Source organism: Stenotrophomonas maltophilia, assembly GCF_013464485.1.
GTDB lineage: Bacteria > Pseudomonadota > Gammaproteobacteria > Xanthomonadales > Xanthomonadaceae > Stenotrophomonas > Stenotrophomonas maltophilia_AW.
The window spans coordinates 1-56,539 of the sequence record NZ_RAUX01000030.1; the positions used below are offsets into that span (position 1 = coordinate 1).

50 protein-coding genes (1 of these 50 cut by a window edge) are annotated in these 56,539 nt (G+C 65.9%); 17 read left to right on the plus strand and 33 right to left on the minus strand.

Annotated elements, in window-relative coordinates; genetic code table 11:
• Positions 1–69: 69 nt before the first annotated feature.
• From murU to D7Y61_RS13315, 4 genes are all read right to left on the minus strand, one after another.
• Positions 70–780, minus strand: coding sequence for an N-acetylmuramate alpha-1-phosphate uridylyltransferase MurU (murU, locus tag D7Y61_RS13300; RefSeq protein WP_180866710.1), 711 nt, complete (start codon positions 778–780; stop codon positions 70–72).
• Positions 777–1,802, minus strand: a complete 1,026-nt coding sequence (locus tag D7Y61_RS13305; RefSeq protein ID WP_154262597.1) for an aminoglycoside phosphotransferase family protein — start codon at positions 1,800–1,802, stop codon at positions 777–779. The genes murU and D7Y61_RS13305 overlap by 4 nt, the downstream gene beginning before the upstream one ends.
• Positions 1,803–1,867: 65 nt before the next feature.
• Positions 1,868–2,137 (minus strand): GlsB/YeaQ/YmgE family stress response membrane protein, encoded by a 270-nt coding sequence (locus tag D7Y61_RS13310; RefSeq protein WP_154262599.1) that lies wholly within the window; start codon positions 2,135–2,137, stop codon positions 1,868–1,870.
• A gap of 69 nt (positions 2,138–2,206) precedes the next feature.
• Positions 2,207–3,700 carry a M20 family metallopeptidase gene (locus tag D7Y61_RS13315; protein WP_154264914.1) on the minus strand — a complete coding sequence of 498 codons (1,494 nt, stop codon included), beginning with the start codon at positions 3,698–3,700 and terminating at the stop codon, positions 2,207–2,209.
• A gap of 199 nt (positions 3,701–3,899) precedes the next feature.
• On the opposite strand from D7Y61_RS13315, the gene D7Y61_RS13320 reads away from it, so the two are divergent.
• The 4 genes from D7Y61_RS13320 to D7Y61_RS13335 all read left to right on the plus strand — a co-directional run bounded on the left by D7Y61_RS13320 (position 3,900) and on the right by D7Y61_RS13335 (position 7,052).
• Positions 3,900–4,226, plus strand: a complete 327-nt coding sequence (locus D7Y61_RS13320; protein WP_229301173.1) for a helix-hairpin-helix domain-containing protein — start codon at positions 3,900–3,902, stop codon at positions 4,224–4,226.
• A 352-nt stretch (positions 4,227–4,578) separates the two neighbouring features.
• Positions 4,579–5,664, plus strand: a complete 1,086-nt coding sequence (locus tag D7Y61_RS13325; protein ID WP_180866712.1) for a L,D-transpeptidase — start codon at positions 4,579–4,581, stop codon at positions 5,662–5,664.
• A 16-nt stretch (positions 5,665–5,680) separates the two neighbouring features.
• A complete protein-coding gene (locus D7Y61_RS13330; RefSeq protein ID WP_180866713.1) occupies positions 5,681–6,406 on the plus strand; it encodes a murein L,D-transpeptidase catalytic domain family protein in 726 nt (241 codons plus the stop codon).
• Between the two features lie 34 nt (positions 6,407–6,440).
• Positions 6,441–7,052: a HutD/Ves family protein gene (locus D7Y61_RS13335; protein ID WP_154262603.1), complete on the plus strand. Its 612-nt coding sequence runs from the start codon at positions 6,441–6,443 to the stop codon at positions 7,050–7,052.
• A 156-nt stretch (positions 7,053–7,208) separates the two neighbouring features.
• Here D7Y61_RS13335 and D7Y61_RS13340 read toward each other — a convergent pair whose 3' ends face one another.
• The 12 genes from D7Y61_RS13340 to D7Y61_RS13395 form a co-directional block, all read right to left on the minus strand.
• Positions 7,209–8,813, minus strand: a complete 1,605-nt coding sequence (locus D7Y61_RS13340) for a sulfite reductase subunit alpha (RefSeq protein WP_180866715.1) — start codon at positions 8,811–8,813, stop codon at positions 7,209–7,211.
• Positions 8,810–9,781: an FAD:protein FMN transferase gene (locus tag D7Y61_RS13345; protein ID WP_180866717.1), complete on the minus strand. Its 972-nt coding sequence runs from the start codon at positions 9,779–9,781 to the stop codon at positions 8,810–8,812. The genes D7Y61_RS13340 and D7Y61_RS13345 overlap by 4 nt, the downstream gene beginning before the upstream one ends.
• Before the next feature lie 54 nt (positions 9,782–9,835).
• Entirely contained in the window at positions 9,836–10,639 is an 804-nt protein-coding gene (locus tag D7Y61_RS13350; RefSeq protein ID WP_154262606.1) for a DUF4198 domain-containing protein, read from the minus strand.
• Between the two features lie 75 nt (positions 10,640–10,714).
• The gene (locus D7Y61_RS13355; protein ID WP_004147429.1) at positions 10,715–11,233 is read right to left on the minus strand and encodes a DUF2271 domain-containing protein; all 519 of its coding nucleotides are present in this window, start codon (positions 11,231–11,233) and stop codon (positions 10,715–10,717) included.
• Between the two features lie 29 nt (positions 11,234–11,262).
• Positions 11,263–11,901, minus strand: a complete 639-nt coding sequence (locus D7Y61_RS13360) for a PepSY-associated TM helix domain-containing protein (protein ID WP_154262607.1) — start codon at positions 11,899–11,901, stop codon at positions 11,263–11,265.
• A 230-nt stretch (positions 11,902–12,131) separates the two neighbouring features.
• Positions 12,132–14,552: a TonB-dependent receptor domain-containing protein gene (locus tag D7Y61_RS13365; protein WP_180866719.1), complete on the minus strand. Its 2,421-nt coding sequence runs from the start codon at positions 14,550–14,552 to the stop codon at positions 12,132–12,134.
• Positions 14,553–14,697: 145 nt separating this feature from the next.
• Positions 14,698–15,099 (minus strand): hypothetical protein, encoded by a 402-nt coding sequence (locus tag D7Y61_RS13370; protein WP_180866721.1) that lies wholly within the window; start codon positions 15,097–15,099, stop codon positions 14,698–14,700.
• Positions 15,100–15,264: 165 nt separating this feature from the next.
• Positions 15,265–15,942 carry a Fe2+-dependent dioxygenase gene (locus tag D7Y61_RS13375; protein ID WP_180866722.1) on the minus strand — a complete coding sequence of 226 codons (678 nt, stop codon included), beginning with the start codon at positions 15,940–15,942 and terminating at the stop codon, positions 15,265–15,267.
• 48 nt (positions 15,943–15,990) lie between these two features.
• On the minus strand, positions 15,991–18,315 hold the full coding sequence (locus D7Y61_RS13380) for a catecholate siderophore receptor Fiu (protein ID WP_180866730.1): 2,325 nt from the start codon (positions 18,313–18,315) through the stop codon (positions 15,991–15,993).
• A gap of 142 nt (positions 18,316–18,457) precedes the next feature.
• Complete coding sequence (locus tag D7Y61_RS13385; RefSeq protein ID WP_180866845.1) at positions 18,458–18,790, minus strand: hypothetical protein; 333 nt, start codon at positions 18,788–18,790, stop codon at positions 18,458–18,460.
• Positions 18,791–18,998: 208 nt separating this feature from the next.
• Complete coding sequence (locus D7Y61_RS13390; RefSeq protein ID WP_053516647.1) at positions 18,999–19,331, minus strand: non-heme iron oxygenase ferredoxin subunit; 333 nt, start codon at positions 19,329–19,331, stop codon at positions 18,999–19,001.
• On the minus strand, positions 19,328–19,867 hold the full coding sequence (locus D7Y61_RS13395; RefSeq protein ID WP_180866732.1) for a GNAT family N-acetyltransferase: 540 nt from the start codon (positions 19,865–19,867) through the stop codon (positions 19,328–19,330). Before D7Y61_RS13395 ends, D7Y61_RS13390 begins: the two co-directional genes overlap by 4 nt.
• A gap of 190 nt (positions 19,868–20,057) precedes the next feature.
• Here D7Y61_RS13395 and D7Y61_RS13400 point away from each other — a divergent pair, with 190 nt between their 5' ends.
• The 5 genes from D7Y61_RS13400 (at position 20,058) to D7Y61_RS13420 (ending at position 27,709) form a co-directional block, all read left to right on the plus strand.
• Positions 20,058–25,373, plus strand: a complete 5,316-nt coding sequence (locus tag D7Y61_RS13400) for an RHS repeat domain-containing protein (RefSeq protein ID WP_180866734.1) — start codon at positions 20,058–20,060, stop codon at positions 25,371–25,373.
• Positions 25,374–25,376: 3 nt separating this feature from the next.
• Positions 25,377–26,393 carry an RHS repeat-associated core domain-containing protein gene (locus D7Y61_RS13405; protein WP_180866735.1) on the plus strand — a complete coding sequence of 339 codons (1,017 nt, stop codon included), beginning with the start codon at positions 25,377–25,379 and terminating at the stop codon, positions 26,391–26,393.
• A 109-nt stretch (positions 26,394–26,502) separates the two neighbouring features.
• Positions 26,503–26,757: an energy transducer TonB family protein gene (locus D7Y61_RS22790; RefSeq protein WP_430543712.1), complete on the plus strand. Its 255-nt coding sequence runs from the start codon at positions 26,503–26,505 to the stop codon at positions 26,755–26,757.
• A gap of 348 nt (positions 26,758–27,105) precedes the next feature.
• Positions 27,106–27,348, plus strand: coding sequence for a hypothetical protein (locus tag D7Y61_RS13415; RefSeq protein ID WP_180866739.1), 243 nt, complete (start codon positions 27,106–27,108; stop codon positions 27,346–27,348).
• Positions 27,349–27,406: 58 nt separating this feature from the next.
• Complete coding sequence (locus D7Y61_RS13420; protein WP_180866740.1) at positions 27,407–27,709, plus strand: hypothetical protein; 303 nt, start codon at positions 27,407–27,409, stop codon at positions 27,707–27,709.
• A 175-nt stretch (positions 27,710–27,884) separates the two neighbouring features.
• Here the strand turns inward: D7Y61_RS13420 and D7Y61_RS13425 are convergent, their stop codons facing one another.
• Positions 27,885–28,802: an aminotransferase class V-fold PLP-dependent enzyme gene (locus D7Y61_RS13425; RefSeq protein ID WP_180866831.1), complete on the minus strand. Its 918-nt coding sequence runs from the start codon at positions 28,800–28,802 to the stop codon at positions 27,885–27,887.
• A 374-nt stretch (positions 28,803–29,176) separates the two neighbouring features.
• Here D7Y61_RS13425 and D7Y61_RS13430 point away from each other — a divergent pair, with 374 nt between their 5' ends.
• Positions 29,177–29,653, plus strand: coding sequence for a hypothetical protein (locus tag D7Y61_RS13430; protein WP_180866742.1), 477 nt, complete (start codon positions 29,177–29,179; stop codon positions 29,651–29,653).
• A gap of 157 nt (positions 29,654–29,810) precedes the next feature.
• Here the strand turns inward: D7Y61_RS13430 and D7Y61_RS22645 are convergent, their stop codons facing one another.
• From D7Y61_RS22645 to D7Y61_RS13465, 6 genes are all read right to left on the minus strand, one after another.
• A complete protein-coding gene (locus D7Y61_RS22645; RefSeq protein ID WP_258010361.1) occupies positions 29,811–30,758 on the minus strand; it encodes a transposase family protein in 948 nt (315 codons plus the stop codon).
• A gap of 139 nt (positions 30,759–30,897) precedes the next feature.
• Positions 30,898–32,154 (minus strand): cysteine desulfurase, encoded by a 1,257-nt coding sequence (locus tag D7Y61_RS13445; RefSeq protein WP_180866744.1) that lies wholly within the window; start codon positions 32,152–32,154, stop codon positions 30,898–30,900.
• Positions 32,151–33,413, minus strand: a complete 1,263-nt coding sequence (gene sufD / locus D7Y61_RS13450) for a Fe-S cluster assembly protein SufD (protein WP_180866746.1) — start codon at positions 33,411–33,413, stop codon at positions 32,151–32,153. The genes D7Y61_RS13445 and sufD overlap by 4 nt, the downstream gene beginning before the upstream one ends.
• On the minus strand, positions 33,413–34,177 hold the full coding sequence (gene sufC, locus D7Y61_RS13455) for a Fe-S cluster assembly ATPase SufC (protein WP_180866748.1): 765 nt from the start codon (positions 34,175–34,177) through the stop codon (positions 33,413–33,415). Before sufC ends, sufD begins: the two co-directional genes overlap by 1 nt.
• 74 nt (positions 34,178–34,251) lie before the next feature.
• Positions 34,252–35,727 (minus strand): Fe-S cluster assembly protein SufB, encoded by a 1,476-nt coding sequence (gene sufB / locus D7Y61_RS13460; protein ID WP_043396952.1) that lies wholly within the window; start codon positions 35,725–35,727, stop codon positions 34,252–34,254.
• Positions 35,728–35,744: 17 nt separating this feature from the next.
• Positions 35,745–36,200 (minus strand): SUF system Fe-S cluster assembly regulator, encoded by a 456-nt coding sequence (locus D7Y61_RS13465; protein ID WP_005408436.1) that lies wholly within the window; start codon positions 36,198–36,200, stop codon positions 35,745–35,747.
• A 209-nt stretch (positions 36,201–36,409) separates the two neighbouring features.
• On the opposite strand from D7Y61_RS13465, the gene D7Y61_RS13470 reads away from it, so the two are divergent.
• Entirely contained in the window at positions 36,410–36,877 is a 468-nt protein-coding gene (locus D7Y61_RS13470; protein ID WP_012479369.1) for an SET domain-containing protein, read from the plus strand.
• A 72-nt stretch (positions 36,878–36,949) separates the two neighbouring features.
• Here the strand turns inward: D7Y61_RS13470 and D7Y61_RS13475 are convergent, their stop codons facing one another.
• From D7Y61_RS13475 to D7Y61_RS13490, 4 genes are all read right to left on the minus strand, one after another.
• Positions 36,950–37,546, minus strand: a complete 597-nt coding sequence (locus D7Y61_RS13475; protein ID WP_180866750.1) for a DUF1439 domain-containing protein — start codon at positions 37,544–37,546, stop codon at positions 36,950–36,952.
• A gap of 82 nt (positions 37,547–37,628) precedes the next feature.
• On the minus strand, positions 37,629–38,177 hold the full coding sequence (locus D7Y61_RS13480; protein WP_180866752.1) for a hypothetical protein: 549 nt from the start codon (positions 38,175–38,177) through the stop codon (positions 37,629–37,631).
• Between the two features lie 55 nt (positions 38,178–38,232).
• Positions 38,233–38,541 carry a DUF3861 family protein gene (locus tag D7Y61_RS13485; RefSeq protein WP_010483541.1) on the minus strand — a complete coding sequence of 103 codons (309 nt, stop codon included), beginning with the start codon at positions 38,539–38,541 and terminating at the stop codon, positions 38,233–38,235.
• Positions 38,542–38,794: 253 nt separating this feature from the next.
• Positions 38,795–39,193, minus strand: coding sequence for an HU family DNA-binding protein (locus D7Y61_RS13490; RefSeq protein ID WP_010483539.1), 399 nt, complete (start codon positions 39,191–39,193; stop codon positions 38,795–38,797).
• A 371-nt stretch (positions 39,194–39,564) separates the two neighbouring features.
• On the opposite strand from D7Y61_RS13490, the gene D7Y61_RS13495 reads away from it, so the two are divergent.
• Complete coding sequence (locus D7Y61_RS13495; RefSeq protein WP_005408443.1) at positions 39,565–39,996, plus strand: OsmC family protein; 432 nt, start codon at positions 39,565–39,567, stop codon at positions 39,994–39,996.
• 99 nt (positions 39,997–40,095) lie between these two features.
• Here the strand turns inward: D7Y61_RS13495 and D7Y61_RS13500 are convergent, their stop codons facing one another.
• Together D7Y61_RS13500 and D7Y61_RS13505 are read right to left on the minus strand one after the other, a co-directional pair.
• On the minus strand, positions 40,096–40,974 hold the full coding sequence (locus tag D7Y61_RS13500; protein WP_180866753.1) for a PhzF family phenazine biosynthesis protein: 879 nt from the start codon (positions 40,972–40,974) through the stop codon (positions 40,096–40,098).
• A gap of 108 nt (positions 40,975–41,082) precedes the next feature.
• The gene (locus D7Y61_RS13505) at positions 41,083–41,958 is read right to left on the minus strand and encodes a PhzF family phenazine biosynthesis protein (protein WP_180866755.1); all 876 of its coding nucleotides are present in this window, start codon (positions 41,956–41,958) and stop codon (positions 41,083–41,085) included.
• 75 nt (positions 41,959–42,033) lie between these two features.
• On the opposite strand from D7Y61_RS13505, the gene D7Y61_RS13510 reads away from it, so the two are divergent.
• The 3 genes from D7Y61_RS13510 (at position 42,034) to murD (ending at position 47,447) form a co-directional block, all read left to right on the plus strand.
• Complete coding sequence (locus D7Y61_RS13510) at positions 42,034–44,628, plus strand: bifunctional aspartate kinase/diaminopimelate decarboxylase (RefSeq protein WP_180866757.1); 2,595 nt, start codon at positions 42,034–42,036, stop codon at positions 44,626–44,628.
• Between the two features lie 76 nt (positions 44,629–44,704).
• Complete coding sequence (murL, locus tag D7Y61_RS13515; protein WP_111203041.1) at positions 44,705–46,057, plus strand: UDP-N-acetyl-alpha-D-muramoyl-L-alanyl-L-glutamate epimerase; 1,353 nt, start codon at positions 44,705–44,707, stop codon at positions 46,055–46,057.
• Positions 46,038–47,447: a UDP-N-acetylmuramoyl-L-alanine--D-glutamate ligase gene (gene murD / locus D7Y61_RS13520; protein ID WP_180866759.1), complete on the plus strand. Its 1,410-nt coding sequence runs from the start codon at positions 46,038–46,040 to the stop codon at positions 47,445–47,447. Before murL ends, murD begins: the two co-directional genes overlap by 20 nt.
• A gap of 60 nt (positions 47,448–47,507) precedes the next feature.
• Here the strand turns inward: murD and D7Y61_RS13525 are convergent, their stop codons facing one another.
• Complete coding sequence (locus tag D7Y61_RS13525) at positions 47,508–48,101, minus strand: SMI1/KNR4 family protein (RefSeq protein ID WP_180866761.1); 594 nt, start codon at positions 48,099–48,101, stop codon at positions 47,508–47,510.
• Positions 48,102–48,231: 130 nt separating this feature from the next.
• Between D7Y61_RS13525 and D7Y61_RS13530 the strand changes: the two genes are divergently transcribed.
• Positions 48,232–49,017, plus strand: a complete 786-nt coding sequence (locus tag D7Y61_RS13530; protein WP_180866763.1) for a dienelactone hydrolase family protein — start codon at positions 48,232–48,234, stop codon at positions 49,015–49,017.
• A 39-nt stretch (positions 49,018–49,056) separates the two neighbouring features.
• Here D7Y61_RS13530 and D7Y61_RS13535 read toward each other — a convergent pair whose 3' ends face one another.
• Positions 49,057–50,055, minus strand: coding sequence for a polyprenyl synthetase family protein (locus D7Y61_RS13535; RefSeq protein WP_180866765.1), 999 nt, complete (start codon positions 50,053–50,055; stop codon positions 49,057–49,059).
• Positions 50,056–50,270: 215 nt separating this feature from the next.
• Between D7Y61_RS13535 and D7Y61_RS13540 the strand changes: the two genes are divergently transcribed.
• Positions 50,271–51,884 carry an alpha-glucosidase gene (locus D7Y61_RS13540; protein WP_180866767.1) on the plus strand — a complete coding sequence of 538 codons (1,614 nt, stop codon included), beginning with the start codon at positions 50,271–50,273 and terminating at the stop codon, positions 51,882–51,884.
• 234 nt (positions 51,885–52,118) lie between these two features.
• Here D7Y61_RS13540 and D7Y61_RS13545 read toward each other — a convergent pair whose 3' ends face one another.
• Positions 52,119–54,875: a TonB-dependent receptor gene (locus D7Y61_RS13545; protein WP_180866768.1), complete on the minus strand. Its 2,757-nt coding sequence runs from the start codon at positions 54,873–54,875 to the stop codon at positions 52,119–52,121.
• Positions 54,876–55,119: 244 nt separating this feature from the next.
• Positions 55,120–56,539 carry the 3' portion of a glycoside hydrolase family 97 protein gene (locus D7Y61_RS13550; RefSeq protein ID WP_180866769.1) on the minus strand. 635 nt of this gene lie beyond the right edge of the window, so 1,420 of the gene's 2,055 nt are visible here — the last part of the coding sequence; its start codon lies off the right edge, out of view — the gene reads right to left on this strand; the stop codon is at positions 55,120–55,122.

A 56,539-nucleotide genomic window follows, 5' to 3' on the forward strand; every position in this document is an offset into this window, starting at 1 on the left:
CCCCCCCCCCGGCCAGCTCACAATGCCAGTCGATTAACAGTCGACTCTACGCGACCAACCACGAGGGGCTCAGCCGTTCGCCGCCAACTCCGCATCCAGCGCGCGCAGGCGATCCACGGTACCCACATCGGTCCAGCGCCCGCGATGGTGCTGTCCCGTCATCAATCCCTGCGCCATGAAATGCTTCTGCAGCGGCACCACCGAGAACTTCGGCGGCAGCCGCTCGCTGCCTGGCGCATCACCGATCACCGCGCGCCAATCGGCCACGATCGAGGGACGATAGATGCCGATGCCCGCGTAGGTCAGGCACGGCCCTTCGCGGTCGTGATGCAGCACGCCTTGCGGGTCCAGACGGTAGTCACCGTGCGGGTGCTGCACGGGATTGTCGACCAGCACCAGGTGCGCCTGGCCCTGCGGCTCGCGCGGCAGCGTGGCGAAATCGAAATCAGTCCAGATGTCGCCGTTCACCACCAGGAACGGGGCGTCGCCCAGCACCGGCAGTGCATTGAGGATGCCGCCGCCGGTTTCCAGCGGAGTCTCGCCTTCGTGCACGAAGTGCAGCTGCAGGCCCCACTGGCTGCCATCGCCCAGCGTCGCCGGGAACTGCTCGGCCAGCCATGCGGTGTTGATCACCACCTCGCGCACGCCGAGTGCGGCCAGGCGTTCCAGATGCCAGACGATCAGCGGCTTGCCGGCCACGTCCAGCAGCGGCTTGGGCGTGTGCAGGGTCAGCGGACGCATGCGCTCGCCGAGGCCGGCGGCAAAGACCAGGGCCTTCATCGCGACACGCGCATCGGTGCAGCCAGCTCGGCCAGCGCCGGCTTGATGCGGTCTTCCAGCAGCTGCTGAAGCGGCGCCAGTTCGCGGTAGCGCGGCAGCACTTCATCCAGATAGGTGATGAAGCGCGGTGCGTCGTCCAGGTAATGGCCCTTGTTGTCGCGGTAACGCAGGCGGCAGAACAGTCCGAGAATCTTCACGTGGCGCTGGATGCCCATCCAGTCGGCATCGCGCAGGAAGGTGGCGCGGTCGGGCACCGGCAGGCCGGCGTCGCGCGCACGCTCGTGGTACTGCGCCAGCCACGCGTCCACGCGCTGCAGCGGCCAGCTCAGGAAGGCGTCCTTGAACAGGCTCACCGCGTCGTAGGCGATCGGGCCACGCACCAGGTCCTGGAAATCCAGCACGGCGGGGCCGTCATCGACCGGCATCAGGTTGCGTGGCATGTAGTCGCGGTGGGTCATCAGCTGGGCCTGGCCCAGCGCGTTGTCCATCAAGCGGCGGTGTACCAGCTGCAGCCCTTCGATCTCGCCGCAGTCCAGCTCCAGGTTCAGGTGGCGCTGCAGGAACCATTCGTCGAACAGGCCGGCATCGCGCTGCAGCAGCGCTTCGCCGAACTGGCCGAAGTCGGCCGGCACCGGAATCGCCTGCAGGCGCAGCAGCTGCTCGATCGAGCGGCCGAACCATTCATCGGCGTTGCGCTCGTCGAGGATCTTCGCCAGCGTCGGGCCGCCGAGATCTTCCAGCAGCAGGAAGCCGGCCTCCAGGTCCTGGGCGAGCAGCATGGGCACGCGCAGGCCGTTGTCGTGCAGCAGGCCGCGCATGCGCAGCCACGGCCGCGGATCTTCCAGCCCCGGCGGTGCGTCCATCACGATGTGGCTGCCGCGGGTGCTGGTGGTGCGCCAGTAACTGCGCATGCCGGCATCGACCGAGGCGCGCTCGACCACGGCGTTGGCATCATCGAGCTGGGAACGGGCCCACTGCAGGCGCTGCGCGCTGCGCTGGGGATCGGAGGCGGGTTCGGTCATGCAGGCATATCCGGGCGCGCCGGGCGCGCCTACGTCGGGAACAGGAAGGGGAGCGACAGGCGGCGTCAGCGGCGGCCGCTGAACAGGCGCAGGACGGCCAGCACGGCCACCGCGCCAATCACCGCGCCGAGGAAACCGGCGGGCTCGCCGGGGGCGTACCAGCCCATGTACTGGCCGAACCAGCCGGCCAGCAATGCACCAAGGATGCCCAGCACGATGGTCAGCAGGCAGCCCATGCGGTTGTTGCCGGGCATGAAGAAGCGCCCGAGCAGGCCGACGAAGAAGCCGACCAGCAGGATGTACAGCCAGCTGCTGCTGCCGAACAGACCATTCATGCGCGCGGATTCCGCTTGAGTGTGGACGCAGCCTAGCAAGGCCAGGCTGCGTCCGTCACGGGTGCCGGATCAGCAGCAGCCGTGGTCGCCGTGGCGGGTGCCGCTGTCGGCGGCCACCGGCGAACCGCTGGTCTCGCCGCGCAGGCTGGCCGCGTAGTGCTCGCTGATCACCTTGGACACGCAGGCGGTGACCTTCTTGCCCATCGGGATGTGCAGGAACTCGTTCGGGCCGTGCGCATTGGAGTGCGGGCCGAGCACGCCGGTGATCATGAACTGGGCGCCCGGGAACTTCTCGCCCAGCATGCCCATGAACGGGATCGAGCCGCCTTCGCCCATGTACATCGCCGGCTTGCCGAAGAAGGCCTGGCTGGCGTCGTCGATGGCTTGGGTCAGCCACGGTGCCATGGCCGGGGCGTTCCAGCCGGTGGAGGCCTTTTCCAGGTCCAGGGTGACCTGTGCGCCGTTCGGCGGATCGCGCAACAGCGCGTCCTTCAGCAGCTCGCCGCAGGTCTTGCCGTCTGCAGTGGGCGGCAGGCGCAGCGACAGCTTCACCGAGGTCTGCGGGCGCAGTACGTTGCCGGCCGATTCCAGCGGCGGCATGCCGCCAATGCCGGTCACCGACAGCGCCGGGCGCCAGGTGCGGTTGAGCACCAGCTCGGTCAGGTCCTCGTTCATCGGGCGCAGACCGTCGACCATAGGGAACTTCTCGAAGATCTCGGTATCGACCACTTCGGCGGCGCGCTTGGCCTGTTCCTGGCGCTCGGCCGGGATCTCCACGTTCATGCCGTCGATCAGGATGCGGCCGGTGTCCTGGTCCTCGATGCGCGACAGCAGCTGGCGCAGCAGGCGGAAGCTGGACGGCACCACGCCGGAGGCATCGCCGGAATGCACGCCTTCGTTGAGCACCTTCACGGTGAAGTTGCCGCCGGTCAGGCCGCGCAGCGAGGTGGTGCACCACAGCTGGTCGTAGTTGGCGCAGCCCGAATCCAGGCAGACCACCAGCGACGGCTTGCCGATGCGCTCGGCCAGATGGTCGACGTAGGCCGGCAGGTCGTAGCTGCCCGACTCTTCGCAGGCTTCGATCAGCACCACGCAACGCGCGTGCGGCAGGCCCTGCGCCTGCAGGGCCAGCACGGCGGCCAGCGAGCCGAAGATGGCGTAGCCGTCATCGGCGCCACCGCGGCCGTACAGCTTGTCGCCGCGCAGCACCGGGGTCCACGGGCCCAGGTCGTCGTCCCAGCCGGTCATTTCCGGCTGCTTGTCCAGGTGGCCGTAAAGCAGGATGGTGTCGTCGCCGGTCTCGGTGCCGGTGGCCGGAATTTCCAGGAAGATCAGCGGGGTACGGCCTTCCAGGCGCACTACCTCGACCTTCAGGCCGGGCAGCTGCTGGGCCTTGGCCCAGTTCTCCATCAGGGTGACCGCCTGTTCCATGTAGCCGTTCTGCACCCAATTGGCGTCGAACATCGGCGACTTGTTGGGAATGCGGATGTAGTCGACCAACTGCGGGACGATCTCGCTGTCCCACTTGTCATTGACGAATTGGCCGAGCTTGGCGCTGTCCATCTGAAACTCCGGTTGCATGGGCTGTGATCCGGCCATTCTACGCCTGTGCCGGGTAGGGTTTTTCCTACATCACGTCGGGTATTTGGCTGGCTTACGGAAATGCGGGAAACCGATAGGCTGTGCACATGTGGTGACGGACACTGTTCCTACCGACGGGATTGCCGGTCGGGACGGCCAGAATCACAAGGAGATACACGTCGTGCCTTGGTTTGTCGTGTTGAGGGCACTGGTGCTGGGAATGGGGATCGCTGGGGCGCATGCCGCCGAAACGATCGACATCAACCGCGCCGATGCCCAGGCGCTGCAGCAGGGATTGACGATGGTCGGAGCCGCCAAGGCCGAGGCGATCGTCGAGCACCGGCGCAGACACGGCCCATTTCATCGCGTCGAGGACCTGACGCAGGTGAAGGGAATAGGGAATGCAATCGTCGAACGGAATCGACAGCGGATTACCGTAGGCAACAGGCTGTTGCCGGCGGATCCGGTACCCGGAGCGGTACCGGTGCGAACCGTACCCAGGCGCTGACAGCAGGAATCGTCGGAACCGGCAGGAGGCTGGTTCACCGGACACGGGCAGGGAGCCTGTGACCACCGACCGCCGCAGGACGCGGCACCAATCACCAGGAGGGTGGCATCACAGACCTGTGGAAGGGGCTGAGATACAAGCAGGACAGACGCGGCCGCGTGCAGGATGCAACGCTACCCCCACAGCGCAGGATGCGAGGGGGCGGCAGCAGGCCGACAAGGACGTAACGATTGCCCGGTACGACACATGGCTGTGTCGCCGGGCAGTTTCATTTCCGGCGCCTGGTTTTGCCGCGGCCACCACGGGCCGATGGTGTACGGTGGCCGCACCGCATGGAAAGGACCCTCGCTGGATGCTTCTGCACCGCCCCACCACCCTGATGCTCGCCCTTGCACTGAGCCTGCCGCTGCTGGCCCATGCCGCTGCGCCGACGCCGGCCGCCAAGCCTGCAGCTGCTGCAGCCAATACCGCCGAAGTGCGCGGGCCGACCGACCTCAAGCCGGGCGAATACCTGTGGCATCCGGAAATCTCGCCGACCGGCCCGATCGTACTGGTGGTCAGCCTCGATGAGCAGCGCGCCTACGTCTACCGCAACGGCATCGCCATCGGCTTGACCACGATCAGCTCGGGCAAGGCCGGGCACGAGACGCCGACGGGTGTGTTCACCATCCTGCAGAAGGACAAGGACCACAAGTCCAACCTCTACAACAGCGCGCCGATGCCCTACATGCAGCGGCTGACCTGGGACGGCATCGCTCTGCATGGCGGCAGCCTGCCCGGGCACCCGGCCTCGCACGGCTGCGTGCGCCTGCCGCAAGCGTTCGCGCAGAAGCTCTTCAGCGAAACCCAGCGCGGCGATACGGTAGTGGTGGCCGATGCCAAGAGCTCGCCGATGACCCTCGCGTATCCGTCGGTGCTGGCACCGGTGAATGCACGAGGCCAGGCCCTGCCGGAGACGGAAGGTGGAGCACCGGCGCAGGCCTGGTGGAACGACAGCGCGGCCCCGGCTGGGCAGGTCGGCATCCTGGTCAGCCTGCACGACCAGCGCCTGTACGTGCTGCGCGATGGCGTGATGATCGGCGAATCGCCGCTGAAGGCCGAAGCCCTGCCAGCCTTCCAGGGCACCACCCTGTTCGTGATGGGACAGGGTTACAGCGATACGCCCAGCCCGCTGGACGCGAGCCAGCGCCTGCACCAGTGGACGGCCTACCCGCTGCTGGGCCAGGACCGCGCCCAGGCCACGCCGGACCTGCTGGCCACGCCTTCGCTGCCGATGGCGCTGCCGGCCGATTTCGCCCGCCAGCTGTACCAGGTGCTGGTGCCGGGCACGACCCTGCTGGTGACCTCGCTGCCGGCGGTCCGCCCAAGCCCGGCTGAATCCGGAATGCAGCCGGTCTTGGAATCCGAGCCGCCAGGGTCCACCCTCAAGGGCAACTGACGCCCTCGTTGTGCCCATGACTGCATCCCGCCTGTGCCGGCTGGCCGCGTTCGGCCTGTTGGCAAGCACCGCCAGCGCACCGGCGTTGGCAGAGACGCCCGCCCTTGCCACCAGCGCCGATGATCTGGCAGCCCTGCTGTCACGCAGCGCACCCAAGGCCGACCGCCACGTGCTGCAGCTGGCGGCGCATGCCATGCGCTGCGCACTGCAACGGCCGGAGCTGGGCATCACCGGTGATCGCCTCAGCGTGATCGACTACTCGCGGCCTTCCACTGAGCCGCGGCTGTGGGTGTTCGACCTGGCCCACCAGCGCCTGTTGTTCGAGGAGTGGGTGGCGCACGGCCGCAACAGCGGCGAGAACCGCACCGAGCACTTCTCCAACCGCGACGGCAGTTTCATGTCCAGCCTCGGCGCGTTCACCGCGCAGGAGACCTACATGGGCGGCAATGGGTATTCGCTGCGCCTGGCAGGGCTGGAGCCGGGCTTCAACGACCGCGCGCGCGACCGAGCGATCGTCATCCATGGGGCGCCCTATGTGAATCCGGCCGCCGCACAGCTGCAGGGGCGGCTTGGTCGCAGTCTGGGCTGCCCGGCGGTGCGGCTGTCGGTAGCCAAGCCGTTGATCGATGCGTTGCGTGGCGGCACGATGGTATTTGCTTACTACCCTGACCAGGACTGGCTGAAGCACTCGCAGCTGCTGGCCAGCGGGTGCGGTGGCCAGGGCACGCTCGCCACACGGTGATGCAGGACGGCGCGCGGCGTGATGCAATGCGCCGATGAACATCGACTCCCTGCTGCACACTCCGAGCCAGGTCATCTCCAGCCTGGACTATCGCCGCGAACGCTGGCGCAACGGCTTGGGCTGGACGCGCGAGATCCTGCGCCTGCCCGCGCAGGGCGATGATTGGGCGCTGCGCCTGTCGGTGGCCGAGATCGAGCAGGACGCCGCGTTCTCGGCCTTCCTCGGCGTGGAGCGCGAGCTGGTGCTGCTGCAGGGCAATGGCGTGCGCCTGTGCTTTGAAGACGGCCGCGTGGCCGAGGTCATGCCGCCGCATGGGCGCGTGCGCTTTGCAGGCGAGGAAACGCTGCACGGCGAACTGGTGGATGGCATCACCCATGATTTCAACCTGATGTGGAAGCGCGAGCTGCTGCAGGCCGAACTGTTGCACCGGCCGCTGGTGGGATCGATGTTCTTCTTCTGCGAACCGGGCGTGGCCTGGGCGCTGCATCTGCTGGCTGGTCAGGCGGAGTTCGGTGCAGACAGCGGCCTGCCACCGATGCAGGCCGGCGATACCGCGTGGTTGGCAGCCGGCGAACGTCAGCGGCACGCGTTGCAGGGTGGTGGCGAGCTGTTGGCGATCCGGGTGAGCGCGGCGAGGGGGGCATGACCGCGTACAGCCGAGCCCATGCTCGGCTGCTTTTCGCATTCCGCCAAGCCGAGCATGGGCTCGGCTCTACAGTAGATCCACGCCGTGCGTGGATGCGGCCGCCGATACCGCGTCATGGTGCGAACCAAGGTTTGCACCCACCGGGATGCGGCGACCTCAATACACGTCGCGCCGATACCGCCCGGCCAGCAGCAGCGCTTCTTTGCCGTCCGCACCCAGCACCTGCTCGATCACCGCATCCACCGCCGGGGCCATGCCCTGCAGGCTGCCGCAGACCAGGATCGTCGCGCCTTCATCCACCCACTGTCGCAGCGTTGCCGCTTCGGCCTGCAACCGGTCCTGCACATAGCGATGCGCGCCGCCGTCGCGGCTGAACACCGCATCCAGCCTTGCCAGCGTGCCGCCGGCCAGCATCGCCTGCAGTTCTTCACCGAAGTGGAAGTCGTGCGTGGCGGTGCGCTCACCAAACAGCAGCCAGGTCCGCCGCGCGCCACTGCGGGCACGTTCGTGCAGATGTGCGCGCAGTCCTGCGATGCCGGTACCGTTGCCGATCAGCAGCAGTGGTACGTCGGGCGCCACGCCATGGAAATTGTCATTGCGGCGCAGCCGCAGCTGCACCGGTTCACCGATGCCCGCGTAGTCGCACAGCCATCCGCTGCCGATGCCGGGCATGCCGTCGGCGCGAAGCTGTCGGCGCAGCAGCAGTTCCACCGCGCCGTCGGCCATCACCGAGGCAATGGAGTATTCGCGATGCGGCAGCGGCTGCAGCGTTGCCAGCAACGCCGGCAGATCGCCAGGCGCAACCAGCGAAGGCAGGTGTGACCGTTCGACGCGCGCCAGCAGCGTCTGTCCATCGTCCAGCACCGTATCTGCATCGAAGCCCTGTGCATCCAGCCACGCACGTGCGGTGTGGCGCGCATGCTGCGGGCCGATCTCGGCGATGTCTCCGGCCTGCCACCGCGCATCGGCAGTGTCCGGCGGTTGCAGGCGCAGCCAGTACACCGCGCCGCCCGGGCTGCCGGGATTCAGCTGCGCGCGCTGCAGCAGCGTCCATGGCTGGTACTCGGCCGGGCTCCAGTCGGGCAGCTCGCTGGCACCACCGCCGAGCTGGCCCAGCAGCTGCTGCCAATGGCGCAGCGCGGCCGGATCGGCGTTGTCGACTTCAATCGCATCGAACAGTGGGTGCGCGCCGTGCTGGCGCAGCCACTGGTCAAGCTGATGGCCAAAACCACAGAAGTGGCCGTAGCTGCGGTCTCCCAGTGCGAGCACGCCATACTGCACGTGCTGCAGCGACGGCGGCGAGGCCATCACACCGCGCAGGAACGGCAGTGCGTGATCGGGTGGGTCGCCCTCTCCCGTGGTGCTGGCAATGAACAATGCACGCTGGCTCGCCGCCAGCAGTGAGGCGTCTACTTCGTGCAGCCCGCGCACGCGCACCGGCATACCTGCGCCTCGCAGCGCCTCGGCGCTGCGCCCGGCCAAGTCGCGGGCGAAACCGGTCTGGCTGGACCAGACCAGCAGGATCGGCATGGTATCGCCGGATGCGGCATCGTCGCGCGGTCGCCCACGCCACCACAGTGCGGCGCAGGCCAGCGCATACAGCGCGGTGGCGATGATGGCGATCTGCGATTGCCGTGCCGGCGGTGCACCCTGCCACCAGGCTTCGCCGAGATGCAGTCGCAACAGCGCCCAGGCGATCAGCGCCAGCACCATCAGTACAAGCGCGTTGCCAAGCCACGCGCGCGGCGGTCGAGTGCTCATGCGTCCTGCTCGTCGAGCAGGCGCTGGAAGGCGCTGCTGAGGAATTCGCAGGGGCCTTCGGCGGCCCGTTGCAGGTAGCGCACGGCCAGCCCCTCGCGCTCGGCCAGTGCCATGCCGTGTTCGCGGCCGAGCACGGTGAGTGCGGTGGCCCAGGCATCGGCGTGCATGGCGTCGTCGGCCACCACGGTGACCGCTGCGGCGACCTGCCGCACCGGTCTGCCAGAGCGCGGGTCCAGGCTGTGACTGTAAGCCTCGCCACCGGCCTGGTACTGGTGCCAGCGATCGCCGGAGGTGGCCACGGCCTTGCCATCCAGTGCCAGCACCCGTGGCGGGGTATCGGTGTGCGCGTCTTCTTCCGGCGCCGACTCCACCAGCACGCGCCACCGCTGGTCGTCCGGTTTCCGGCCGTAGCCGGCCAGTTCGCCACCCACTTCGATCAGCGCTGCAGCAATGCCTTGTCCACGCAAACAAGCGGCCACGTGATCGACGCCGAAGCCCTTCGCGATCGCAGAGAGATCCAGTTCCAGTCCACCCGGTTGCAGCAGCGCATTGTCCTGCCACTGCAGGCGCTGCCAACCGCAGCGATCACGCGTGGCCTGCAGGGTAGCGTCGTTGGGCCGACGGCGCTCACCGGCGTGCGCTCCGAAACCCCACAGTGCAACCAGCGGACCGACGGTGGGATCGAAGGCGCCGCCACTGGCGGAAGCGATCGCCTGTGCGCAGGCCAGAACGTGGCGCGTTTCGGCGGGCAGCACGCACCATTGGCCGGGTTCGGCGCGGTTGTAGCGGCTCAGATCCGAGCCGGGCTCCCAGGTGCTCATCTGCGCGACCACCTCGTCCAGCCGCGCCTGGATGCCGGCATGCAGCGGGTGCAGGTCGCGCTGGCGCGGTGCGACCAGCGACACACTCCAGGTGGTGCCCATGGTGGTGCCACCGAGGCGGGCGATGTCGAGCTGGGGATCGGTCATGGTGGTGTGCTGCAGATGCGATGCCGGGGCTGCCCGGCATCGCGGTCCACGTCATTACTGCGGCAGCACTTCCAGCGTGGCCACGTAGCTCAGGCGACGCTTGGCGGCCTGCTTGACCGAGGTCCTGTTGTCTTCGGTGCCGGTTTCCAGCCAGTACATGCCGGCTTCCGGCCAGGTCACCTTGATCTCGCCCTTGGCGTCGCTGGTCAGCTTCAGCTCGTCCTGCGCGTTGCGGTAGCGGGTGGCGCCGCGCACGATCTCGAATTCCAGGCCGGCGGCCGGCTTGCCATCAACCAGCACGCGGAACGTGGTTTCCTCACCGGCGAACAGATCGTTCGGGTGGCCGACGGCGACGAGTTCGATGCCACGGTTGGTCGGTTTCAGCGCGGTGTCGTTCGGGGCGCCGTTGGTGACGAAGGTCTCCACGCGACCCACCGACTGGCTCACTTCCAGCTTCTTCGCATCCTTGGGCAGTTCGCCGAAGCTGGCGACGCTGCCGCGCCAGCGCTTGCGCTCGCCGTTCTGCTCGTAGGTGGCGAACAGGCCATCGTTGACCGAGGCGATGCGGTAGGTGCCCTGCTGCTTCAGTTCGATGTCGAACACGCTGCGGAACTTGCCAGTGGCCGCGTTCTGCGGCTGCACGCTGCTGCCGTCCGGCGCGGTGATGACCAGCGATTCCAGGCGCAGCGGCACATGGTTGAAGTAGAACAGGTCGTTGGAGACTGCACCGTCGACGGTGATCCACGGCGCGTTGCCGGCAATCACGGTCTGCGAGGGCAGCAGCCAGGCCTTGTGGGCCAGGGCGGAGAAGGGAAGGGCAGCGGCCAGAGCGGCGGCGAGGACGAGCGTGCGCTTCATGCGGAAGACTCCAGTGGATACGGGGTGACGCGACATGGAGAAGGGGATTACGACTTAATCCCCTCCGTCCCCTTTTCAGGGTTTGACGGCGAGGGTGACCTGGCCCAGTTCGGTGGCGCCCTGCGCCTTGCCGTTCTGCGCGGCGGTGGCCGGCCAGGTGAAGGGGATCTTCAGCAGTTCACGGCCGCCGACTTCGCGCACCGCTTCCACCACCAGGGTGTAGTTGCCCGGGGCCAGCTGCTTCAGGGCCGGCTGCTTGTCGTTGAACGACAGGGCGTGCTTGCCGGCGGGGCGGGTCGGGCCGGTCACGCCGTCTACCGGCACCTGCAGGGTGCGGCCGCTCTTGCGCCACCACTGGCGCAGGTCGGGCAGCCACTTGGTGCCGTGGCCTTCGCTGTTGCTGGTCTGCTGGTACCAGACCGACAGGTTGGCGGCGACCTTCTGGTCGGCACCTTCCAGCCACACCGCCACATACGGGCGGTGGTATTCGGCCACGTTGAGCTTGGGCACTTCGACGTTGATGTCGAGGGTGGTGGCATAGGCCGGCGAGGTGGCCAGCAGGCCGCTGAGGGCGATGGTCAGGGTGACGCGCATGGGGCGGCTCCGAAGGGAACGGATGGAAGTCAGTGGATCAGCAGCAGGGCGATCAGCAGTGGAATCATCAGGCCCAGGCCGACCAGCGGCCAGGTCATGCGCCGCTGCCGCGCATGCAGGTGCAGCAGGAACAGGCCGGTGATGCAGAACACCAGGCAGGCCACGGCGAACAGATCAAGGAACCAGCCCCAGGCCGGGCCGGCGTTGCGGCCCTTGTGCAGGTCGTTGAGGTAGGACACGACGCCGCGCGAGGTGGATTCGTATTCCACGGCGCCGGTTTCGCGATCAATGCTCAGCCAAGCGTCGCCGCCGGGGCGCGGCAGCGACAGGTAGATTTCCTCGGCCGACCACTCGGCGGGGCGCCCGCCGATGGCGATGCCCAGCTGCGTATCCAGCCACTGCCGGGCCGGGCGCGGGATCGGTGCGTTGCCGTCTTCGCGCGTACCCAAGTGGCCGAGCAGCTCGGCCGGCAGCTCCAGGTGCTGGTTCTGCACCTGCGGCTTGGCCTCGATCTTCGCCGCGTGGTTGAGGGTCAGGCCGGTCACCGCGAACAACAGCATGCCGATCAGGCAGACCGCCGAACTGATCCAATGCCACTGATGCAGCGTCCGCAGCCAGAAGCCACGGCTCTGTTGCTGCTGCACGGTGGAGGAGGCAGGACGGCTCACGGCACGGTTCGAGGCGGACAGGGACTGCCCATTACATCATTGGTGAGAATAGCTCGCAATTGCGTGTCGTTCTGTATCCCAGAGGGGGTTATCGGTTGCCGGCCAGCGGCCGGCACTACCGCAGGTCGGTAGATCCACGCCACGCGTGGATGATGCGGTGCCAACCAAGATTGGCACCCACCAGAGCAGGGCACTGCCGGCCGGCGGCCGGCAGTGCCGATGCGCGGCGATCAGAACTTCGCGTTCAACGAGATCCAGTAGCTGCGGCGCTGGTCCTTGGTTGCGTAGTCGTCCACGCAGTTGAACTCGCTGGGATTGAGCAACAGGCACGACTGCGAGACGAAGTCCTTGTCGAACAGGTTGTTGACCCGTGCGTTCACCGTCAGCCACGGCGTGGCCTTCCAGCTGCCGCCGAGGTGGAAGATGGTGTAGTCCTCGTAGTAGCGGGTGTGGCTGGTACCGTTGGCATCGAGCAGGGTGTCGCGGTAACGGTCGTAGCGGCCTTCGCCAATCAGCGACACGCTGACCGCGTCATTGATCTGCCAGTTGAGGCTGGCGTTGGCCATGTGCTTGGCCGGTGTGGTGCCGGTGATCGGCAGCCCCTTCTGCGGGCCGCTTGTCTGCTCGCTCTTGGTCCAGGTGTAGTTGCCGCGCAGCTGCAGGCTGTCGAGCAGGTCGACGTGGCCGGCCAGTTCGGCACCCCGGGTCTCGGCCTTGTCGATGTTCACGCTCTGGGTGAACGTGCTGTAGCCAAGCGCCGCCCAGCCCGGGCCGATGTCCACGCAGTAGCCGCTGCCGGCCGGCGCCACTTCGCAGTTCGGGAAGGTGCCGCCGCTGGCGATCTTGTCCTCGAACTTGTTGATGAAGCCGGTGACGTTGAAGCCCCAGCGCTGGCCTTCGTAGTACGCAGCCAGCTCGTAGTTGGTGCTGGTTTCAGGTTTCAGGTTCGGCGAGCCCACCAGCGGCAGCACGCCCTGGCCACCGAAACCGGTGATGCCCGGGAACAGCTGGTCCGGTCGCGGCGTCTTGTAGCCGGTGCTGACGCCACCCTTGAAGGTCCAGGCGTCGCTGGCATTCCACACCAGGTAGCCGCGCGGGCTGAGATGGCTGCCGAAAATGTTGTGATCGTCGTAGCGCAGGCCGAAGGTAGCGGTGAGGGTATCGGTCAGCGCCCAGTTGTCCTCGGCGAACAGGGCCCACATGCGGTGCTTCTGCTTGGTGTTGCTGCGATAACCGGCGCCGTCCATGCCGAACACGCCATCGATCATGTCGGTGTCGTTGTACTGGCCGCCGACGGTCAGCTTGTGCGCGCCGAAGTCCAGGTCCAGCATCGTGTCGAGCACGTAGCCTTCCAGTTCCATGGTGCGCAGCGGGCGCGGCAGGAAGACCTGCAGGCGTGCCATTTCGCTGGGGTTGAGGGCAGTCAGCGCATTGCCGCGGCCGGCCGCACAGTTGTTGGCCGCGCCGGTACGACGGCAGACGTCATTCCACAGCGTCTGCAGGTTGGCACGCTCGTCCAGGGTCAGCGGCAGCGAGCGGCCCAGATTGCTGCTCTTGCTATGGGTCAGCGAGGTCTGCCAGGTGCCGAAGCTGTAGCGGCCCTGGTGGGTCAGCGACAGCTGATCACGCTCGTAGCGCTGGTAGGCGGTGTAGCCCACGCGCGGCTGCACCACGCGGCGGGTGACCGTGCCGCTGCTGTTCGGGTTCGGGATGACAGCATTGCCGACGCGCCACAGGCTGGCCAGGCTGTCCAAGGTGCCGGTCTGGCCTTCACTGTTGTCGTACTTCTGCCGCGAGACGTCGTAGTCCAGCCACAGCTCATGGTCATCGTTGACGCGGAAGTCCAAGCGTACGCCGGTGTTCCAGTTGGTGTTGGCCACCGACTTGCCACCACCACCGAAGCCGATGCTGCGCTCCCACAGCATGCCGTCGGGCAGGGTCAGTGCATCCCATTCCGGGTTCGATGCCTTGGCATCGTAGTAGCTGCCGCGCACGGCCAGGCTGAGGCGGTCCTTCAGCAGTGGGCCGCTCACGTACAGGTCGGTGGTACGGGCATCACCGAACTGGTCGTCCTGCTGCACGGTGAAGCCCTGGGTGAGCGCGCCGTGCCAGCTGTCCTGGTTGCGGCGGGTGATGATGTTGATCACGCCGCCCATCGCGTCCGAGCCGTACAGGGTGGACATCGGGCCACGCACCACTTCGATGCGCTCGATCGCGTCCAGCGGTGGCAGGTAGGCGAACTGGCCGCCGCCGAAGTTGTTCGGGTACAACTGGCCGACGTTGCTCTGGCGGCGGCCGTCGATCAGCACCAGTGTGTATTCGGACGGCAGGCCGCGCATCGAGATGGTGGCGCGGCCGTTCTTGTCGGTGGCCTCCAGGCCGACGTCGATGCCTTCGACGTCGCGCAATGCATCGACCAGATTGGTGTAGGGGCGCTTGCTCAGTTCCTCGCGGCTTACCACGCTGATGCTGGCGGGTGCGTCGACCACTTTCTGTTCAAAGCCGGAGGCGGTGACCACCACCTTGTCCAGCGTCTGCGGCGCGCCGGAAGCGTCACCATGGGCGAAGGCAGGGGCCGACATCGCCGCCAGCAGGGCGCTGGTCAGCAGGGTACGGGGCAGGGACGAACGGACACGATGGCGCTGGGCCATGGCAGTAACCTCGAAGGATGCAGGATGGTGCGATGCCAGGCGCGAACGGCGCGGCATGCACGGGAAGCCCGGTCAGGGGCGGCAGGGATGAAGCAGGCAGCGGCGTGCAGGCGTGACCACTTGCGCGGTCACGCTGGGCCGTGGATCAGGCGAGCGGCGGTGCCTGGCCGCGTTGCTGGCGACGCCCGGGCGCGTCGGCCCAGGGCATGTCCGGAGCGGCCAGCGGCCAGTCCGGGCGCACGCCAGGCATGGCCGGCGTGGCAGGAACGAGTTCAAGTTCGGTGCGCAGCCACTGGCTGGCCAGCAGCAGTGGGGGGTGTGCCTTTTCGGCCGACTTCACTGGAGCAGAGGCACAGCGGCGCACCTTGGCCGGTGCTTCTTCCTGCAAGGGACTTTCGCCACCGCGTTCTTCCAGCGGTACCTGAAACGTCACTGCGGCGGTTGTGTGCGGCAGCAGCGGCAGGGTACCCAGCAGCAAGGCCAGCATCGCCACCCACGCCAGCAGGCTGGCCAGCGCAGGACGCTGGCCGCGCATGGCGGTGCCCATCTTGCGATGGATCAGTGGACGAGGGCGAAGCGGGCGCAGCAAGCAGGGGTCCCCGGGCGGTCTGCCGGCAGTGGCCGGCATCAACGGGGCGTGATTGTAATGAGAGCCGTTAGCTGTTGCAAATGAGAATGATTGCTAAAGGGTCGCGGGGTAGCCGGAAGCGGCTCAGACCTCGCTCCAGCGCCGCAGCAGGTTGTGGTACACGCCGGTCAGCTGCAGCACCGCCTCAGCGTCGCCGCCGGTCTGGCGCAGGCGCTCGATCGAGCTGTCCATCTCCCACAGCAGTCGCCGCTGCACGTCGTCGCGGATCATGCTCTGCACCCAGAAGAACGAGGCCACGCGCGCGCCGCGGGTGACCGGATTGACCTTGTGCAGGCTGCTGGACGGGTACACGATCAGGTCGCCGGCCGGCAGCTTCACTTCGTGCTCGCCGTAGGTATCGCTGATGATCAGCTCGCCACCCTCGTACTCGTCCGGATCGGACAGGAACAGGGTGCAGGAGACGTCCGAGCGCAGCTGTTCGCCGTTGGCCAGGTTCATCACCGCGCCATCGACATGGAAACCGTAGGTGCCGCCACCGCTGTAGCGGTTGAAGCGCGGCGGCAGAATCTTCAGGGGCAGTGCGGCGGCAAAGAACAAGGGGCTGCGGCCCAGCGCGGCCAGCACGTCCCTGCCCAGCTCCGCCTTCAGGGGAGATGCATCGGGTAGCTGCAGATTGCGCTTGACCATCGCGCCCTGTGCACCGACGGTCTCGCGACCGTCGGTCCAGTCTGCAGCGTCGAGTTGCCTGCGTGCCTGCGCCACGTCCTGGGGTGAAAGCACGTCGGGAATGTGCAGCAGCATGGCGGTTCCTTTGGAGGCGCGGGGGAGTGGGCTCCCCCGCGTGCTGCATCAGAAGCGGATGTCCGCGCTGAGCAGGAAGGTGCGCGGGGCACCCGGGGTGTAACGGTAGCCGCTCTTGTTGATGCTGGCCACGTACTGCTTGTCGAACAGGTTGTAGCCATTCAAGCGCAGCGAGATGGTCTCGTTGATCGCCCAGGACACGACCGCGTCGTACACCACGTAGGACTTGGTGAACGACGGGGTACCCACCGCGCCGTCGGTGCCGCGGTGCATCCCGGCGGCATAGCGCACGCCGCCGCCCACGGTGATGCCGTAGGGCAGGGTGTAGCTGGTCCAGCCGGTGAACGTGTCGTCCGGGGTATAGGTCAGGTTGGTGGTGCCATCGGCGGCCACCTTGGCACCTTCCTTCACCTCTGTGTCCAGGTGGCTGTAGCCGGCGCTGACCGACCAGTTGTCGGTCAGGCGGCCGACGGCGGAGAGCTCCACGCCCTTGACCCGCTTGCTGCCGGTCTGGGTCGGGTTGCCGGCATCGTCCAGCACGGTGGTGTTGATCTCGTTGTCCACGTCGGTCTGGAACAACGCAAGGTTCACTGCCAGTGCGTCATCCAGGAACGCCCACTTGCTGCCCACTTCGAAGGTCTTGGCCTTCTGCGGGTCCAGCTTGGGGTTGTCGGCACTGCTGGCCGAGCTGCTCAGCTGGAAGTTGGCGCCACCCGGAGGTTGCTGTGAGATGGCGTAGTTGGCATAGATGCTGACGGTATCTCCGACCTTGTAGAGGGCGCCGAGCTTCCAGTTCAGCAGCGTATCGGACGCGTCCAGCGTCGGGTTGCGCAGTACCGTGCCGGTGGGATTGCTGCCACATGCCGGGCCGCCGCGACCACCACACACCGACGCGCTGGCGTACTCGGTCTTGTAGTGGTCCGCGCGCACGCCGGCGGTCAGCAGGAAGCTTTCACCGAAGGACAGGGTGTCGAACAGGTAGACCGAGGATGTGGTGGTCTTGCCATGCGCGTCGGCACTGTTGTGCGCCCAGTTCAGACCGCTGACGTTCCAGTCCGGGTCGTACAGGTTCGCGGCCGGCCAGCTGGTGCCAGCGGCGGCGGCCTGGCCGTAGCTGTCCAGTTCTTCACGGGTGAACTCCAGGCCGGCGCTGAGGGCGTGGCCGACCGCGCCGGTGGCGAAGTCCGCGCGCAGGTTCAGCTGATCGGTGAGGATGGTGTTGCGCTGGTCCTTGAAGGTCGGCAGGCTGCGCGCGATGGCGTAGCTGGAGAGATCAGCCGGGTTGGTATAGGTGATGTTGCCGGTCGGTCGGCCACCCGCGCCGCGCACACCGGTGCCCATGAAGGCGGTGAGCAGGTAGTCCTGTTCGGTGCGGCCCCAGCGCGCGGTGTTGGTCAGGCGCACGCTGTCGTTGAAGTCATGCTCGAATCGGAAGGTGGCCATCTGCGCGGTCACGTCATCGTGATCGGCGCGGGTGCCATAGAAGTTTTCCGGATCGACCGGGTGGCCGGCCAGCGCTTCCAGCGTCGGCTGCGGGGTCCAGCCCGGCAGTCCCAGGGTGGGCACGCCGCCGTCGGGCACGTTGTCCTGCTTCACGTACAGAAGGTTGAGGTAGTAACGGGTGGGGGTACCCAGGCCAAAGGCCAGCGACGGTGCGATGCCCCAGCGCTTGTTCTGCACGTGGTCGCGGCCGGGCTGGTCGCTGTCCTGCCACATGCCGTTGATGCGCAGCGCGCTGGTAGCGCCCAGCGACTGGTTCCAGTCGGCGGTGGCGCGGCGCTGCTGGTCGCTGCCCAGCGAAATGCCGGCCGAGGTGGCGTCCTGCAGGTTGGCCTGCTTGCTGACCAGGTTGATCGCACCGGTGGGTGCCGAACGACCGTTGTCGGTGCCGGCCGGGCCCTTGGTCACTTCCACCTGTTCGATGTTGAACACATCGCGCGAGATCGAGCCCAGGTCGCGCACACCGTCCACGTACAGGCTGTTGGAGGTGTCGAAGCCGCGCATGAACAGCGCGTCGCCGGTGGTGGTGTTGCCGTTCTCGCCGGCATAGAAGGTGCCCACGCCGGGGCTGTTGCGCAGCGCTTCGGTCAGCGTGGTGGCGCCCTGCTGGTTGAACAGGTCGCTGGTGATCACCTGGATGGTCTGCGGGGTGTCCTGCAGGCGCTGGGTGAACTTCGGCGAGGCCACCTTGTCGGCCTTGTAGCCGCGGGTGGCGTGCACGTCGATCTTGTCCAGCGTGCGTGCGTTGTCGGCGGCTTCAGCGTGGGCCAGCGCGGGCAGGGTGGCCAGGCCGAGGCCGGCGGCAAGACTGGCGGTGGCCAGCGGCAGGGTGCGAAGCGGCGAGGCGTGCTTGCGGCTCTTGATCGGGTTCATGGGTCTGGGTGGGTAGCGGGACAGGAACGATCCGCCGGTGCCGGATGACGGCGCGGCAGGCAGGATCGGAAGCGGACTCGAAGAGGGATCGGAGGTGCAGGTCCGGCAAGCGCCGGACGCCCGGGCGCGGCCGGGGAGAGCGTCAGCTCAGCAGGGACGGAGGCGCCTGGCCGGGGGGATGCTGGTAGCGCGACGGGAGTGCAGGGGCCGGGTAGGGTGACGGCGCGGTTGCCGGCACCGGTGGCGGGACCGGAAGCGGGCCACACAACCGCCGCAGCAGCGGGGACTTGATGCTCCGACTGTCATCGGGCTCGGCTTCCACCCGCGGCATGGCCTGCTCGCGGGGAGGCGTGCCGAAAGGCGCTGCGGGCAGGCTGTCCTGCGCCTGCACCGCCGGCGTGGCGACCAGCGAGCTGCGCGACCCTTCATGCAGCGCCGACCATCCCAGCAGCAGTGCCAGCAGCAGGGCAGCCAACAGCGGCCCGCCCGTGCGGGCAAGCTGGCAGAGCGTAGCGATGTGCGCGGGCGAGGCCATGGCGCGGCGGTGGGCATTACGAAGATGTTACGTAGAGTAACAGCAACGATAATGATTCGCATCTTCGGTGTTGCGGGAGGTCTGTACCTGGCCCCTCGCGGCCCTGTGGGCACCTGCAGGGCCTTCCCGGGCGGGGCGGGTGGGCCGGTCAGTCCCGGTCGTCGCGGGTCCAGATGGCGTCGTGCTCGCGCTTGACCGGGAACTTGGGGACCGGGCTGTATGCGGGGGCACACAGGGCACGGCCATCACGCACGTCGAAACGGGCACCGTGCAGCACGCACTCGACGCTGCCTTCGGTGGTGTTGAACTCCCCGGAGGACAACTCGAATTCCTCGTGCGTGCACTGGTCTTCCAGGGCATACAGCTCGCCATCGAGGTTGAACACCACGATCGGGGTACCGGTAACCTCGTCGAACACGCTCTTCATTTCACCCGGCAGCAGGTCGCTGCCGGCACAGACGAAGGTCCACGCATCGCTCATGCGGTGGCTCCCACCAGCGGCTTTTCCAGGATCTCGAAGCGCAGATCGTCGCGCTTGGGAATGCCGAAGCGCTCGTCGCCGTAGGGGAACGGCTTCTTGATGCCGGTGCGGCGGTAGCCGCGGCGCTCGTAGAAGGCGATCAGTTCGTCGCGCACGTCGATCACGGTCATCTGCATCACCGGCACGCCCCATTCGCGCGTGGCGTGGGCTTCGGCCGCATCCATCAGCTGCTTGCCGACACCGCCACCCTGCTGGGCCGGATCGACCGAGAACATGCCGAAGTAGCCCTTGCCGTCGACATCGGCGACGTGGGCGCAGGCCACGAGGCGGCCCTCGCGCTCCGCCAGCAGGATGGTCGAGCGGGGGCGGTCGAGGTCGGTCTGGATGCCTTCGGCATCGATGCGGGCGCCGTCCAGCAGGTCGGCTTCGGTGGTCCAGCCGACCCGGCTGGCGTCACCCCGGTAGGCGGAGGTCACCAGCGAGATCAGGGCAGGGATATCGGCCGACGTGGCGGCGCGGAAGGTCAGGGTGCTCATGGCGCCATTCTAGGTGGGGCGTGGGCCAGGGCGCACGCCCTGGGATCCGACCGCCGATGGAAACACTGTCGTGAACGCAGCCTTGACGTCGCCTTCATTCCATGTTCATAAATGATGCGTGGCACGGCCAGCGTTGCGACTGTCGCGTACGTGCACGCATTCAAGGAACGGACGATCCAAGGAGGATCCCATGCGGTCTCGTGCCACGCTCCGCCCGCGCCAGTCTGGCCCGGTCGGCCTTTCGACGCTTCTTCTTCTGCTGGCCGCGATCGGGCTTCCTTCAGTGGGCCTGGCGCAGATCGTCCCGACCTGGCGGCAGGAGTACGACAAACGCCTGAAGTACGGTGATCTCGTCGAGCCACTGAAGGGCGAGATCTTCGGCGAGCAGGTCAATCTCTATGACGGCTCGATCAGCTTCAAGGCCACCGATATCTCGCTGCCGGGCAACAGCGAACTCCCGGTCGCGCTCAGTCGCAGCCGATCAGCCAGCGATGGCAGCAGTGAAAGTCCTCTTGGCGACTGGGATCTGGATGTTCCGTCGCTGTCAGGTGTCTATGGCGATCTCCCCGAGACTGCAGCTCAAGGGCACTGGATGCCGGCCGCGCGCTGTACCACCGTCGGTGCTCCGCCAACTCTGGAGGTCTGGAATCGCCGGAACACTCAGAAGGTCAACTTCAATCCACACACTTACTGGGATGGCGTGCGGCTTTCGCTGCCCGGAGGTGGTGGGGAACCACTGCTGGGCGGCAATGGCGATGCGCGGCAACCCCAGCCGCAGCTTGGACAGCCCGCGCCATGGAATACAAAAGGCGGTTGGGTAATCACCTGCTTGGCAGCATTGAAAAGCGGACAGCCCGGCGAAGGATTCCTGGGACATGCACCGGATGGGACCAAATACTATTTTGACTGGATGGTGGCTCGCCCCAACGGCTCTGCGACCCTGCAGCCGTTCGGACCGGAAAGCAACGCCCAGTTGGGCCGCAAGCGAGTTCACCTGTATCCATCGCAGATTGTTGATCGTTTCGGAAACTGGGTGCGCTATGAATGGTCCGGTACCCGACTCCAGCGCATCACCGCAAGCGATGGTCGCGAAATCAGCCTTGCGTACCAATCGAACGGGTTGATCGCCTCTGCGACTGCCGCCGGGCGCACCTGGACTTACGGCTATACGGATGCCGACATCCTGCGGACGGTGACGCTGCCCGATGGAACCCAGTGGATCTACAGCCTGCCGCCGCTATCGGTTACGCACAAGTACGCCGAGTACACCGGGCAGAACATCTGGGACTACATGGAATACCCGGCGACCTGTTCGCGTGTGAACAAGATCGTGCCCAGCGAAATCACCATGACCGTCCAGCATCCGTCGGGTGCACTGGGAACGTTCCTGTTTCGCCCATTCCGCCATGGGCGCAAGAACGTCACTCTGGACTGCCAGACCTCTGGCGACAATCATCTCATCGCAGAAGGCTGGAACTACACACCGATCTACCGTGATGCGATGTCGCTGGTGGCCAAGACCATCAGTGGTCCGGGCATTCCCACAGCGCAGTGGACCTATCAGTACACCAATCTCAACGGGGCTTATGCACAGGATCTGGGCGGTCCGGTAATCCCTGCAGGCCAGGCAGAGCCGAAGATCACCACCGAGACGCTGCCGGATGGCGTCGTACGCGTGTACGAATTCGGCAAGGAAGTCGCCTATAACGATGGTCTTCTACTGTCGACGACGACGCGATCGGGTGGTTCGGTCGTGCGCGTTGACCGCAACAACTACTATCCGGATGCCCAGCTGGACGCGGCGCCCTTCCCGAAGGAAGCCGGCAAGGACTTCAAGTACGGTGCGAATGACCTCAAGGCGCACTACAACCGCCCTGTCCAGTCCGCTGTTGTGGAGCAGGACGGTGTGCAGTTCAGCCGGACCGTGCAGACCTTTGATGCATTTGCACGTGAAGTCACCGTCGTTGAAGCAAATTCCGCCGGACAGAGTCGCACCAGCACCACGGCCTACTACGACAATCCCGCGCTATGGGTGAACGGTCAGTCCGCCCGTAGTGTCCTCAATGGCATTGAACAGTCCCGCACCGAGTTCGACACGGCCAAAGCGCTGCCTTTGCGCGCCTACGCATTCGGTCGTCTGGCACAGCAGGTGACCTATGCGGCTGACGGCACCGTGGCGTCGGTATCCGATGGCCGCGGCAATACCAGCCATCTGTCGGGGTGGAAGCGCGGTGTTCCGCAGCAACTGCGGATGCCGGCCACAGCCGAGGCGCCAAATGGCGCGGTGCGCACTGTTGCCGTCGACGACAACGGTTGGATCACCTCGCTGACCGACGAGACCGGCGCGACCACCAGCTTCAGCTACGACAGCATGGGGAGGTTGCGCAGCCAGCAGTTCCCAACCGGCGATACGGTGAACTGGAATGGCGTAACGATGGACCTGCAGCGCCTGGGAAGCGCGCAGTTCGGCGTGCCGGCCGGTGCCTGGAAGCATTCGCGCATACAGGGCGGCAGGCGTACCGATACCTACCTGGATGCCATGTTCAGGCCGGTGCTTGTGACCGAGAATGCCAACAACGTGCGCGACAGTGCCGTGGTGACCCGCTACGACAGCAGCGGCAGGACGGTTTTCGTCTCCTATCCGACCCGGCAGTTTTCCAGCATCGGCGCGGCATTGGACGGCGCCACCACGCAGTACGATGCGCTGGGCCGGCCGGTGCTCGTGAGTCAATCCTCGGAGCTGGGCACACTGGCGACCCGTACCGAGTACGTGGGCAATCTTTCCGTGAAGGCGACCAACCCGCGCGGCCAGTCCACGACCACGCGGCACCTGGCGTATGACCAGCCAACCTATGAGATGCCGCTGACACTGCAGCATCCGGAAGGCGTGGTGACCGAGATCCAGCGTGACGTCCTCGGCAAGCCGCTGGCCATTACCCGACGCAGCGCGGACGGCAGCCAGTCGCTGACACGCCGCTATGTCTATGACGCCTATCAGCAACTGTGCAAAACGATCGAGCCGGAAACCGGCGCCACCGTGCAGGACTATGATGCGGCAGGCAATGTCCTGTGGTCGGCGGCCGGTACCGGGCTGACCAGCACCGCTGGCTGCAACCGCAGCGAAGCGCTGGCCAGTGGTCGCGCGGTGAAGCGCAGTTATGACGCCGCCAATCGCCTATCGATGCTGACTTTCCCGGATGGACGCGGCAGTCAATCATGGTCCTACACGCCCGATGGCCTGCCGGCGGAAATCAGTACCCAGAACGATGCGGCACGACCGGTCGTCATCAACCGATACCAGTACAACCGGCGGCGCCTGCTCACTGGCGAAACGCTGCAGCACCCGGACCTGGGCACGCTGAACCTCGCCTATGGCTACGATGCCAACGGTACCCTGGCCAGCAACACCTATCCCGGCGGGCGGGTCGTCAGCTATGCACCCGATACCCTGGGCAGAGCGACAACAGTGGGTGGCTATGCCAAGGAAGCCACCTATTTCGCCAATGGTGCATTGGCACGGTTCGTCTACGGCAACGGGGTCGTGCATACGATGACCCAGAACGCGCGCGGCCTGCCCGACCGCAGCCGTGACGCCACGGCCGCCGCTGCCGTGCTCGACGACAGCTACGACTACGATGCTGGCGGCAATGTCATGGCCATCTCCGACGGCCTGCCGGGGGCGCCGGGGAACCGTGACATGACCTATGACGGCCTGGACCGGCTGCGCACCGTGATGGCACCGGGATTCGGCAATGCTCTGTATGAGTACGACGCGCTGGACAATCTGCGCCGGGCCAAGGTGGGCAGCAGGGATCGCACGCACTACTTCGATCCGACCAACCGGCTGGTGAATGTGGTCGAGACCGGCAGTGGTGCCACGGTGACCGGCCTGGGCTACGACGTGCAGGGCAACCTCTCCATCCGCAATGGCCAGCCGTTCACCTTCGACTTCGGCAACCGCCTGCGCGCGGTCGGCACGACGGAAAGCTACGAATACGATGCCCACGGCCGACGCGTGAAAGCATCGGCGGAAGGGGCCGGCGCGATCTACTCGTTCTACGACAACGGCGGCGTGCTGCGTTTTCAGCGCAACGAACGCACAGGCAAACAGACCGACTACCTGTACCTGTCAGGCAGCCTGGTGGCACAGGTGCATGGCGAGGCGGCGCCCAGCGTTCCGGCACTGAGTGCACCAGGCTACATCACCCAAGGCAGCGTGAACCTGACCTGGAGTCCGGCAGGTGGGGCCAACCGCTACGAACTGCAGCGTGCGCTGACCGGCACTTGGAGTACGGTCTTCGATGGCGCGGCGCAGTCGTTCACCAGCACTGGCCTGGTTACCGGCACCTATCAGTTCCGGGTGCGCGGCTGCCGTGCGGTGTGCGGCGGATGGAGTAACGTCGCATCAGTGGCTGTGGCGCTGGCACCGTCCACGGTGCCCGCACTGACGGTGCCCGCCACAGCCTTCAATGGCACTTACAACGTGGGGTGGTCCGCAGCGTCTGGCGCCGAGCGCTATGAGTTGCAGGAGAGCGCCAACGGAGGTGCATGGGGTCAGGTTCATAACGCAGCCGGTCAGTCCAAGGCATTCAGTGGTAAGGCCGCGGGAAGTTACAGCTACCGGATCCGCGCATGTAATCCGGTGGGATGCACCGGATACAGCGCCACGGCGTCGGTGGCAGTGGTGTATCCGCCTGTCGCTGCGCCAAGCGTCTCCGCGCCGGCGCGATCTGCACCGGGCAGTATCGGCATTGGCTGGAATGGAGTGGCCGGTGCCACACGCTACACCCTCCAGGAAAGCAGCAATGGTGGGGGATGGGTCACGCTGTTCGACGGTAACGCCAGCTCCTATGCCACCGCTGCGCGCGGCGTGGGCAGCTATGGCTATCGGGTTGCTGCCTGTAACGGCGCGGGCTGCGGGCCATGGTCGGCCACCGCAACGGTTGCGGTGATCGGGGCGCCGACGATCGAGCCGGTAATCAGTGCGCCGGGCCTGGTGAACGTGCCGCAGTACAGCCTGAGCTGGTCGGTACCCCCCAACAGCGAGAGCTTCGTACTGGAGGAAAGCGCCAACGGAGGTGGCTGGACGGTGGTGCATAACGGCGTCGGAAACAGCTTTGGTGCAAGCCGCGGAAATGGCAGCTACGCATATCGCGTACGTGCCTGCAACTTTGCAGGGTGCAGCCTGAACTCCGGAGTGGCGACGGTGTCCGTGGTACTGCCACCGGGAGCAACCTATCTCTTTGAGGCTCAATGGCTGAGCAGCAAGACGGCGCCTTATCAGATCCAATGCACGGTGGGTTGGGTCGCCTCGGCCGGCGCGACGGAGTACCAGCTGGAGCCGGCGTCCGGCGGTAAGACTCTGTATGCAGGTCCCAAGACCTATGTGCAGTCAAGGAATGGTACGTACTGCGCCAGCAGCTACCGGGTGCGGGCGTGCAATGCCGGCGGTTGTTCAGAATGGTCGGCAAGCTTCCCGGTCACTCGCGGCGTACTTTGGGAGTAAGACATGAACGGATTCTCTGCGATGTTGATCCGCGTGGCGCTCGCGTCGGGTGCACTGGTGGTCGGCGCAGCACCAGCGGCAGCTCAGGAAGTAGTCGAGTACATCCACACAGATGCGCTCGGTTCACCAGTGGCGATCACCGATGCAAGCGGCAATGTCATCGAGCGCACGGTGTATGAGCCGTATGGGGCGGTGGTCAATCGGCCGTTGAAGGATGAGCTGGGATATACGGGGCATGTGACAGACTCAGGTACGGGGCTGAGCTATATGCAGCAGCGCTACTACGATCCGCAGATTGGGCTATTTCTTAGTGTGGATCCGGTCACGGTTTACAAGAGCCCTGCTGCGATGTTCAACCGCTATCGGTACGCAAATAGCAATCCGTATCGCTTCTATGATCCAGATGGTCGATGCACGGGATCGAGGATCAAAAATGGTGATGGGACATGTGCGAGCACAGGTGAGTTCACAACAAAGGCTTCATCTGTAAGAAGCTTGGACCCGAGAAATGTTGATAAGGTCTTTACACATTCGTCTGTGTCGTCATTGGGTGGGCAAGCAACTCCGTCCGAATTTCCAAAGGAAACTCGTTCTGCTTTGAGCAAGTTCCTGGGGTCATCTGTGGGAGGGGCGATTGGCAGGCATGCGGTGCTGAGTGGTCAGAAGATTGACATGGAGCAAATCCTCCCAAGCTCCGGATACCCTCCGGTATTCTCGGGTGGGTATGCGGGTACTAATATCGTTACTTATAGTCTTGAGTGGCGCCAATTTTTGGCGTCCAATAGATTTGGAAGAGAGTTCTCTGGTGCTGGATTAGATGTGCTTCTTGCACATGAGATTGGTCATACGCCAATAGCTGGAGCGGTCTTTGGCTATAGCCCAGCCACATCTGATGCCAATGCCGATGAGTTCAATGCGGTGCGATTTTTAGAGAATCCATACAGGCGGCATTTGGGATTGCCGCTAAGAACGCATTACTCTGGAATTTCCGTGCCAGAGCCATTGCTTGGAGGGCAGTAAGATGTTTCCTATCACCACGGCTTTCCTAATGCTTGTTGCGACTGGCGTGGGATGCGATTGCAGGTCCGGTGGCTGGGCACAAGTGGTTCAGAAGACTGAAGCGCTCGTTATGCACAGGGAGTCATTTAGGGTGCCGAGAGATCCAGTGGGCTCTGAATATGAAGCCGCCTGTGTCAGAGTTCGATTCCAGATTGATAAGCGTGGGGAGCCGATCAATGTCAGCATTGACAAGAGCTCTAGAAATAGGGCGATCGATGTTGCTGCCAGAGAAACATTGAAGAAGTTCAGGTTTGAGTTGCCTCAAGGCGATTCTGAGGGAGAATTTGCATTGGTGTTTGACTATCCGTCGAGAGATGCTCCGTAAATCGAAAGTCGGAAAGTGATCCAGGATTGGCCCTTGGCAGCCTATGGAACACCAGGCCACACATTGCGGGCCTTGTCGTCATTGCGGAGATCGGGTGGATTATCGCCCGGCATGCGCCGACAGCGAGTCCGGAACCTCGCTCACCATCTTCTGCTTGGCCTTCGGCAGCTGGCTGATTCACTCCAACTGCCGCTGCAGCACGGCTGGGGTCATGTTCGCTACCGCCGGCTGTAGATCACTGTGCGTCGAACCCGCTCATGCCTGGCAGCTGTGGTCATTTCACTGGAGCTGCAAGGTTGTGATTGGTTGTCGGATCCTGTGATTGCTGTAAAGAATGTTGGAAGGGACGTGATTCATGACATCAGCTTGGAGGTCGGCGGTGGTGCGGTTGACCTAAGAGCAATTCCTGTCGGTGAAAGCAGGGCTGCAAAACCGGAGATCGCTGCTGATTCCTCGCTTGTCGTAACGTACTACGAGAATAATGCCCATGTGGTTTGCTATGGAGATGTGTATTTTACGAACAATCTCTATGTCAAGGATGAGGAGGATGTGGGTGGAGGGATTTGCCGTATGGCGGAAGTTGCGGATTGATGTGAGCGGCGGAGCGTGTCGGCAGAATTTTTATAGTGCAGTACCAACGTGAGGATCGATGAAAAGCCTTGTTGAGAGTTACCCCGTTTGGGCTTCCATCATTCTAGGTGCCATGTGGATAAACGCATTTGCGGCTCACAGGATGTTGCTGAAAATCGAGCGCGAACGGCCAGAAGTGCTTGCTGCAGCCGGAATCATCAAGGTTGACTGGTGGCTTGGGTGCTTGCGTGGTATCGCAATGCTTGCCCTCACTTCCAAAGGGCAGGCGCTCCATCGGGGTGAACGGTGGGTGTTGAGGGGTGTAGTGATGATGTACGTCTTTTTGATTGCTTCCGGCGTATCCATGCTTGTTGGCATGTAGAAGACCCTGTCTCAAGGCCGCTGATGGTGGAATGGTTTGGCATTACGATGAGATTGCCCGTTCCTGGCATTACTCGGCATTTCCCAGTTTCACCTCTACTGGCTTGCGTCCCACGAGCAATAAAAACGCCGCAGTCCCCTGCGGCGTTCCCGTATTTCCCTGACTCTGGCGAATTTCACCCCAGCAACTTCCGCACCTTCGCCAAGGCGATCATGAACCGCTCGATCTCGGCGTGCGTGTTGTAGAACGCCAGCGAGGCACGGCAGGTGGCGGCGACGCCGAAGTACTGCAGCAACGGATGTGCGCAGTGCTGGCCGGAACGCACGGCCACGCCTTCCAGGTCGAGCAGGGTGGCCAGGTCGTGCGCATGCGCGCCGTCGATCAGGAACGAGACCACGGCCGCCTTCTCCGGCGCCTCACCGATGATGCGCAGGCCCTCGACGCGACGCAGCTCTTCGGTGAAGTGGGCGAGCAGCTCGGCTTCACGCGCCTCCACGTGCTCCTGGCCGATGTCCTGCAGGTAGTCGGCGGCCACGCCCAGGCCGATGAAGCCGGCGATGTTCGGGGTGCCGGCCTCGAACTTGTGCGGGGCATCGTTGAACACGGTGCCGTCAAAGCTGACTTCCTTGATCATCTCGCCACCACCGAGGAACGGCGGCATCGCGTCCAGATGCTCGCGGCGTGCCCGCACGATGTTGGCGTGGTGCTCCATGCGCGAGACCAGAATCACATCACCGGACTTCAATCGCGGCAGCGCCCACGAGTACGCCACCAGGTTGATGGCGAAGGTGGTGCCACTGCACAGCACCAGATCGCTGGGGCGCACGTTGAGGAAGCGCGCCAGCGTGTTGCGCGCGCCTTCGTAGGCATCGGTGGCTTCGCTGCCTAGGGCATGCACCGCGCAGCTGACGTTGGCGTTGTAGCGGCGATAGAACTCATCCACCGCGCCGATCACCTGCACCGGTTTCTGGCCGGTGTTGGCGTTGTCGAAATAGACCAGCGGCTTGCCATGCACTTCACGCATCAGCAGCGGGAAGTCGCGAGGCCTGTAACCAGCGCAACTAACTTGGAAGTGGGAGCTGATATCGCACAGCTTTCCGACCAGTCCTATACGACTGTCAATTTTGCTCTGGGTGACGCGACTTCGGGTGTTGGAGCGGGCAGCGTAGTTCAAGGGCAGAACAACTACTCAGGACCAGGTGTGAGGGTGGCAATTGCTCATACACATCCGGTGAACACCGCGTTCAGCTACTGGAAGGGATCCTGCTTCTGCGGCGGTCGCTGGGAGGGGAGCCTTTATCGCGGTGACTTGGAGCGAGCAAGATCTGCAGGCGTAAATAGCTACGTAGCCACTCCAAGCGGATCAGTCATGGGGTTCGACTTCAGGGGAATGAATGGAGCAGTCAATGCGCGATCGAACCCAAGTGCGTACATTGCGGCGGAAGACTACTTCTTTAAGGTGAAATGATGAATGCTGGGCGCTGGGTGTTTCCAGTTATCACGCTTGTTTTGGTTCTGGGTGCTTGCTCTTCATCTAAACAGAATGAGGGGCTCGCGGATACCCCGGGGAGCTGCAAAATCCGTGGCAACGAGGCGGGGGCTGAAACGTGCATGACTACGATGTCTGCTCTGTTGTCCCAGCCGGAAAAGTTTGATGGGCGCCTCGTTTCTTTCTACGCCTGGGTGGATCAGATCAATGGATCTATTCTGTTCTTCCCATCGCGTGATGCATTGGAGTCAAGGGATTCGTTCAGCTCATTGGTGGCGTATCCGCAGTCAAGTCCGGATGCCTTTAAGGAGCATTCTTCCGTTGAGGGCGGGGAGCGTTTCATGCGGGTTAATGGCAGGTTTCGATGGAATCGTGATGGCGCCATCGAGTCGCGGATTGATCCGGTGGATGTGGATCGAATGGGGGTAATGGAAGAAGTTAAGCTGCGCTTATAGACGGATGGGTCGGTTTGGCCGGTGGCAGGTGGCCGAGCAGGATGATGTCGCCATTTTTCATTTCAACATGACTCCAGAGCCACATTTCGCTGGACTACGCTGAATCCTGATGCATCAGGTTTATCAATGAGTTAGACCCTGAGGTTCCCCAACGTTTTCATGCCGTCAGTACCGCCTGATCGAGCACTTCCGGTGGCAATGATCGCAGGCGTTCCAGCCATCGGAAGACAGACTCCATCGGCCAGCACCTGGCCAAGGCTTTCCAGCCCACGCGCAGGGTCGAGTACAGCTTCCGTTTCGTGCTGGTCGGCCACAGCCATCGGGCCATATCGCTGGCCTTGCACGCCAAGCCCGCCAGCCAGCTGGCGAACGAATCCAGCGTGCCGACCAGCAAGAGGACCTGCAGGCGCGTACCGCTGCGCGTCAGGCTGTCCTCGAAGCCTTGACCATAGCGGTGGGACTTGAGGTCGCGGAAGGACAATTCGATCTGCATCCTGCGGTCGTATACGTTCACCAGCTGCCTGGCACTGGGACCTGACAGGCCAGGCGAAGCGATAATCAGCCAAGGCTCGCGCTCGCGCGCCGCCACCTTGCGGCTGTAGCTGTTGCGCGCCACCTCGCCCACGGGTATCGCCAGATAGTGGATCTGGCTCCAGTCCGGTTCTTGGACCACCCGGCGCAGCCGGGCCTTGTCCAGCGCCTTGACCGTGTGCCAGCCCAGTTGGAAGAAACGGGCCACGGCCAGGATTTTGCTGGAGGCCAGCAGTTGGCTGACCGCCTCGGCCAGCCGATCGGTGACCCGCTGGTAGCGACCCCGCCAGCTCAACTTGTCCAGCCGCAGACCGCCGCATTGCTCGCACCAGACCCGCCGACGCGGCACCACCAGCGTCACCCTAAGCGTCATCAGCGGCAGGTCCCGCACCCGGCGCACGCTCGTCTCATGCACCTGTCGGCACCGACTGCCGCACTGCTGGCAGTACATCGTGCGGGCAGACGGCTTGAGGTAGATCGTGACAATCCGGCTGCCGCCCTTGGGCCACGTGATCCGCTCCACCCGATAACCTTCCCAGCCGCCCAGCTTCTCGATCGGCTTCCGATCCAGCATGACCCCACCCTTTGAGTCCTGAAAATCAGGACTCAAAGGGTAACGGGCGGCAGCAATGGCTCCACGCTAATCAGCGATGAACCAAAAAAACGCCACGGTTTCCCGTAGCGTTCTCATACTTCCCTGACTCTGGCGAATTTCACCCCAGCAACTTCCGCACCTTCGCCAAGGCGATCATGAACCGCTCGATCTCGGCGTGCGTGTTGTAGAACGCCAGCGAGGCACGGCAGGTGGCCGCGACACCGAAGTACTGCAGCAACGGATGTGCGCAGTGCTGGCCGGAACGCACGGCCACGCCTTCCAGGTCGAGCAGGGTGGCCAGGTCGTGTGCATGCGCGCCGTCGATCAGGAACGAGACCACGGCCGCCTTCTCCGGCGCTTCACCGATGATGCGCAGGCCCTCGACGCGGCGCAGCTCTTCGGTGAAGTGGGCGAGCAGCTCGGCTTCCCGCGCCTCCACGTGCTCCTGGCCGATGTCCTGCAGGTAGTCGGCGGCCACGCCCAGGCCGATGAAGCCGGCGATGTTCGGGGTGCCGGCCTCGAACTTGTGCGGGGCATCGTTGAACACGGTGCCGTCGAAGCTGACTTCCTTGATCATCTCGCCGCCGCCGAGGAACGGCGGCATCGCATCCAGATGCTCGCGACGGGCCCACAGCGCACCGGTGCCGGTCGGGCCGCACATCTTGTGGCCGGTAATGGCGTAGAAGTCGCAGCCGATCGCAGCGACGTCGACCTTGCGGTGCGGCACCGCCTGCGAGCCATCGACCACGGTGATGATGCCGCGCTTGCGCGCTTCGCGGCAGATCTCGCGCACCGGGTTGACCGTGCCCAGCACGTTGGAGACATGGGTGACCGCCAGCAGCTTGACCTCCGGGGTCATTGCCGCGCGCAGAGCATCCAAATCGAGTGCGCCGTCAGGCGTGATCTCGGCCACGCGGATGGTGGCGCCGGTACGCTGCGCGACCAGCTGCCACGGCACGATGTTGGCGTGGTGCTCCATGCGCGTGATCAGGATCACGTCGCCGGCCTTCAGCCGCGGCAGCGCCCACGAGTAGGCCACCAGGTTGATGGCGAAGGTGGTGCCACTGCACAGCACCAGGTCGCTGGGGCGCACGTTGAGGAAGCGCGCCAGCTTGTTGCGTGCGCCTTCGTAGGCATCGGTGGCTTCGCTGCCCAGTGCATGCACCGCGCGGCTGACGTTGGCGTTGTAGCGGCGGTAGAACTCGTCCACCGCGCCGATCACCTGCACCGGCTTCTGGCCGGTGTTGGCGTTGTCGAAATAGACCAGCAGCTTGCCGTGCACTTCACGCATCAACAGCGGGAAGTCGAGACGGACGCGGTCCCAGCCGGGGGCGCCGGCGCGTTCTTCGATCGGTCGCGGCGTGGACAGGTTCATGCCACACCCGCCTCGGCGAGGGCCTTGTCCAGGCGACGTGCCAGCTGCGCACGCAGCGCGTCGGGCAGGATCTTCAGCGGCTCGTGGCAGAACGCGGCGCTCAGCAGTGCCTGCGCCTGTGCCTGCGGCAGGCCGCGCGAGCGCAGGTAGAACAGCGCATTGGCATCGAGCTGGCCGACGGTCGCGCCGTGCGCGGCCTTCACTTCATCGGCATCGATCACCAGCGTCGGCTGGGTGTCGATCTCGGCATCGGCCGACAGCAGCAGGTTCTTGTTGGACAGGTTCGCGTCGGTGCCATCGGCGCCTTCGCGGATCTGGATGCCACCATGGAACACCACGCGGCTGCGGTTGGCGGCGACGCCGCGCCACAGCAGTTCGCAGGCGGTATCGCGTGCGATGTGGTCGATGCCCAGGCGGGTTTCGACGTGGCGGCGGCCATTGCCGAGCAGCACGCCGTTGGCGGTCAGCTGGGCGTTGTCACCTTCCAGGCGCACGTTCAGTTCATGGCGGCTGAGCGCGGCGCCCAGTTCCAGGTCGACGCGGTGGTACTGCGCGTCGCGGGCCAGCACCGCGTCGGTGCGCAGGAAGCTGGTCTGGCGCGCGCTGCCGGCCTGCACGCGGGCGTGCTTGAGCACGGCATCACGGGCGACGTGGGCATGCAGCACGGTGTTGTCCAGGTGGGCGGAGTCACCCACGCTGAAGCGATGCTCGACCACGCCGAGGCTGGCGCCGGCACGCAGTTCGATCAGGTGACGGTGGTGCCAGGCCAGATCGGTGTCGCTGGCGACGCTGGCGAATACCAGCTGCAGCGGCACGTCGACCTGTACGCCTTCATCCACGCGCAGCACCACGCCTTCATCGGCCAGCGCGGCATTCAGGCGGGCGAAGATCTCCTCGCTGCGCTCGTAGCGGCGGCCGAGGAAACGCGCGGCGTCTTCGCCGGAGGCCAGTGCGGCCGACAGCGGCTGCAGCTGCACGCCGGCCGGCAGCGCCTGCACGTCGCTCAGCGCGGCATCCAGGCGACCGTTGACGAACACCAGGCGCGGCGCCGGAATGTCGTCCAGCAGCGCGGCGTCCAGCGCAGGGCCCTGCAGCGGCGCCGCAGCGAACGCACGGCGTTCCAGCTGGCGCAGCGAGGTGTACTTCCAGGCTTCGTTGCGGGCGGCCGGCAGGCCGTCGCGCAGGGCCGCGTCCAGCACTTCGCGGCGCGCATCGCTGCCGCAGAAGGCCTGGGCCATCGAATCAAGCAGGGCGCTCATCAGACCGCCGCCTCGGGCACGACCCGGTCCTTCAGGAAATCATAGCCGTGCGCTTCCAGTTCCAGCGCCAGCTCCGGGCCGCCACTCTTGACGATGCGGCCATCGGCCAGCACGTGCACCACGTCCGGCTTGATGTAGTCCAGCAGGCGCTGGTAGTGGGTGATGACCAGGAACGAGCGATCGGCGGCGCGCAGCGCGTTGACGCCGTCGGCCACGCTCTTCAGCGCATCGATGTCCAGGCCCGAGTCGGTTTCGTCCAGGATCGCCAGCTTCGGCTCCAGCACGGCCAGCTGGAAGATCTCGTTGCGCTTCTTCTCGCCACCGGAGAAGCCTTCGTTGACGCCACGGTGCAGCAGTTCGTCCTTCAGGTGCAGCACGGCCAGCTTCTGGCGCACCAGCTTGAGGAACTGCATGGAATCGAGTTCTTCCTCACCGCGCGCCTTGCGCTGGGCGTTCAGTGCCGCGCGCAGGAAGTAGGTGTTGTTCACGCCCGGGATTTCCACCGGGTACTGGAACGCCAGGAACAGGCCGGCGGCGGCGCGCGCTTCCGGGTCCTGCTCCAGCAGGTCGACGTCGTCGAACTGCACGCTGCCTTCGGTCACTTCGTAGCCGTCGCGGCCGGCCAGGACATTGCCCAGGGTGGACTTGCCGGCGCCGTTCGGGCCCATGATGGCGTGCACCTGGCCGGGCTGGACGTCCAGCGACAGGCCCTTGAGGATTTCCTTGTCGCCGATGCGGGCGTGGAGGTTTTCGATCTTCAGCATGGTGGGGGTTTCCGTGGGGCGGGCCGCGGCCCGCCGGTAAAGAGAATGCGTTTGCGAGGGACAGGGGCGGGCGGTCAGCCCACCGAACCTTCCAGCGAGACTTCCAGCAGCTTCTTGGCTTCCACCGCGAACTCCATCGGCAGTTCGCGGAACACCTGCTTGCAGAAGCCGTCGACGATCATCGACACCGCGTCTTCCTGGCTGATGCCACGGGCGCGGCAGTAGAACAGCTGGTCGTCGGAAATCTTCGAGGTGGTGGCCTCGTGCTCGACGGTGGCGCCCGGGTTCTTCACCTCGATGTAGGGGAAGGTGTGCGCGCCGCACTGCTTGCCGATCAGCAGCGAATCGCACTGGGTGTAGTTGCGCGCGCCGTCGGCGTTGCGGTCCACCCGCACCAGGCCGCGGTAGGTGTTCTGGCCGCGGCCGGCGCTGATGCCCTTGCTGACGATCTTGCTCTTGGTGCGCTTGCCGACGTGGATCATCTTGGTGCCGGTGTCGGCCTGCTGGCGGTGGTGGGTAAGCGCCACCGAGTGGAACTCACCCACCGAGTCATCGCCCAGCAGCACGCAGGACGGGTACTTCCAGGTGATCGCCGAACCGGTTTCGACCTGGGTCCAGGTGACCTTGCTGCGCGCGCCTCGGCATTCGGCACGCTTGGTGACGAAGTTGTAGATGCCGCCGACGCCGTTCTCGTCGCCCGGGTACCAGTTCTGCACCGTGGAGTACTTGATCTCCGCGTCTTCCAGCGCGACCAGCTCGACCACCGCAGCGTGCAGCTGGTTCTCGTCGCGCATCGGCGCGGTGCAGCCTTCCAGGTAGGACACGTAGGCCTTGTCCTCGCACACGATGAGGGTGCGCTCGAACTGGCCGGTGTGGCCGGCATTGATGCGGAAATAGGTGCTCAGTTCCATCGGGCAGCGAACGCCCTTGGGAATGAACACGAAGCTGCCATCGGAGAACACCGCCGAATTGAGCGCGGCGAAGTAGTTGTCGCCCACCGGCACCACGGTGCCCAGATACTGGCGCACCAGTTCCGGGTGTTCCTTGATGGCCTCGGACATCGAGCAGAAAATGATGCCCTTCTCGGCCAGTTCCTTGCGGAACGTGGTGCCGACGGACACTGAGTCGAACACCGCGTCCACCGCCACGCCGGCCAGCTTGGCACGCTCGTGCAGCGGCACGCCCAGCTTGTCGTAGGTGTCCAGCAGTTCCTTCGGCACGTCATCCAGCGAGGCGTACTTCGGGCCCTTCGGCGCGGAGTAGTAGCTGAGCGCCTGCAGGTCGATCGGGGCGATCTCCAGCTTGGCCCAGTCCGGCATCGGCATGGTCAGGAAGTGGCGGTAGGCGTCCAGGCGCCACTGCGTCATCCACTCCGGCTCTTCCTTCTTGGCCGACAGGGCACGGATGGTGTCCTCGTCCAGGCCCGGCGGCAAGGAGTCCGATTCGATCTCGGTGATGAAGCCGGCCGAATACTTGCGGCCGAGCTGCTCGTGGATCTCGCGGTTGGGGGTGTCGTCGTGGGCGACGTTTTCGATGGTTTCGGTGGCCATGGGGGGCTGCCTACGGATCAGGAGACGACGTCGACAGCGATGGTGCGGCGCTGTTCGTCATCGGCAAGGGGGAGAGGGGGCAGGATCTGCGCAAGGGTGACATCGCGCAGGGCCTCGGAAACCACGTCGTTGATCAGCCGCCAGCTGCTGCGCGCGCCGCACTTGGGCGCCATGCCGCACTGGTGGTGGTCGTGGCTGCATTCGGTCAGGGCCAGCGGCCCTTCCATCGCTTCGACCACTTCGAACAGCGAGATCTCGATGGCCGGGCGGGTCAGGCGGTAGCCGCCACGGACGCCGCGCAGGCCTTCAACCAGGCCGGCCTGGGCCAGCGGCTTGAGCACCTTGCTGACGGTGGGCGGCTCCAGACCGGTGAATTCGGCCAGCTCGGTGGCACTGAGCACCTCGCCCGGACGGGCGGCGAGCACGGTCAGCACGACGGTGGCGTAATCGGTGAGTTTGGTGACGCGCAACATGGGGATGCGAGTGGTTCTTAAAGCGGACTGAAATTGTACGCTTTTATTCGCCGCCATCCAACCCGGGCATTCAGCCGGCGCTGGGGCCGGGCCGGGAGGACACACCGGGGCCGTTGCCAAGGCGCAATGCTGCGCCAACGGGGTGATTTTCGCAATCACCCGGAATGGGCGAGAATCCCTGTTCCATTCGCTGCAAACAGCCCGTGCCGATGCCGAAGAAGATCCAAGCCCGCAAGTCCGCCATCCATGGCAACGGCGTGTTCGCCGTGGCCCCGATCAAGCAGGGCGAGCGCGTGATCCAGTACAAGGGCCTGCTGCGCAGCCACGGCGACGTTGATGCCGATGACAGCGGCGACGTCGAAAGTGGCCATACCTTCCTGTTCACCCTCAACGACGACTGGGTGATCGATGCCAACTACAAGGGCAATGACGCGCGCTGGATCAACCACAGCTGCGACCCGAACTGCGAGGCGGTGATCGAGGAAGACGAGGACGGCGACAGCCGCGGCGACAAGGTGTTCATCGAGGCGCTGCGTGACATCAAGGCCGGCGAAGAGTTGACCTACAACTACGGCATCACCCTGGCCGAGCGTCACACGGCAAAGCTGAAGAAGATCTGGGAGTGCCGCTGCGGCTCGCCCAAGTGCACCGGCACCATGCTGCAGCCCAAGCGCTGACCCTTACCGGGTAGTGCCGGCCGCTGGCCGGCACACACGTGAAAMGCGTGCCGGCCCGCGGCCGGCACTACCTTATTTGCCCAGCACGCCTGCCGGCACAAGATTGCCCAGGTTCTGGTTGAAGGTGACCACCAGCTTGCCGTTCTTCACCTGCGCCGACTGCACCTGCAGGGCACCCAGCATGCCGGCCACGGCCGGGTCCAGCTTGTAGATCGGTTCGCGCTGGGCGTAGTCGCTCAGCCATGCATTGAGCAGGCCACGGGTGCGTGAGTCGAGGCGACCGCCCTGGTTGGCCGGGGTGAAGTCATCCACGCTGGGCTGCTGCAGGTGGAAGCCCTGGGTCTGTGCGTCGTAGCGCAGGCCGCTGCTGAGCTTCACCGTGCCCAGCTTGGACGGGTTGCCACCGGCAGTGGCCAGTGCCACGTCCATGCCCAGGTTCAACCGTTCGCCGGCCGGAAGGCTCAGCTGCGGGTGGCTCATGGTCAGGGCGATCAGTCCACCCAGCGCGTCCTGGGTGCGCGGGAAGCTGCCATCGAGGTACTGCTGCACGTCGCTGGCACCGACTGACAGTTCGCGGCCGGAAATGGAGGGGGCGGCCTGGGCGCCGATCGCAGCGGCGATCAGCACGGTGGAGGCTGCGAGGCGGGTCATCAGGGAACGCAGGCGCATGGCGGTGACCGGTGAATGCGGAATGGATGGATCAAAGAGTAGCCTTGCTGGCTGAATCGCGCGTGCATGCCGCTGCAACGGTTCAGTCCAGCGAAGGCCGCAGCTGCGCCGACTGGATCTGCCAGCTGCGGCCATCGGCGCTGGGTTGCACCCGGTACCAGCCACCGAAGCGGAAGGTGCCCTCGGTGGTCACCGCACGGATCCGCACCGGAACCTCCAGCAGCTGCGGCGGTTGGTGGCCGTCGCGTGCGATCGGCAGTTCGCTGGTCAGGCGCAGGCTGCGCACATCCGTCAGCTGGCGCAATGCGGCATCGTCCGCGCGTCGTGCATCGCTGGGCGGGAAGGTCCATGCAGCGTTGATGGCCGGGTGGTCACGGTTGAGCAGGGCCATGACATAGGCATTGAGCATGTCTGCAGGCAGCTGGGCCTCATCCGCAACGGCGGCAAACAGGGGGTCGATATCGCTGGACTGCAATGCAGGAGCGACGGCTTCAGCGGAGGCGGGTGGCCTGGCACTGGCAGCGGCATCGGCCGCAGTGGGGGGCGGAGCATCTGCGGCATGCGGCTGAGCCGCGGGCCGGGAACACGCCAGCAGCACCAGCGGTGCCAACAGCATCAGGAACCTGCGCATGTCTGCCTCCTCCCCGAGGCGAACGGAACGAGGCAGTGTATCGGCTGTGCCGCGATCAGCGGGAGGAGGGCAGCTGTTCCAGTGCATCCAGCGCCGGCAGCACCTGCGCGGCGATGGCGGCCAGGGCATGGCCTTCGGTTTCGGCATGGCGCTGCACGATGTCGCGCAGCAGCTGGGTGGCGATCACCAGGGTCGCGCGCTCGTCGCCGCTGATGCCAGCGGTGCGCGGCGCCGCTTCCAGCAGGCGCATCAGGTCACGGCTGGCGCGATGCTCCAGTTCGATGGTGCAGCGCCCGGTGCACTGCAACCCGTCCTTTTCGATGGGGGTCACCGAGATCCGGTAGCGGGTGGAGGGGCTGGCCATGAGGGATGCTCGCCGTAGCTGTGGAGGATGTGCCCACCTTAGGCAAGGCCGCGTCCGACCGCGATGGCCGGGGCTGCACGCAGTGTTCCACCCGGTACGTTCCGCCCCCGGCGCAGGCGGGGCCCAGCCAATGGCGACGGGCCTGTACGGGTATTCCCGGGCATGCGGCAACGCTGTGTTGCGGGCCGTGATTGGGACAAAAAAAACGGGACGGCCAGAGCCGTCCCGTCGGAATCCGCGTCGGGGCGCGCGCTTACAGCGCGGCGTCCTTCAGCTTCTTCAGCGGACGCACCTTCAGCTTGGTGGTGGCCGGCTTGGCGGCGAACCACTGCTCTTCCTTGGTGAACGGGTTGATGCCCTTGCGCTTCGGCTTGGCCGGCACATTGACGGTGGTGATCTTCAGCAGGCCCGGCAGGGTGAAGGAGCCAGCGCCCTTCTTGTGCACCGAGGACGCGACAGCGCTTTCCAGCGAGGCCAGCACAGCGCGGACGTCCTTGGCGATGACGCCGGAGGCTTCAGCGATGTGTGCAACCAGGCCGGACTTGGTCAGCACTTCCTTGATCGGCTTCGGAGCGGCCGGCTTGGCGGCTGCCTTCGTCGCGACTTTCTTCACTGCCTTCTTCGGGGCAGCCTTCTTAGCGGTCTTTGCCATGGTTTCCTGTTCCGTGAACGGTTGGTTGTTTGGTCGGCGCCGAACCCCGTCGGCAAGCGCAATGTAGGGCAACTCTCGGGCGCCGCCAATAGCCCGAAGCGCGAAAAGCGCATGTTTTTTCATATCCAGGCCGATTCAGTACATGGCGGGCAGTAGAGGATGGAGGCCTACGGTGTGGTGGACCGGCACCGCCCGATCCTCGGGGGGGAATCGCGAAATCACTGAAAACAAGGGGAAAATGTGTGTCGATGTGGCGAGGAAGTGTCCACGGAGCCGGTGTTGGAGCGGCGTGGGCGGTGCGACGGGGCGACGCAGGGCTAACGCATCCCGTGCGAGGGTGACGGTTCATCACCGTCACGCAGGAGCAGCACATGGGAATCTCGCGACACGCCACCGCGCACTGGGAAGGCGATCTGAAGTCGGGCAAGGGACAGTTGAGCACGCCGCAGAGTGGCCTGCTGGACAAGACCCGTTACGGTTTCAACAGCCGCTTCGGCGACGAAAAGGGCACCAATCCGGAAGAGTTGATCGCTGCCGCGCACGCCGGCTGTTTCACCATGGCGCTGTCGGCGAAGCTGGGCGAGGCCGGATTCACCCCGACCTCGCTGGACACCGAGGCCAAGGTCGACCTGTCGCTGGAAGGTGGCCCGCAGCTGTCGCAGATCCGCCTGAAGGTGAAGGCCGTGGTGCCGGGCATCGACGCGACGCAGTTCCGTGCCATTGCCGATGACGCCAAGCAGAATTGCCCGGTGTCCAAGGCGTTGAGTGCGGTGCCGATCAGCCTGGAAGCCGAGCTGGGCTGAGCCGGCGCATCTGTAGAGCCGAGCCCATGCTCGGCTTCTGCAGCTCCCGTGATCTGGCCGAAGAGCAGCCGAGCATGGGCTCGGCTCTACAGTGCCCCTTTACCAATCGATGGTGCCGCTGATCACCGTCTGCACCTGCCCCCCCGACCAGACCTCGCCGTCCTCGTCGACCAGCAGCGTCAGGCGCGCATCGTGGCCGACTTCGCGGCCCTGGCTGACTTCGAACGGTGCACGGCCCCGCGGCAGCGCATTGCGAAGGTCCAGCCATGCGGCCAGCACGGCGTTGGCGGCGCCGGAAGCTGCGTCCTCGAAGCGGCGACCGTTGCCGACGAAGGCGCGTACCGCCAGATCGAAGCCCTCGCGGCCATCGCTGAAGGCATAGGCGAACACGCCCATGCTGTCGGTGGACTCGGCCAGTGCAGCCACTGCATCCCAATCCGGTTGCAGGGCGCGCAACGCGGCTTCATCGGCCACCTGCACCACCCACCAGCTGCGGCCGCCCTGCATGCGTGCCGGCGGCAGCGTGCCCAGCGGCCAGCCCTTCAGTGCGGCTTGCAGACGAGGATCGGTGGCCTCGGCCGTCTCGGCCAGCTGCGCGCGCGGGGTGCGGATGGCGATGCGCTGCTGTGCCCCCTCGCCGCTGACGCGCAGTGGCAGGGCACCGGCAATGCCGTCCTGCACCAGCACGCCGTCGACCGGTACGGCCAGGCCCGCCTGCAGCACCGCATGCGCGGTGCCGACGCTGGGGTGGCCGGCGAACGGAACTTCTTTCTGCGGGCTGAACATGCGCAGCCGGTAACTGGCACCGTCGACCTGCGGCGCGAACACGAAGGTGGTTTCGGGCAGGCGGGTCCAGCGGGCGATGGCCTGCATCGCAGTGTCGTCCAGGCCTTCGGCGTCGAGCACCACGGCCAGCGGATTACCAGCACCGGCGCGCGGGGAGAACACATCCAGCTGCAGGAAACGGCGGGTGGTCATAGGAAGGAAACTCCAGGATCGAGTGGCGCGCAGCTTAGCGCGCCGTTGTAGCGCCGAGCCGATGCTCGGCGGCCTTGTGATGGGACATGGCCAAGCGTGGGCCCGGCGCTACAGCCAATGGATGTGGCCGTCGATGACCGGCTGCACCCGGCCGCCGATCCACACCGTGCCCGGCGCGTCGACCTGCACCTGCACGCGGCCATCGCGGCCGACTTCGCGGCCCTGGCTGGCCACGTAGCGGCCCTCGCGGCCGGGCAGGGCATCGCGCTGCCGCAGCCACGCGCCGATCAACGCATTGGCGCTGCCGGTCACTGGGTCCTCCGGCACGCTGGGGGCATCGGCGGGGCAGAACGCGCGGACCACGCGGGCAGTGTCGGTGCCCGACTCATCGGCGAACACCGCCATGCCGGTGGCATTGGTCGCCCGGCTCCAGTCGGCCAGCGCGGCCATGTCCGGCACCAGGCTGCGCACGGCAGTGGCATCGCGCAGCGGCAGCAGCCACCAGCGTGCACCGTTGTCCCAAAGCTCCGGCACGTGACCATCGGCAGCCAGCGCCAGCAGCGCTGCGGGGGCCGCGTCGGCTGCGGTTGCCACCTGCCGGGCCGGAGGGCTGGCCAGCTGGATCTCCAGCGCCTCGGCCGGCCCACTCACCTTTACCGGCAACAGCCCGGCCGCGCATTGCTGCAGCAGGGCGCCGTCACGTGGAGTCGCCAGGCCGCAGGTCACCGCCACCCACGCCGCACCAACGCTGGGATGGCCGGCGAATGCCAGTTCCCGGGTCGGGGTGAAGATGCGGATGTGGTAGTCGGCGCCGGGCGCACTGGGGCGCAGGAAGAAGACCGTCTCGGACAGGTTCAGCCATGCGGCGAGGGCCTGCATCTGGTCCTCGCCAAGCCCGTCGGCGCCAAGGATCGCGCCCAGTGGGTTGCCGGTGCCGGGGCGGGGGGCGAAGACATCGAGCTGCAGGTAACGGAGGACGGCCATCTACGGGGATATTGCGCTTAGAATCAAAGGTTCCGCCCCCGAGGGCGGCTTCCCCACATTCTACATAGCCAATCCATGTCAGCTTCCCCCCTTGTCGATCGTTGGATCGTACTGAAGTTCGGCGGCACCTCGGTGTCGCGTCGTCATCGCTGGGACACGATCGGGAAGCTGGCGAAAAAACGTGCGGAAGAGACTGGCTCGCGCGTGCTGGTGGTGGTGTCGGCGCTGTCCGGGGTCACCAACGAACTGACCGCGATCGCCGATGGCGCGCCGGACAGCCGCGACCGCGTGGCCGCGCTGGTTGAACGTCACGAGGGCTTCCTGACCGAACTGGGCCTGGGTCGCGAGGTGCTGGCCGAACGTCTGACGGCGCTGCAGGGCCTGCTCGATGACGCACGTGCCGCCACCCGTCCGCTGGACTGGCAGGCCGAAGTGCTGGGCCAGGGCGAGCTGCTGTCCTCCACCCTGGGGGCGGCCTACCTGCGTGCCTCGGGCCTGGACATGGGCTGGATGGACGCCCGCCAGTGGCTGGATGCGATGCCGCCGCAACCGAACCAGAGCGACTGGTCGCAGCGCCTGTCGGTGAACTGCCAGTGGCGTGCCGACGCGGAGTGGATGCAGCGCTTCCGCGCGCAGCCGACCCGCCTGCTGATCAGCCAGGGCTTCATTTCGCGGCACGCCGATGGTGGCACCGCCATCCTCGGCCGCGGCGGCTCGGATACCTCGGCGGCGTACTTCGGCGCGCTGCTGGGTGCCAGCCGCGTGGAGATCTGGACCGACGTGCCGGGCATGTTCAGCGCCAACCCGAAGGACGTGCCCGACGCGCGCCTGCTGACCCGCCTGGATTATTACGAGGCGCAGGAAATCGCCACCACCGGCGCCAAGGTGCTGCATCCGCGCTCGATCAAGCCGTGCCGCGATGCCGGCGTGCCGATGGCCATCCTCGATACCGAGCGCCCGGAACTTCCGGGCACCAGCATCGATGGCAGCGCGGCGCCGGTGCCGGGGGTGAAGGCGATCAGCCGCCGCAACGGCATCGTGCTGGTGTCGATGGAAGGCATCGGCATGTGGCAGCAGGTCGGCTTCCTGGCCGATGTGTTCAACCTGTTCAAGAAGCATGGGCTGTCGGTGGACCTGATCGGTTCGGCCGAGACCAACGTCACCGTGTCGCTGGACCCGTCCGAGAACCTGGTCAACACCGATGTGCTGGCCGCGCTGTCGGCCGACCTGTCGCAGATCTGCAAGGTGAAGGTGATCGTGCCGTGCGCGGCCATCACCCTGGTCGGCCGTGGCATGCGTTCCCTGCTGCACAAGCTGTCGGACGTGTGGGCCACGTTCGGCCGCGAGCGCGTGCACATGATCTCGCAGTCGTCCAACGACCTGAACCTGACCTTCGTCATCGACGAGGCCGACGCCGATGGCCTGCTGCCGATCCTGCATGCCGAGCTGATCGACAGCGGCGCCATGCCGGTGGAAGAAACCGAAGTGTTCGGCCCGCGCTGGCGCGAGATTGCCGGCACCGTGCGCCCGCGCGGCACGCCGTGGTGGCGTGGCCAGCGTGCGCACCTGCTGCAGCTGGCCGACGCCGGCACACCGCGCTACGTCTACCACCTGCCCACCGTGCGCGCCCGCGCCCGCGCGCTGGCCGCGATCAAGCCGATCGACCAGCGCTACTACGCGATCAAGGCCAACAGCCACCCGGCCATCCTGCAGCTGCTGGAAGCCGAGGGCTTCGGCCTGGAGTGCGTCTCGCACGGCGAACTGAAGCATGTGTTCCAGCACCTGCCGGAACTGTCGCCCAAGCGCGTGTTGTTCACTCCCAGCTTCTGCCCGCGCAGCGAATACGAAGCGGCGTTCGCGCTCGGCGTGACCGTCACTGTCGACAACGTGGAAGCGCTGCAGCGCTGGCCGGATCTGTTCCGCAACCGCGAGCTGTGGCTGCGTGTCGACCTGGGCCGGGGCGAAGGCCACCACGCCAAGGTCCGCACCGGCGGCAAGGAGTCGAAGTTCGGCCTGCCGATCGCCCGTGTGGACGAATTCGTGCGCGCGGCCACCGATCTGGGCACCCGCGTGGTCGGCCTGCACGCGCACCTGGGCAGCGGCGTGGAAACCGCGCAGCACTGGCGCCTGATGTGCGATGAACTGGCCGGTTTCGCCCGCCGCATCGGCAGCGTGCAGACCATCGATATCGGTGGCGGCCTGCCGATTCCGTATTCCGCCGAGGACGAGCCTTTTGACCTGGACGCTTGGGCCGAGGGCCTGGCCGAGGTCAAGGCGCTGCACCCGGCGTTCCGCCTGGCGATCGAGCCGGGCCGCTACCTGGTGGCCGAATCGGGCGTGCTGCTGGCCCACGCCACCCAGGTGGTGGAAAAGGACGGCGTGCGCCGCGTCGGCCTGGATGCCGGCATGAACACGCTGATGCGCCCGGCGCTGTACGACGCCTGGCACGACATCGAGAACCTCAGCCGTCAGGGGGGCTATGCCGAGGCGGCGTTCGATGTGGTCGGCCCGATCTGCGAATCCAGCGATGTGTTCGGTAAGCGCCGCAAGCTGCCGGTGTCGACCGCGCCGGACGACGTGATGCTGATCGCCGATGCCGGTGCCTACGGCTATGTAATGTCCAACACCTACAACCAGCGGGCGATGCCGCGCGAAGACGTGATCGAGTGATCGCCATCCGCGCCCCGCACCCGCCCACCGACACGCCCCGCGCCCTTGCGCGGGTCCGTGCCTGACCGGATACACCATGACTGCTTTCGACAAACACCAGGTTTCCCGCTTCCGCTTCGTCCGCTGCGAATTCGCTGCGGAGACCGGCGTGGCCAAGCTGGTCTACGCCTTCGATGACGGCCCGGAGATGGTGGAAACCATCACCGTGCCCGGCGCCCCGTTCGTGCTGGACGAGGCGCGCGCCGCCGCCGTGCAGCGTGCGCTGCAGCTGCTGCACCTGATTGCCGGTGTCAGCTACTACAAGGCCGGCGTGCCGGAGACGGTCAGCATCGACAGCTACGCCATCGATGCCGATACCGCGGCGCTGGTGGAGACGGTCTACCTCAACGGCCTGGGCGAATTCGCCTACCGCAACGGCCTGAACCTGCGCGGGCGTTTCCGCCTGCCGGTGCAGGGCGAAGCGGTGCAGGCGCCGGTGCTGGGCCTGCAGGCGCACGCGCTGGTGGCCATCGGTGGCGGCAAGGATTCGCTGGTCAGCATTGAAGCGCTGCGCCGTGCCGGCGTGGACGAAACGGTGACCTGGATCGGCGGCTCGCAGCTGATCCGCGCCTGTGCCGAGCGCACCGGCCTGCCGACCCTCAACCTGGGCCGCGCGCTGGCGCCGGAACTGTTCGAGCTGAACCGCCAGGGCGCCTGGAACGGCCATATCCCGGTCACTGCGGTGAACTCGGCGATCATGGTGCTGGCCGCACTGCTGCAGGGCGTGGACCAGGTGGTGTTCTCCAACGAACGTTCGGCCAGCTACGGCAGCCAGATTCCGGGCACCGGCGAAGTGAACCACCAGTGGTCCAAGGGCTGGGCGTTCGAGCAGGCGTTCGGCAGCCACGTGCAGAAGCACGTCGCGGCGGACCTGCAGTACTACTCGCTGCTGCGCCCGATGTCCGAGCTGGCGGTGGCCCGCCAGTTCGCCAAGACCGATTTCTACGACGCGCATTTCTCCAGCTGCAACCGCAACTTCCATATCCTCGGCGAGCGCCCGGTGAACCGCTGGTGCGGCGTCTGCCCAAAGTGCCACTTCGTGTTCCTGGCGCTGGCCCCGTTCATGCCCAAGACGCGCCTGGTGCGCATCTTCGGCCGCAATCTGCTGGACGATGCCGAACAGGCCGGTGGCTTCGACGCGCTGCTTGAATTCCAGGACCACAAGCCGTTCGAGTGCGTGGGCGAAGGCCGCGAATCGCGTGCAGCGATGGCGACCCTGGCGCAGCGCCCGGAGTGGAAGGAAGACGTGCTGGTGAAGCGCTTCTGCAACGAGATCCAGCCGCAGCTGGACGCCGCCGAACTGGAACTGGCACCGCTGCTGCAGCTGCAGGGTGAGCACCGCGTTCCGGCTGCGCTGTGGGAACGGGTGCGTGAAGATTTCGAAGCTTGAGGGAAAGCGCATTGCGCTGTGGGGCTGGGGCCGTGAGGGCCGCGCTGCGTTTGCGGTGCTGCGTGAACGCCTGCCAACGCTTGCCCTGAGCCTGTTCTGCCCGGCCGCCGAGGCCGAGGCCGCGCGTGCGGAAACGCAGGGCGCGCTGAACGTGCTTGGCGAACCCTCGGCCGAAGCGCTGGCGGCGTTCGATGTGGTGATCAAATCGCCCGGCATCAGCCCTTACCAGCCGATTGCGCTGGCGGCGGCAGAGCAGGGCACTACCTTCATCGGTGGCACCGCGCTGTGGTTTGCCGAACATGCAGGTGCCGATGGCATCGTGCGCGACACCGTGTGCGTGACCGGCACCAAGGGCAAGAGCACCACTACCGCGCTGGTCGCGCACCTGCTGCGCGCGGCCGGGCATCGCACTGGCCTGGTCGGCAACATCGGCCTGCCGCTGCTGGAAGTGCTGGATCCGCAGCCAGCGCCGGAATACTGGGCGGTGGAACTGTCCAGCTACCAGACCGGTGAAGTGGCGCGCAGTGGCGCCCACCCGCAGGTGGCGGTGGTGCTGAACCTGTTCCCGGAACATCTGGACTGGCACGGCAGCGAACAGCGTTACATCGAGGACAAGCTGCGGCTGGTGACCGAAGCCGCGCCGCGCATCGCCGTGCTCAATGCGGCCGATCCTTACCTGGCCACGCTGTCGCTGCCTGACAGTGAGGTGGTCTGGTTCAACCAGCCGCAGGGCTGGCACATGCGCGATGACATCGTGCACCGCGGCGAGCAGCCCGTATTCGATGCCCGCAACACGCCGCTGCCAGGCCGTCACAACCGCGGCAACCTGTGCGCGGTGCTGGCCGCGCTGGAAGCGCTGGGCCTGGATGCGGTGGCGCTGGCACCGGCGGTGCAGGACTTCCGTCCGTTGCCGAACCGCCTGCAGCGGATCGGCGTGGCCGATGGCCTGACCTACGTCAACGATTCGATCAGCACCACACCGCACGCCAGCCTGGCCGCGCTGGAATGCTTCGCCGGCCAGCGTATCGCGCTGCTGGTGGGCGGGCACGACCGTGGCCTGGACTGGACCGATTTCATGCAGCACATGGCGCACGACGTGCCGCCGGTGGAGATCGTGACCATGGGCAGCAACGGCCCGCGCATCCACGCGATGCTGCAGCCGCTGGCCGATGCTGGCCGCTTCGGCCTGCACGCGGCGGCGGATCTGCCCGAGGCGATGGCGCTGGCACGTGCCGCGCTGGTCGCGCAGGGCGGGGTGGTGCTGCTGTCGCCGGGCGCGCCGAGCTTCGGGGCCTATCGTGATTACGTGGCCCGTGGCCGCCATTTCGCCGAACTGGCCGGGTTCGATCCCGACAGCATCAGCGCGATTCCGGGGTTGGGCATTACCTGATGGTAGTGCCGGCCGGTGGCCGGCACCCTACGGTGACACGCATTCACGCACGGCGTGGATCTACTGGTCCTCGTCGATGAACGTGTAGCCGCCGTCGATCAGCTGCTGCAGGTACACATCGAAGCTCGGCGCGATGACCGCGTAGCTGTCCGGATCGTGCAGGTAGCGCACTACCTGGCCGACTGTGCCGCCCGGTGCCGGATCGAAATCCAGGTACAGCATCGAGGTGCCGCCGTTGTTCATGCAGTGCGAGAAGCACAGGCGGCGGTTCATCGGTAGATCGGCATCGATGCCATCGCCGAGAATCTCCGGCTCGTCATCCAGCCATTCCTCGTAGATGGAACGGATGCTGTCGTCCCACTGCTGCTGGTCCTCGAAGATCTGCGCCACCGAGCGCAGGTAGTACGGATAGCCGCCATCCTCCACGTCCGAACCCAGCATCAGCACACAGACCTCGCCGGCGGGGTACTCGCGGAAGTGCGTGCCATCCACGCGCGACAGCAGTTCCACCAGGCTGTCCGGCACCTGCGGCCACTGCGCACGCAGGCGCTGCAGGTCTTCGGCGCAGGCGCCCTGCACGTGTGCCCACTGCGGGGCATCGTCCGCAGGCAGGCGTGGAATCAGGCCAGACAGAAAGCGATCAACAAGGTTCATGCAGAAAAGGGGACGGAGGGGATTAAGTCGTATCCAACCACACCTGCGTCACGCCGCCAATGCAGAATGCGACGCGGGAGGGGCGATTGCGGCTTAATCCCCTCCGTCCCCTTTTTTGCGGAGCAGGCGCATGAAACGTTGGCGATGGGGTTTGGCGATGGTGCTGGGGCTGGTGGCGATGCCGGTATGGGCGGCGATGAAGACGCAACCGGTGGAGTGGAAGCACCGAGGCACGACCTTCAGTGGCGTGCTGGTCTATGACGATGGCGACAACGACAAGCGTCCGGGCCTGGTGATGGTGCCGAACTGGAAGGGCGTGAACGAATCTGCGATAGAGAAGGCCAAACAGCTGGCCGGCGACGATTACGTGGTGCTGGTGGCCGATGTGTACGGCAAGGGCGTGCGGCCGAAGACCGATGCCGAGGCCGGGCCGGTGGCGACCCGGCTGCGCAATGAACGGCCGTTGCTTCGCGCACGCGCGCTGGAAGCGGTGAACGTGCTCAAGGCGCAGGCCGGCAAGGTGCCGCTGGATGCCAGCCGGATTGGTGCGGTCGGTTTCTGCTTCGGCGGCACCACGGTGCTGGAACTGGCGCGTGCCGGTGCGCCGTTGGCGGGTGTGGTGAGCCTGCACGGCGGGCTGGGTTCGCCGCTGCCCGCGCAGGCCGGTGGCACGCACCCGTCGGTACTGGTGCTCAATGGTGCCGACGACAGGAGCGTGACCGCCGAGGACATCGCCGCTTTCCAGAAGGAAATGGATGGGGCCAAGGTGGATTGGGAATTCACCAACTACAGCGGTGCGGTGCACTGCTTCGCCGAGCGCGATGCCAACAACCCGCCGGGCTGCCAGTACAACGAACGGGCGGCCAAGCGCGCATGGAAGGCGCTGGATGAGTTCTTCGAGGAGCGGTTCCGATAGACAAAGGCGTGCCGACCTTGGTCGGCACGCCTTCACCGATCAATGCGAGCGCTGCACCGCGTAGCGGGCCAGGCCGCGCAGAGCGGCCACGGCATCGTTGTCGCCCAGGCCATCAAGCGCGCGCTCGGCGGCTTCGGCGTATTCCTCGGCGCGGCGGCGGCTGTATTCCAGGCCCCCGGTGGCGCGGATCGCGGCCAGCACTTCCGGCATCGCCGAGGCGTCGCCGTCCTGCACGATGCTGCGCAGGCGCTCGCGCGTGGCGTCGTCCGAATGGGCCATGGCGTGGATCAGTGGCAGGGTGGCCTTGCCCTCGGCCAGATCATCACCCAGGTTCTTGCCCAGCTCCTCGGCGTTGGCCGAGTAGTCCAGCACGTCGTCGGCGATCTGGAACGCGTAGCCCAGGTGCATGCCGTAGTCGAACAGGGCCTGCTGGGTGGCTTCGTCCACGCCGCTGGCCAGCGCGCCCAGGCGGGTGCCGGCAGCGAACAGCACTGCGGTCTTGCGCTCGATCACGCGCAGGTAGGCGGCTTCGTCGGTATCGGGGTTGTGCACGTGCAACAGCTGCAGCACTTCACCCTCGGCGATGCGGTTGGTGGCATCGGCCAGGATCTGCATCACCGACATGCGCTCCAGCTCGACCATCAGCTGGAAGCTGCGCGAGTACAGGAAGTCGCCCACCAGCACGCTCGGTGCATTGCCCCACAAGGCGTTGGCGGTACTGCGGCCACGCCGCAGGCTGGATTCGTCCACCACGTCGTCGTGCAACAGAGTGGAGGTATGGATGAATTCGATGATCGCCGCCAGCTGGTGGTGATCCGGGCCGGCCTGGCCGACCGCATGGCCGGCCAGCATCACCAGCATCGGGCGCAGGCGCTTGCCGCCGGCGGAAATGATGTGGTCGGCAATCTGGTTGATCAGCACGACGTCCGAGGACAGCCGGCGCCGGATCAGGGCGTCGACGGCGGCCATGTCGGCCGCGGCAAGCGACTGGATCTGGGGCAGGCCCAGGGCGGGACGGGTGTCTTCGGTGATGGTCATGCGATCAGGCTTTCAGGCTCACCGCTGATTATAGGCGTTGCCCGTGAATTCCGGGCGCAAACCGGGCTGGCACGCCGCTGCGGCGCGGTAACGCCAGCGTCCAGCGTGAATACGTATGCAGGCTGCGCCATGCCCGGGAGGCCGCCGCTAAGCTTGCCGGAACAGGATTTCGGCTCGCTTCCGGCGGGCCCTGCATGCCCGGAGGGGGGCTGTCGATGTCGCACTATCCATGGTGGCGCGGAGCCGTCATCTACCAGATCTACCCGCGCAGCTACCTTGATGCCAACGGCGACGGGGTGGGTGACCTGCCGGGCATCATCGAGCGGCTGGACCATATCGCCGCGCTGGGCGTGGACGCGATCTGGATCTCGCCCTTCTTCAAGTCGCCGATGGCCGACTTCGGCTATGACATCGCCGATTACCGCGACGTCGACCCATTGTTCGGCAGTCTGGACGACTTCGACCGGCTGCTGGCCAAGGCCCACGGCCTGGGCCTGAAGGTAATGATCGATCAGGTGCTCAGCCACACATCGATCGAGCACGCGTGGTTCCGCGAGAGCCGCCAGGACCGCAGCAACCCGAAGGCGGACTGGTATGTCTGGGCCGATCCGCGCGATGACGGCACGCCGCCCAACAACTGGCTGTCGCTGTTCGGCGGCGGCGCCTGGCAGTGGGAGCCGCGCCGCGAGCAGTACTACCTGCACAACTTCCTGGTCGATCAGCCGGACCTGAACTTCCACCACCCTGAGGTGCAGCAGGCGACCCTGGACAATGTGCGCTTCTGGCTGGACCGTGGCGTGGATGGCTTCCGCCTGGATGCGATCAACTTCTGCTTCCACGACGCGCAGCTGCGCGACAACCCGGCCAAGCCGGCCGAGAAGCGATTTGGTCGCGGCTTCAGCCCGGATAACCCGTACGCCTACCAGTACCACTACTACAACAACACCCAGCCGGAGAACCTGCCGTTCCTGGAGCGCCTGCGCGCCTTGCTGGACGAGTACCCGGGCGCGGTCAGCCTGGGCGAGATCTCCTCGGAGGACTCGCTGGCCACCACCGCTGAGTACACCCGTGATGGCCGCTTGCACATGGGCTACAGCTTCGAGCTGCTGGTGGACGACTACAGCGCGGCCTATATCCGAGACACAGTCTCGCGGCTGGAAGCGGCAATGATCGAAGGCTGGCCGTGCTGGGCGGTTTCCAATCACGACGTGGAGCGGGCGGTCAGCCGCTGGGGGGGGCATCCGGCCGACCCGCGGCTGGCGCGGATGCTGGTGGCGATGCTGTGCTCCCTGCGCGGCTCGGTCTGCCTGTACCAGGGCGAGGAGCTGGGCCTGGCCGAGGCCGATGTGCCGTTCGAGGCGCTGCAGGACCCCTACGGCATCACCTTCTGGCCGAACTTCAAGGGCCGCGACGGCTGCCGTACCCCCTTGCCCTGGACCAACGCAGCGCTGGCCGGTTTCACCAGTGGCACGCCCTGGCTGCCGATCCCGGCCGAGCACCGGGCGGCGGCGGTGGCCGTACAGGAGCGTGACCCGCACTCGGTCCTGGCCGCGTTCCGCGCGTTCCTGGCCTGGCGGCATGCCCAACCGGCGCTATTGCATGGCAGCATCAGATTCATCGAAAGTGCCGAGCCAGTGCTGCTGTTCGAGCGTATGCTTGCAGATGAAACCCTCCTGCTGGCCTTCAACCTGTCGGCCGAGGCGGTGAGTCATCCACTGCCGCCGGGCAACTGGCAGCAGGTGGCGGTACCGGGCCCGGATGCGGGTGCGGTGCAGGGCAACGAACTCCAGCTGCCGCCGCGTGCGGTGTATTGCGCCCGACGCAGCTGACCGTTTTCTCCGGTGGCGGTACTTGCGGGGACGGGGCCGAAGCGCCCCGTCCCTTTTTTGTGGGTGCGGTTGCGGTGGAAGGCATCCACGCATGGCGTGGATCTACCGCTGCGCAAAAGAAAACCCACTGCCTGCGCAGCGGGTTTCCGGTCCTGCTCCCCTTGTGTTGCCGGCCMGCGGCCGGCACTACCGAATCAGGGTTGCCGGCCAGCGGCCGGCACTACCTTGTCCGGGTCAGAACTTGTAGTTCACGCCCAGCATGTAGGTGCGACCCCACTCGATGTATTCCAGCGGGCGATCCTTGCTGCCGGCGTAGGTGCGGTACGGCTCGTTGGTCAGGTTGCTGCCCTGCAGCAGCACGGTCAGGCCACGCAGGGCGCTGCTGTCGCTGAAGGTGTAGCTGACCTGCGCATCGGTCACGTTCTCGCCCACCACGTAGCGCAGGCTGCGGTTGCCGTTGAAGTTGCCGATCTCACCGATGAAGTCCGAACGACGGCGCTGGCTGACGCGTGCCTCGAAGCCGCTGCGCTCGTAGTACGCGGTGAAGTTGTACACGCGCTTGGACAGACCCGGCAGGCTGATCGGATCGGTGCCCACGCTGGAGGCGCTTTCCGGATCCAGGATGGTGATGTCGCTCTTGTTGAAGGTGGCGCTGGCCTGCACGCCGAACCCGCGCAGGCTGTCGGTCAGCATCTCCAGCGGGAACGAGCCGGTCAGCTCCAGGCCCTTCAGCGTGCCGCCCTTGCCGTTCTGCGGCGCGGAGAAGGTACCGGTGGTCAGTACCGGCGAGGTCATGCCCGGCGGCGGCACGTAGCTGCCCAGCAGCGCGGTGAAGTCGTAGTTGTCCACCGACTGGGTGTAGACGTAGCTCTTCAGGTCCTTGTAGAAGATCGCAGCGGCGACGTAGGCCTTCTCGCCGAAGTACTTCTCATAGGACAGGTCCAGCGCGGTGGCACGCCACGGGTCCAGCAACGGGTTGCCGCCGCTGCCGCCGGGGCGGCCGGTACCGGTATCCACGCCGAACTCCAGGCCTGCACGCATCTGGTCCACGCGCGGGCGTGCGACCTGCTTGGCGGCGGCGAAACGCAGCGTCTGCTGGTGGGGGAACATGAAGGCCAGGTTCAGGCTCGGCAGCCAGTCGTTGTACGTGCGGCCGTCGGAATAGGGCTGGATGTTGTTGCCGGCCGTCTGCGAGCTGTCCCAGTAGCGCGAATCCGAGCTCTGGTCGGTGTGCTGCATCTGCACGCCAATGTTGCCGCGCACGCCGACCACGCCGATGTCGGTGTTGATGTTCAGGCGCGCCCAGGCGGTGGTGATCTTCTCCTGCACCGTCCACGACTTGGGAATCAGGTAGTCCAGATTGTCGACCGGATTGAAGGTCATGTAGCGACCGACCGCGGCCGGCACATCCCACGCCGGAATGGTGCCCAGGCCGGCGAAACCGAGATTGACCGGACGGTACTGCAGGTCCGGGGCGATGTTGGCATCGCCCTGCGCGCCGAGCAGGATGTTGCCCTCGGACTGGGTCTTGACCTTGCGGCGGTCGGCATAGTTGACGCCGATGTCGATGTCCGGCGCCCACGAAGCGATCGCTTCGGGCAACGCAATCGTTGCGGCCAGCTTGCCACCCTTCAGGCGGTCTTCCACCTGCGGCACCTTGCCGTAGCCGGAACCGTAGATGGTGTTGGTCAGGAACAGCGCGTCGGGATTGGAGTAGTTCAGGCCCGGGCTGATCTGCGAGAAGCCGTTCTGGCGGATCGACACGCCGACCGTATCCAGCTGCGGCATCGGGGTCAGCTGCAGGTTGTTTTCCAGGTTCAGCTCATCGCGCGTGGCCTTGGAATAGTTCAGGTCGGCGACCAGCTTGACGCCACTGAAGTTGAACTCGTTGTTCCAACCGAACGCGTCGATCTTGTCCTTGCGCTTGTTGTACATGCCGCGCACCAGCGGGTACACGCCGCTGGCAGTGCCGCCAGTGAACGAACCATTGGCGTTGACCTGCGGATTGCTGACCAGCAGGCCCGGGGTGTAATTGCCGTTGTAGTTGCTCAGGTTCAGCTCGAACTGGTTGGCGGTGTCGATCTGCTCGGCTTCGGTGTGGAACGCATCGAAGGTGCTGGTCCAGCTGTTGCTTGGGCGGAACTGGATCGTCGCCATCACGCCGTCGCGCTTGTTGTTACCGGTGCGGCGCAGCGCCTTGATGCCATCGGAGAAGTAGGTGCCGGCGGCAACACCCGGGCGGTTACCCTTGTCGGTGTGCTCGGTGGTCCACGGTTCGTAGAGGCCGACCTGGTTTTCCTGGATCGGCATGTCGCTGTGCGCGTAACCGATGGCGATGCCCAGGGTCTTGTCGAAGAACTGATCGATGTAGCTGGCGCTGAAGCGGTTGCCATACGGGTCGACATTGGCGGCGCGGCCCAGCGAGCTCTTCTGGTAGCGGCCACTGACCGCGATCACGCGTTCGCCGAAGCTGAGCGGGCGTGCGGTCTGCATGTCGATGGTGCCCGACAGGCCCTGGCCGACCAGCGCAGCATCCGGGGTCTTGTAGACGGTCACACCGTTGACCAGCTCAGACGGGTACTGGTCGAACTCGACGCCGCGGTTGTCACCGGTGCTGACCACTTCACGGCCATTGAGCAGGGTGGTAGCGAAATCGGGTGACAGGCCGCGCACGCTGATCACCTGCGCACGGCCGGCAACGCGCTGGGCGGCCAGGCCGGGCAGGCGCGAGATGGATTCGGCGATGCTGACGTCGGGCAGCTTGCCGATGTCTTCGGCGGAGATCGCTTCGACTACCGAGGTGGCGTCCTGCTTGATCGCGATCGCGTTCTCGATGCCGCGGCGGATGCCGGTGACCTGCACCGTATCCAGGTTGGTGGCGGCGGTGGCAGCTGGCGTGGTGGTGCCCTGCGTGGACTGTGCCGACGCCAGTGCTGGCGCCAGCACAACGGCCAGCGCGAGACTCAGCGCACTGCGCTTGTGGTTCAACATTTTCCCCTCCCAGGCAATGTTGCAGATCGATTCGTGAACGTCCCGGAGTGACCGTAGACGTGCGACGCGGTGGCCGCAGTCGTCGCCGCTATGGTAGGCAGCGCGTTCTTCGCGGGAATCACCCTGCATACGTATTCAATGGTGTTTGCAGGGATGTAACCGCTTTCAGGTGCATCGTTCTGTAGAGCCGAGCCCACGCTCGGCKGCGGTCGGAAGCCGAGCGTGGGCTCGGCTCTACAGGGGATCAGCGGAGCGGCGTGAAGCGAATGGCCTGTCCACCGCCCGGTGCAAGCACCAGCGTCAGTGCATCGGTACTGGTCACTTCGCGGGTTTCGCGCACGAAGTCGAATGGATTGCTGCGGAAATCCGCGCCCTCGCCATCGCGGTAGATCTCGGCGCGATAGCGCACGCCCGGCTCCAGGAACCCCAGCGAAACCGGCAACACACGTCCGTGCTCGTCGGTGATGCTGCCGAGGAACCAGTCGCGACTGTTGCGATCACGGCGCACGATCGTCACGTAGTCGCCCACTTCGCCATCGAGCACGCGGCTCTGCTCCCAGTCCACCGCCACGTCTTCGATGAAGCGGAACGCCTCGCGATGCTGCAGGTAGTGCTCGGGCAGATCGGCGGCCATCTGGATCGGGCTGTACAGCACCACGTACAGGGCAAGCTGGCGGGCCAGCGTGCTGGGGATGGCCTGGCCGTGGCGGCCCTTCAGGCTGAGGATGCCGGGGGTGTAATCCATCGGTCCGGACAGCATCCGGGTGAACACCAGGTTGACCTCATGCTCCGGCGGATTCGGCGGCTGGCCCCAGGCGTTGTACTCCATGCCGCGCGCGCCTTCGCGCGAGATCCAATTGGGGTAGGTGCGGCGCAGACCGGTGTCCTTGATTGGCTCATGCGGGTTCACCGACAGATGGCGCCGCGCCGCTTCCTGCACCACCGTCAGGTGGTGGCGGGCCATGAACTGCCCGTCGTGCCACTCGCGCCACAGCGGGCCACCGGCTGGATTGCGGCGATCGACCTGGCCATCGTCGCAGACGTAGCCGGTCTTGAACTGGTCCACGCCCAGCCGCGCATACAGGTCCAGCGCGGCACCCAACTGGTCTTCGTAGTGCTCGATGGCGCAGCCGGTTTCGTGGTGGCCGATCAGGTGCACGCCCTTTTTCAGGCCGTACGCCGACAACGCCTCGATATCGAAATCGGGCGTGGCACGGGTGAAATCGAAGTCGTAGCCGTTGCCGACCCACATGCCATCCCAGCCCGGGTTCCAGCCCTCCACCAGCACCCCGCGGAAACCATGCGCGGCGGCGAAGTCGATCACCTTCTTCGTCTTGGCGGTGGTGGCCGCATGCTTCGGCCCGGTCGCCCAGCTTTCGTTGTCCAGGTGCATCGACCACCACACGCCCAGGTATTTGGCGGGCTTCACCCAGCTCACGTCGCCCAGCGCGTTGGGTTCGTTGAGGTTGAGGATCAGGTCCGATTCGACCAGGCCACCCGCGCGGTCAGCAATCTGCAGCGTGCGCCACGGTGTGGCGAAGGGCAGGGCGCGGCGCACCTTCCAGCCTTCGGCCGAGGGCGAGAGCTGCGCGCGCAGGCGCTGGCCCTCGGTGCGGCGCAACCACATGCCGGCGTAGTCCACCAGCGCGGCCTCGTGGATCGCC

Coding starts and splice junctions, on each gene's coding strand:
- murU (WP_180866710.1), bottom strand. CDS start 780: ATGAAGGCCCTGGTCTTTGCCGCCGGCCTCGGCGAGCGCATGCGTCCG.
- D7Y61_RS13305 (WP_154262597.1), bottom strand. CDS start 1,802: ATGACCGAACCCGCCTCCGATCCCCAGCGCAGCGCGCAGCGCCTGCAG.
- D7Y61_RS13310 (WP_154262599.1), bottom strand. CDS start 2,137: ATGAATGGTCTGTTCGGCAGCAGCAGCTGGCTGTACATCCTGCTGGTC.
- D7Y61_RS13315 (WP_154264914.1), bottom strand. CDS start 3,700: ATGGACAGCGCCAAGCTCGGCCAATTCGTCAATGACAAGTGGGACAGC.
- D7Y61_RS13325 (WP_180866712.1), top strand. CDS start 4,579: ATGCTTCTGCACCGCCCCACCACCCTGATGCTCGCCCTTGCACTGAGC.
- D7Y61_RS13330 (WP_180866713.1), top strand. CDS start 5,681: ATGACTGCATCCCGCCTGTGCCGGCTGGCCGCGTTCGGCCTGTTGGCA.
- D7Y61_RS13335 (WP_154262603.1), top strand. CDS start 6,441: ATGAACATCGACTCCCTGCTGCACACTCCGAGCCAGGTCATCTCCAGC.
- D7Y61_RS13340 (WP_180866715.1), bottom strand. CDS start 8,813: ATGAGCACTCGACCGCCGCGCGCGTGGCTTGGCAACGCGCTTGTACTG.
- D7Y61_RS13345 (WP_180866717.1), bottom strand. CDS start 9,781: ATGACCGATCCCCAGCTCGACATCGCCCGCCTCGGTGGCACCACCATG.
- D7Y61_RS13350 (WP_154262606.1), bottom strand. CDS start 10,639: ATGAAGCGCACGCTCGTCCTCGCCGCCGCTCTGGCCGCTGCCCTTCCC.
- D7Y61_RS13355 (WP_004147429.1), bottom strand. CDS start 11,233: ATGCGCGTCACCCTGACCATCGCCCTCAGCGGCCTGCTGGCCACCTCG.
- D7Y61_RS13365 (WP_180866719.1), bottom strand. CDS start 14,552: ATGGCCCAGCGCCATCGTGTCCGTTCGTCCCTGCCCCGTACCCTGCTG.
- D7Y61_RS13370 (WP_180866721.1), bottom strand. CDS start 15,099: ATGGGCACCGCCATGCGCGGCCAGCGTCCTGCGCTGGCCAGCCTGCTG.
- D7Y61_RS13375 (WP_180866722.1), bottom strand. CDS start 15,942: ATGCTGCTGCACATTCCCGACGTGCTTTCACCCCAGGACGTGGCGCAG.
- D7Y61_RS13380 (WP_180866730.1), bottom strand. CDS start 18,315: ATGAACCCGATCAAGAGCCGCAAGCACGCCTCGCCGCTTCGCACCCTG.
- D7Y61_RS13390 (WP_053516647.1), bottom strand. CDS start 19,331: ATGAGCGATGCGTGGACCTTCGTCTGTGCCGGCAGCGACCTGCTGCCG.
- D7Y61_RS13395 (WP_180866732.1), bottom strand. CDS start 19,867: ATGAGCACCCTGACCTTCCGCGCCGCCACGTCGGCCGATATCCCTGCC.
- D7Y61_RS13400 (WP_180866734.1), top strand. CDS start 20,058: ATGCGGTCTCGTGCCACGCTCCGCCCGCGCCAGTCTGGCCCGGTCGGC.
- D7Y61_RS13405 (WP_180866735.1), top strand. CDS start 25,377: ATGAACGGATTCTCTGCGATGTTGATCCGCGTGGCGCTCGCGTCGGGT.
- D7Y61_RS22790 (WP_430543712.1), top strand. CDS start 26,503: ATGCACAGGGAGTCATTTAGGGTGCCGAGAGATCCAGTGGGCTCTGAA.
- D7Y61_RS13420 (WP_180866740.1), top strand. CDS start 27,407: ATGAAAAGCCTTGTTGAGAGTTACCCCGTTTGGGCTTCCATCATTCTA.
- D7Y61_RS13430 (WP_180866742.1), top strand. CDS start 29,177: ATGAATGCTGGGCGCTGGGTGTTTCCAGTTATCACGCTTGTTTTGGTT.
- D7Y61_RS22645 (WP_258010361.1), bottom strand. CDS start 30,758: ATGCTGGATCGGAAGCCGATCGAGAAGCTGGGCGGCTGGGAAGGTTAT.
- D7Y61_RS13445 (WP_180866744.1), bottom strand. CDS start 32,154: ATGAACCTGTCCACGCCGCGACCGATCGAAGAACGCGCCGGCGCCCCC.
- sufD (WP_180866746.1), bottom strand. CDS start 33,413: ATGAGCGCCCTGCTTGATTCGATGGCCCAGGCCTTCTGCGGCAGCGAT.
- sufC (WP_180866748.1), bottom strand. CDS start 34,177: ATGCTGAAGATCGAAAACCTCCACGCCCGCATCGGCGACAAGGAAATC.
- sufB (WP_043396952.1), bottom strand. CDS start 35,727: ATGGCCACCGAAACCATCGAAAACGTCGCCCACGACGACACCCCCAAC.
- D7Y61_RS13465 (WP_005408436.1), bottom strand. CDS start 36,200: ATGTTGCGCGTCACCAAACTCACCGATTACGCCACCGTCGTGCTGACC.
- D7Y61_RS13470 (WP_012479369.1), top strand. CDS start 36,410: ATGCCGAAGAAGATCCAAGCCCGCAAGTCCGCCATCCATGGCAACGGC.
- D7Y61_RS13475 (WP_180866750.1), bottom strand. CDS start 37,546: ATGCGCCTGCGTTCCCTGATGACCCGCCTCGCAGCCTCCACCGTGCTG.
- D7Y61_RS13480 (WP_180866752.1), bottom strand. CDS start 38,177: ATGCGCAGGTTCCTGATGCTGTTGGCACCGCTGGTGCTGCTGGCGTGT.
- D7Y61_RS13485 (WP_010483541.1), bottom strand. CDS start 38,541: ATGGCCAGCCCCTCCACCCGCTACCGGATCTCGGTGACCCCCATCGAA.
- D7Y61_RS13490 (WP_010483539.1), bottom strand. CDS start 39,193: ATGGCAAAGACCGCTAAGAAGGCTGCCCCGAAGAAGGCAGTGAAGAAA.
- D7Y61_RS13495 (WP_005408443.1), top strand. CDS start 39,565: ATGGGAATCTCGCGACACGCCACCGCGCACTGGGAAGGCGATCTGAAG.
- D7Y61_RS13500 (WP_180866753.1), bottom strand. CDS start 40,974: ATGACCACCCGCCGTTTCCTGCAGCTGGATGTGTTCTCCCCGCGCGCC.
- D7Y61_RS13505 (WP_180866755.1), bottom strand. CDS start 41,958: ATGGCCGTCCTCCGTTACCTGCAGCTCGATGTCTTCGCCCCCCGCCCC.
- D7Y61_RS13510 (WP_180866757.1), top strand. CDS start 42,034: ATGTCAGCTTCCCCCCTTGTCGATCGTTGGATCGTACTGAAGTTCGGC.
- murL (WP_111203041.1), top strand. CDS start 44,705: ATGACTGCTTTCGACAAACACCAGGTTTCCCGCTTCCGCTTCGTCCGC.
- D7Y61_RS13525 (WP_180866761.1), bottom strand. CDS start 48,101: ATGAACCTTGTTGATCGCTTTCTGTCTGGCCTGATTCCACGCCTGCCT.
- D7Y61_RS13530 (WP_180866763.1), top strand. CDS start 48,232: ATGAAACGTTGGCGATGGGGTTTGGCGATGGTGCTGGGGCTGGTGGCG.
- D7Y61_RS13535 (WP_180866765.1), bottom strand. CDS start 50,055: ATGACCATCACCGAAGACACCCGTCCCGCCCTGGGCCTGCCCCAGATC.
- D7Y61_RS13540 (WP_180866767.1), top strand. CDS start 50,271: ATGTCGCACTATCCATGGTGGCGCGGAGCCGTCATCTACCAGATCTAC.
- D7Y61_RS13545 (WP_180866768.1), bottom strand. CDS start 54,875: ATGTTGAACCACAAGCGCAGTGCGCTGAGTCTCGCGCTGGCCGTTGTG.